The organism is Moorena sp. SIO4A5, assembly GCF_010672005.1.
In the GTDB taxonomy this organism is placed as follows: Bacteria; Cyanobacteriota; Cyanobacteriia; order Cyanobacteriales; family Coleofasciculaceae; genus Moorena.
This window is the reverse complement of sequence record NZ_JAAHHZ010000035.1, coordinates 1-57,671: the sequence shown is the minus strand read 5'-3', so window position 1 is coordinate 57,671 and position 57,671 is coordinate 1. Positions and strand designations below refer to the sequence as shown.

Here is a 57,671-nt window from a genome sequence, read left to right as displayed (position 1 = left end):
TCCAGGGGGTCGCTTTTTCAAGTACCCGTTTTCCATTTAAGGCTGCTTCCACAGTGCCCCATAGCAAATCCGCTGCTTTAGACGTCAACAAAATTGGCACACGACCACTCGGAGTAGAGACATTTTCCGTTGCCCAGTTGAGGCGTTGTAAAATTTGCTCTAGGACTTTGTTAGTGTTTAGGGTTTCCTTGGGCTCAGATGGGCTTAATCGAATTTCTGTACCATCACCGACACTTAAAAAGTCTTCACCCCTAACCCATTCAACCCCCAGGAAATAACTGAGGATTGTGTCAGTGTAAGAGCAATGTAATCCTTCGGAGTTAATTAGGCTAGTGGTTTCTGACTCCCATTCCCACTCAGCGGTACACAATACTTCTGGGTAGGCATCGCGAATTAATGCGATCGCATCCGAGCCGATTGCTACTAGTTCTTCTATCGGTATAGTTTCTGGTGAGTCGGAATAGTTAGCGCTAGGACCATCAGCCAGTTCTATGGATTCCGGTTCATTGAGTGCAGTCATGGCCATTGCCCGGTCTACTAAATCTTGGGCTGCCACTGCTCCATAGCCCACTGCTAGTCCCGGACGTCCGTCTCGCCATAACCGTAGCGCTGTCCCTTCCGATTGACTACTTTCGATTTGTTTGAGCCGATTAGCTTCAAAAAACACAGGACGAGAAAGCGTCCGCGACTGATAAACCTCTGCACTAGTCGCTCCTGATTTAGCTGCTAAGTCTAACAGTTGTTCAGCTTGCAGCTCTTGGGGTATAGTTTCAGCACTCATATAGCAAAGGGAATAGGGAGTAGGGAGTAGGGAGTAGGGAGTAGGGAGTAGGGAGTAGGGAGTAGGGAGTAGGGAGTAGGGAGTAGGGAGTAGGGAGTAGGGAGTAGGTAAGAAAAATTACTCACAATTTATTTTTAGCTTCTGCCTTCTGCCTTCTGCCTTCTGCCTTTTGCCTTTTGCCTTTTGCCTGTTGCCTTTTGCCTTGTCTTATAACTCCCGGCATAGCCAAAATCCGGCAAACCGTTCTGAGGTTGGACTCGATTGTACGGCCAGAAAATGGACAAGATTAGCTTTCTGCTTTGCTTCTTCAAAGCTTTTTGCCTCTGCCAGAATTTGGGGTTTGGTCAGGTTAGCGATAATCCAGCTATCATTGGCACCAGTTTCCAGTAAGAACTTTGGCGTATCATCGCTAGTGTCAAGTCTGACAAAGGATAGCTCCAAACCTGACATCCATGCCGCTAGGGGTTTAGCTCGTTGGGAAAATATAATCAGACCGGGAATGGGCGTTTCTGGGGCAATGTCCATGATCGAGACCGGGAAAGCTTCACCAAAGTCAATCTCCCACTCATTCATTTCCTCAAAGGCAGCGGCTTGTAGACTTACAACTGCCCACTTCTGTCCCTGCAAGGCATCGGGTAATGGTTTCGGGATGGGGGATTGATAACGGACAAATGAGGAAGCAGCGGCTGCGGGGTCATAGCCCGGTTGATTGGGATAAAAGTCCTCTATCCTTTGTTTTAACCATCGCTCCAAAGCATAGGTGCGACGGCTGGGTTGAGCTGGAATATTCAGCTCATTACAGGCTTTGGTAATCATATTGTTCATCTGACGCCGAAAGAAGCGAATCTTGGTTGGTGGCTGTTGAGCTTTTGCGATCGCATCTGCCAAAGCCTGCCCCAACCAAATTGAATTCACCTGCTGGTTGGGACACCAACTGGCGTATTGAAACAGTGTCTCAGGTGAGAGATTGATGTCCAAAGGACTCTCGCATATTAAGACTTCCCAAAGTTTTTTCTGATTGTCGTCCAAAATTGGGCGGGAGTAAAAATCGAGTTCCCAAATTGTTTCCATGCCACCATTAACATAATCTCACCCATATTTATGATACGGCTCCAAGAGCGCAATCCGTAAGCAATCAGCTATCAGCTATCAGCTTTCAGCTATCAGCTATCAGCTATCAGCTATCAGCTATCAGCGGTCAGCTATTAGCTATGAGTTTATGCCCATAGCGCACGGTACTTGAACAGCTTATGCGCTATGGGTTAGGTCACAGCGTCGAAGCCTGTGCCACGATACTTGAGGTGCCAACGGCTGACGGCTGACGGCTGACGGCTGACGGCTGACGGCTGACGGCTGACGGCTGACGGCTGACGGCTGACCACTGACTGCTTAGATGTGATTAATTCGATTTAACTATATATAATTAAAGCTATTCACAATTGTGAAAGTCAACAAAAAACTATGAGTAGCGATCGCACAGACGTATTAGCCGCCAACACAGCGTTTTATCGAGCTTTTGAGAAAAAGGACATTGAAGCCATGAGTAAGGTCTGGTCTCAAGGCACTGGTAGTCTTTGTATTCACCCCGGACGTGATGTAATCAAAGGTTGGCGGGAGATTAGCTCATCTTGGGAAATGATATTCAAGAATACCCAATACCTGGAAATTGAACCAGAGATTATTGCTACTGAAGTCAGGGAAACTATTGCCTACGTTGTTGTGCTAGAAAAAGTGTTGCAAGTGAGCAAGGGTAGAAGGATTGAGGCAGAATCCATAGCAACCAATATGTTTGAGCTTATGGCTGGCTCTTGGTATTTGGTCCATCATCACGGCAGTCCACTGATGGGGTGACTTCAGATAAAACCTGGTTTCTGGTTGTCTTGATGCAGTCGCTCATGGAGGGGACCCCCTGTTCCCTTGCTGCATCGCTATAAATCAAAAGCTGAAATCGGTGTAATTACTTGAAGAAAGCGGGTTTTTGCTGTAAGTCCGACAGCAGTAATCTTCAATGCTCTGAGTCAGTCACTAGGATTTGGTTAGCCATAGCTGACCCTAAGCCAATGTAATAATCTTGCACAGCAACATCACTGAACCACTAGAAGTACGGCTGATCACCTGAAGTTCTGCTCCTGGGGTCAACCCTCTGGTGTGGAATTGATTGACCATCTTTTGGGTTTTGAAGCCAAGAATCTGGACGCGATCGCCAACCTGAGACAGGGCTAACGGAAATGATTCTTGATTAGCAAACGTCTGGGGCAGTTTTGCCTGGTTATCGTCTGAAGGCCCAGTTTGGGACATTCCCCCTAAAAACGTAAATTTCCAATTTCCCGACTTTTGGGAAGGGTTCTGTTGGCTATCCGGATTGTTTTTATCGTCCATGATCGATAACTCAACGTTTGCTTATTAATAATTTTTAGTAATAGATTTCCAGGAAAACCGAATCCCCTATAGGGTTCAGGAACAGGTAACTGGGGAAGAGTTTATTCCTTTTAACCCCCAATTACCAATGTTATGGCGTTTGCCACTAGAGATATAGAGTATCGTCTTTACAGAGTAGATTATCACATAAACAAAAAAAATTATCAATTATTTTTTGAAAAACTTGAAAACCCTCCATAGCAAGTTATGCTCCTGTTGGCGAATCACCTCAATGCTAGGGAAATCGATAGGGAGATCGGGTGATGGGGTGATGGGGTGATGGGGTGATGGGAAGAAAGTGCTAGGTATGAAGGCAACTTGGTATTAATCAGAGGGGAGAAAAGATAGAAAGCAGAGTTGATGCCCGTGTCGAGTATAAAAGAAAAATTTCGTCACCTAGGTGGACTAGACTCATGTCACCCCAGGCTTTAGCCTGAGGGCGTGCTTAGGAGAATCAAACCATCCTGCCCATCTCCCCATGATTAATACTAGAGCAATGTTTTAGACAAAGTGTCGTTCGATCAGGGTGGGAATTTGCTGGGGAGCCACTTGGTTGTAGCGAGCTTTGTCTGGCATCATCACTAGGTTAGGGCCATGTTTGCACTGTTTGAGGCAGCCAGTTTCTTTAATCTTGACTTGGTCTTCTAAACCATGGTCCTTTAAACTCGATGCGATCGCATTACAGACCGCTTGACCCCCCCGTTTCCGACAACTGGATTTCTGACAAACTAAAATGCTCGCTTTGCGGGTGGGAGTTTTGGGAACCAAAACAGTTGTTGGCTGCTGGTGGGGGGGAGCAGCAAGGTTCACCTCATAGGCTTTCAGTTTAAGTTTTCCAGTTTTGAGCTTTAGTTTACTGGTGCCACTCACCTCAATCCACGCCCCAGGGATAATGGCTGGATCTAAGTTCTCTCTGAGAGGTTTAGATAACTTAATCCAATATTCGATATCTGAAACAGTAATTCTTAAGTACTTGATTTTATAGCCATCCTTAATGACAAAGTCTAATAACTGTCCTACTACACTAAACTCTGAGACTGGCTCTTTCAACTTAGACATAGTTATTTACCTCTAGGAAAACTGTTTTTCTTTAATCAACCTTAAAAATGGCCATTTTTGTGGACTGAATCTTGGCAATGTGCTGGGTTTAATCCGATTTAACCAAGACAAATCCCGTTCACGGAGTCGTGACTAATAGAAAATATCTCTCAACTAATCTATCACAAATTATCGTCAACAGAGGTTCTGAAGAAGTTAAAAATTGTGTTATTAGGGACCTTTGAGAGTCTAGGTTAAATAAAATGATATGTGTTAGCCTACATAAAAGCCTGGCAATAAGCTACACTTAATGAAAACGATAGGAGAACACTATTATGTCTACAACTCAGGGTCTACTACGCTCCTTTGGTGAAATTGCTGACAATCCAATTTTGCTGGAAAAAAACGTTACCACCCCAGTTTGTGAAGGATTAAACATTGCTTTAGCCAGCTTCCAAGGGTTGTACCTGCAATATCAAAAACACCACTTTGTTGTGGAAGGAGCAGAGTTTTACTCCTTGCATAAGTTCTTTGAAGAAAGCTACGACGATGCTCAAGATCATGTCCATGACTTAGGAGAGCGTTTGAATGGACTAGGAGGAATTCCAGCTACTAGTTTTGCCAAATTAGCTGAATTGTGCTGCTTCACTCCTGAATCTGATGGAGTTTACAACTCTCGCCAGATGGTAGAGCATGACTTAGCAGCTGAGCAGTCAATCATTCAGTTAGTACGCAGTCAAGCCGCTCAAGCAGAAAGCCTAGGTGATCGAGCCACCCGCTATCTCTATGAGAAAATCTTGCTCAAGACTGAAGAGCGAGCTTATCATTTGAGTCATTTCCTGGCTCCGGACAGCCTAGTAATGGGATTTATGGGCAATGGAGCAAACTAAACCTACGTGAACTGAGATCTTGCACCATTGTCATGAATCGTAGGGTGGGCAGTGCCTACCAACGTGCTTTGCAAGCTTCATTATCTGTCTGATGCACTGCCCACCCTACATGAACTTAAACCTACTTTCTGACTCGCCCTTTGCATCAAGAAAAAAAATTTGAGGGTTGACCGTCAACCCTCAAGTCTCAACTGTTAACAAATATAAAATATAAAACGGAGAGGGGGAGATTCGAACTCCCGGAGCCTTTCGGCTCGCTCGATTTCAAGTCGAGTGCAATCGACCACTCTGCCACCTCTCCAGGCAAATCTATATTAACAATCCGTGGGCTCGGATGGCGACTATTTCTAGCCAGTTAAAAACTTTGTTTTATACCAGCAACGCTTCAGAAGCCTGGTAAAGCAATTCTTCAGATACCACTGAGTAATCCTTACCCACCCAGACCAGGGAGACTTGATCCACTATACCGCCTTTGAGAGACACTATCGAAAAATTCCGCAATCGGTCTGTATCGGTTTCGATAATTCGAGGGACACTGGCTGCATTTAAATATACAGTCCCTTCCGGACTAGTAACAATCATGGTTCGTAGTCGGTCTTTGGTGTGCTTTAGGATGTGGTGCATATGACCAAAGGTGACTAAGGGAATGTTTTTACCCAAGGAATAGGTTTTTGCGATCGCATCTTCCAAATCCGGGTCCCCATGATCACCACCAGCAGGATACCAGTCTTTACCACAGGGAGCTTCTGCTTGATCACCTAGTCCCGTCGGACCATTATGACCGATTAAGATTACCGTTTCGTAAGCCGCACTACGGACTGCTGCTAGAATGCGCTCAACTGATTCAGAAAAGCTATTAATTCCATACTGTTCCCTGTAAAACTTCTTATTGCGCCAAGTTTGCCCACCCCAACTGTAAGGGCGAGCACCAACTACAGAGAGATTCAAATCTGGGAAGTCAAGGTAACCATAACCCACATGGGTTGACCCCAGTAAGTCCAACTGTTGCTGTACCCTATCTTCTACTTCATGGTCATAAGGAGACTTTTTCCTTCCCCATTCCGAGGCAGTATACCAAGCATCATGGTTTCCCATAATCACTGCCTTGGGTAGGTCAATAGCAGCAATCATCTGGACTATATCCACCGCCTCATTGCCGAAATCCCCGACAAATAAGACTAGATCCACACCCAACTGCTCAAGAGCTATAGCATCTTCCGGTTCCCACAGTTGATGAATGTCTCCAACAACGGCAATTTGGATTGATTGTTTTTGATGAATGGTCATGCTTGTGTTACTATCGCCCCTTCTCCAGCATAAAGGCAAAAGGGCAAACAGCAATATAACATCGAACAAAGAATACTACATATCACCCAATTATCCCATCATACCATTATCCCATCAGCCCTTTGCACAGAGCTTGTTTCTGACCATCCGGATCGAGTAGCTGATGGCTGAAGAATACATTAAGTGTGACTTTTATTGAGGAGTCTCTAACGGATCTGAGGCATTCGTGATGGCTGATCTGAAACTCTTGGCAAATTCTACCGTCTCTACTATCTGTCCCCCCCTAAGGCCTGTTTAATCTGCTCAATAGTATCTAGTCTGACGGCCAGATACGGGAGATAGCTCAGATCACGGAGATCAGAAATACTTTATTCTTCCATTCTTCCATTCTTCGGCACCTTCGGCCTATTGCTCTCCTTGCGATGGAAGCACCATCAACACTTTCACAGCAAACATCAACGTAAGCGGTTAGTAAGAAGCGTATGTCTAGATTAGCGTTTAGCCCAGGAGCAGGACCAGAACAGTTAATCAATGGACGTTATCAAGTTATTGAAATCCTTAACCGTGTGAGCTGGGGTCAAACTTGTATTGCGCTAGACACTTACCGACCCAGAAATCCCGAATGTATTGTTAGACAATTCCGTCCTGTTACTGATGACCCTGACTCCTGGCAAGCTGCAAAAGATATATTTCATCGTGAAACTAAAATTTTGGAGATTATCTGTCAGCATGACCAAGTTGCCAAAATTTTAGATTGTCTAGAAATTGACCATAGCTTCTACATAGTTCAAGATTTCATCCCTGGACGACCCCTGAGTGAGGAACTCAATCAACCCTGGAGTGAAAGCAGAGTAATCAATCTGCTACAAGAGGTTTTAGAGATTTTGGCATTTGTCCATCGCCAAGGGGTGATTCATGGTGATATCAAGCCAGACAATCTAATCAGACGATCAGAGGATAGCAAATTAGTTTTAACTGACTTTAGCGGTATTAAGCAGGTGCGCACACCATTAGTTGGTGTTCAATTTAGTGCCATAGCGGCCTTGGGCGCATTCGGGTATATACCAACAGAGCAGGTTCTGGGTAAACCTCGTCCCTGTAGTGACCTATATGCTGTAGGGATGATTGGCATTGAGGCACTCACAGGACTCAAACCCATACAGCTAGAAGAAGACCCATTAACCGGAGAAGCCCTTTGGCAGGACTACGCCACAGTCACTAAAGATTTCGCTGCCATTATTCAGCAGATGGTGCGCTATTACTTCAAAGACCGTTACCAGTCTGCTGATCAGATTTTGGAGGCACTCGATTCCTTAACTAGTTCTAAACCATCTATAAACTTACCAATGTCTTCAGCACCACCAACATCCCCAAACCCCTACAAACTAAAAACTGACGATACTCTGCGTGAGCCAATTGAACCAGAGACTCTTCCAACACAGGAAACAGAGGAAACAGAGGAAGCAGAGGAAACAGAAGACATTTATTATCCCTCTGTGCCTACTATTCCTACCAGAAGGTCTAGTGGACTTAATCTCACCGCCATGGGAGTTTCCGCATCTGTAGCCTTGTTAGTAGTAGCTGGAGGCTACTTGTTCTCATCGGGTGGCAACCAGGCAGAAACTAAGCTAGCACAGGCTGAGCAAAAGTACCAGGAAGGGGATTTAGACGCAGCGCTGAAGCTGGTAAAATCGATACCCGAAGATAGTGAAAACTATCAAGATGCTCAAAGTGCGATCGCTCAGTGGAAAAAAGATTGGCAAGATGCCAAAGCCCTATTCCCCCAGATCAAAACCGCCTTTGAGCAACAGAAATGGCTAGAAGTAGTTGAGCAGGCTAGTCAGATTCCTAATATTGTCTTCTGGCAACAGCAAATACAACCTATGGTCAGCCAAGCTCAAGCCAATCTTGAGCAGGAAGCTTACCAGTTACTAGAGCAAGCTTACAACCAGGCTATCGATAGAGACTTTACTGGTGCACTCAACACATTTAAACAAATCCCAAAAGGAACAAAAGCCTACGCTACAATTCAACAAAAAATTCCGGAGTACACTCAAAAGCGAAACATCAAAGCGAACTTTCTTCTTCAGCAGGCTTACAATCGAGCCGCTCAGCAAGACTTTACCGGTGCATTGGTATATTTGAAAAAAATTCCTAAACATACCGATGCCTATCCGAAGGCTCAGGAAAAAATTGTTGACTATACCGCTAAGCAAGAAATTCGGGCTAACTATCTATTAAAGATGGCTGATAATCAAGCTGTTTTGAACAACTACACTAAGGCTTTGGATTATTTGAGACAGATTCCTGAAGGTACCTCCGCCTATCCCAGAGCTCAAGCCAAAATTCAGCAGTATACTCGATAAGCTGTTGTGCCTTTCAGCTGTTGTGCCTTTCAACTGTCTATTATTGAAATCATATAAAAAATATAGAGCCCAGTCCCCTTTTGCCATAAGCTATCAGCTATTAGCTGATAGCTTACCTGTTTTACCCTACAGTAGTTAATTGATATTTTCTACTAGCCACTAACCTGTTGCGGCGATTAATCCCTACTTCTATAAGAGCAGGACTTTCTCCCTGCACTACTTCGGGAAATTTGTCCGAATTAGCCATAACTTGTCTACCTGGTGCGTAAGCTTCAATCACATTACCGCTCACAGAACAGATTACCATTAAATAGTCACAACCTGGGCATTCAGTTTTGGTGACCTGGTCTCCAGCACAAGCATAATGTGATGCTTGAGAACCGATTAAGTAGTAACGTTGAGCCATATTACCACAGTTGGGACATCGGACTGATTGAGTTGTCTCCATTGCCGATTCTCCTCATTTAGATGTCATTGCTTGAAGGAAATAAGTCATAATTAAACTCATAATTCATAAATTTTTTTTATTTTTATGTTTTTAATTAAACCTAAAGTTGCTGTTCAAGTGCGGCAGTAAATTTATCATAGGGAGCAATTCCTACAATAGTTTATACCACCTCACCGCCCTTAAAAATCAGCACAGCAGGAATACTACGAATACTGTAATTTTTGGCAGTAGCTTTGTCGGCATCAATATCGATTTTTACGACCTTAACCCGATCTTTGTAGTCTTCAGCCAGTTTATCCATTAAAGGAGCAATTTTACGACATGGCCCACACCAAGGGGCTGTAAAATCAACGACGACTGGAACTTCAGAGGTTAAAACTGACTTAAATTCACTGTCTTTGATGTAAGCAACTGTACTCATGATATATTCCTTAAATTTTGAAAAACTACCACAAACTAATAGTCAACGGTAAAGGGTAAAAAGTCAATAACACTCAACATGGTTACCCCTTTTATCTTCCTTTAATAAAGAAGGGCGGTTAATCGGTTGTAATAGCTGTAATAACCAGGATGGCTAAGGCTATAGTTTGGTTTACCATGGTTGTTATGAAGTTGCTTGATGCATTAAGTTATGGCTGCTGAGAAATTGGAATGGGATAGCCTGATCGAAAGGCTAAACCAAGGTAGACAAGCGAAGGCAACTATGGGTGGCTATGCAGGTTATGGTTCACCGGCCTTCGGTCAACGGGCCCTAAATGGTGAGTTGGTGGATGATCCCCAAGAACAGCATGTAATTGAGTTAATTCGCCGTCACCATAAATCGGGCAAGTCATTACAACAAATCGCTAACTGGCTCAATCAGCATGGCTATACAACCAAGCGTGGTCAGCAGTGGAAACGGATCTCGGTTAAGCGGGTTTTAGACCGGCTATACGGTAGAACCCCTAGGGTGTCTACTTTGCCTCAAAAACCCAGTCAAGGGAACTTAAATCAGTAAGTAAATCAGTAAGCTCCAAGCTGGTAAAGTAGTTAGAATACCTTAAACAGAACGTTAGATAAGCCAGGGTACCTGATCGGACAATCCCATCGGACAATCCCATCGGACAATTGCCAAGCTAGGTCAGCAATGCCTAATTATTTGCCCCTAAGCCCAAATGGTTAAAGTCCCAGTATCCCTGGCCACCTCTGAAAGCCAAAAGCTATGTCATATAAGGATTAAAGATGATTTTGCTGTAACATCTATTTATTATATACCTTTATACAAGTTATGTGCATATTATTTCTGGATTTGTGGGATTTGTCCGTAACATCCCTCTACAAAACCCAAGGTTACCAGTATCTTTATGGGTTTTGTCTTGATGGTTAAGCAGTTCATGGATATGCGTTCGCTCAAGCGCGGAAGCTGAGGCCGTAGGCCACGCGGGGCGCGTTCGCTTCATCGCGCAACCGCTGGCAAGACAAAATAAAAATCCTTGACTGAGCAGTCTCAGTAAAGACACCAGCGCCATGACACCAGCGCCATAGTTTGTAGCGGTTGGCGGCGGTCGTAGGTCAAGGAAGTTCACCCATCAAATCAATTATGCAACTCAACGACCGACTTATCTGCGCCCCAACCCTAGAAGAGGCAATTGACCATCAGCCTTTGATCGTTGCTCCTGATACTCTCCTAATAGACATAATTGCTTTGATGAGTCAGGAGGGAGGCAAAAGTTGTTCATTGCCGAATTTCCACTCACCGTCAGACCAGCTCAGCATTCGTGAGCCACGGTCTAGCTGCGTTTTGATAATGCACTCAGACCAGTTGCTGGGAATCTTTACTGAGCGGGATATTGTCCGGCTAACAGCTAATGGAATTAACTTTGAAGAGGTAACAGTAGCTGAGGTCATGGCACAGCCTGTGATTACGTTTCCTCAAACTGCTTGTCGGGATATCTTTGCCGCCTTATTCATATTTCGTCGGTATCGGATTCGCCACTTACCAATTGTCGATGATCACGGTCAGCTCGTGGGTGTTGTTTCACCAGAGCGAATTCGCCAGGTATTGCGACCAGCTAATCTGCTCAAGTTACGGCGGGTATCAGAAGTGATGACCCCCCAGGTGGTTAATGCCCTTCCAACTGTCTCAGTATTGAGTTTAGCCCGACTCATGAATAAGCACCGAGTTAGTTGTGTGGTGATTACCTCCGACCATGGAGAGGATAGCTGTATGCCAGTGGGGATTGTCACAGAGCGGGATATTGTCCAATTTCAGTCTCTCAAGCTGAATTTGTCTAAAGTCCAGGCTCAGGATGTCATGAGTACACCTCTATTTCTGCTGAGTCCTGAAGATTCTCTATGGACAGCTCATCAGGAAATGCAAAAGCGTCGTGTGCGGCGATTGGTGGTGTCTTGGAATTGGGGTCAAGGAATCGGTATTGTCACCCAAACCACCCTGCTGCGAGTGTTTGACCCAATGGAAATGTATGGCATTGTGGAGACATTGCAGCAAACCGTTGAGCAATTAGACCCAGCAAAAGAATCTGTTAACAAATCCCACAAAGCGATTACCCCTGGTGAGCAGTCTGGGGAGGTTCCAGAAAATGCGATCGCTTTATCAGGAGATAGTTTTAATCATCAATCAGAGCCACCCAACAGAGACCAAAACAGAGAACTAACAGTGATTTTGTCACAACCGATAGAGGGTCAAGGATTAAATCATTCCCAACAGTGTGAGGCTTTCAAATATCCCAAAAGTAACTTGGGTACCAGTCAAGATTATCAACTGTGTATCCTGCTCAACACTATTCAAGCTATTCTAGAAAACCTACTTAACCAGTCTAACCTATCATCAGAATTACGTCAAAGCCAGCTTAATTCAGCCTTAGATAATGTTGATCAAATGCGAGAGCTAATACAGAAAGCCCAAAACCAGTCTTGTCGGGATCAGGTCATGGTAGATCAGGTAGGTACTTCTAGCAGTTAAGCTAATCGAGATTTAATCGGCATATTTGACTTGCTCTGAGTTTTTTAAAGGGTGTTCCCCTGATGCTTCCCTTATCGGGTAGGTTAACTGTCAACAACAACTAATTGGAATTCCTTGAGTGCTGGTAAAAAGTTTTTGTTTTCATGACTAGGGCGCGTCAGTTTAATCAGGGCAAAACGTTGGATCGGAGTTAGTGCTGCCCACTGTTGAGTAGTTACTACGACTCCAAATTCCATAGCTTTTTCCGCCACGGTAGCTGGAATTACCTGAGAATTCATCCAGGGAGCTTGGGGATCAACCGGTAAATTAGAAGCCGGTTTTCCTGTATAGTTTATAACTAGCTGTTGAACATAGTCTCCATACTTTTGGATTGACTCGGTCGTAGTGCAGGGTATCTCTACCAGTTGCTGACGCTCGTGTTGATTAAACTGATGCCAGTGGCTCAGTTTAAGTTTGATGCCGCAAGTATCTAATTTCATCCGCACTTGCATAGGAATGCACCGTAAAGAATCCACAAAATCGGCTTCAAATTGGAAAAAATTAGTCATAGTATTCTCAAGCTTATGCATTAATGATGTTTTCTTGTGCTAGTACTCCGTATAATCCAGTAACTCATTGATAGAGATATAATGGCAATTGCTAATCCAATTACCTGGCTTCCAGAAGTTGTTTTCAGGTCAAGAATAATGATTTTACGGGCAACGGCAATTAAAGACGTAACAACAACTAACTCAAGTTGAATAACATGTTTTCGCAGATAAGCGGTGATATTCTCTAAAATTTCTAGTGCAATGAGAATATTTAGAAACAGTCCAAATATTTTGAAAAGTGTTTTGCTCAAAACTATTGCTTCTGGATTGGTTATTTCTTTAACTAGTGAAATAACTAGGCTACTAAGTGCCACCAATATTACCACCACCATCACCAAAGAGAGAACTTTGGAAACAAAACCCTCGAACAGATTTAGCCCGTATAAGAAATTCTCATCTTTGCCTGCATCTCTAAGTTTTTGGAAGAGTTGTCTTAACCGCCTCATAGGAATAGGTTAGTAAAAAGACAGATGATGGTTGATTTTAACACTTCGACGGGGTATTAACGTAACAGATGAGTCAATGTTGTGGTTGGCTTTCCCTGATGCCACCTCCGATGTTCAACTATCGCAATCTCTATGACGTCATAAAGCCAAGAGGATCGGCAATAGGGAGGGCGTTGCTGATTCATGCAATGATTGACGGTAATTGGTAAATGGTAATTGGTCACTGAGCCGACTACACTTGACGAAGTCCCTTAGTTCACTAGCCCCAGAGGGAGAATAGACCGTAAGAGGGGACAGAGGGGGCAGATTGACCATGATATTTGTCACAAAAATTTACATTGGGGCTGGAGCAAGTTTTAGTAAAGATATAGTAAAGATTTCATGAAATTTCCCTTTAAGTTGAGTAGGGTGACATCTAGCTCCTAGATTTCCTTGTCAGTTTACTCAAGATTACGTGAAGATTCTGTGAAATTTGCGTAATCTTGGTCATTTTGTGAAGAAAATATGAATAAAATGTGAATGTCTAAAATAAATGTGAGTTTTCGCTTGACAACCACCCCTCGAATTTACTAGATTTCCTTTTGTAGATGAACAAAGTTTCACGTTCAAGAGCATCGGCGTGAAATATAACTTCATCAACCTTACAGCCAAACTAATCCAATTTTGGATTTGTCTTTTTTGAAATAATCAAAGAGGGTAACTATGCTCAAGAAGCGTGATTTTATTGTTTCAGCTCACTCGGCCAGCTTTTTTAATAGAACTTGTAACTACTTCAGGCTAGACGCTATCGCCTTTATGGAGCTAAGGCTGAGTAGATATACTTAAAGCGCTCAGCTCAGCAGTTAGCCACACAGAAACTCTAGATAAAAACTCTAGAAGATTTGTAAATTCAGGTGCTCATCTGTTTCGGTGTCTAGGTGTTTGGGGATTTACTCCAGACAACAGAAAAGTGTTCTGTCTAAAGACAGAGGAATTTAATAAGGGTTTGTATTTGTTGTTGTAACGGGCCTGAAATAGGATCAATGTTTCACTACATCTGCGCTTAGTCTATTTAGGGAAGCCTCTGGTATTGTGAAAAATTAGGTGTAACATTAGGTGTCACAACAGCATCAACTTTGAAAAAATTATCCGACATACTCATGAACATACCATTAGGAAAGCGGAAGCCATCGCCGCGTTCTCTAATCCAGCTTTTTAATAAGAGCTTTTCAGGGGTGCTTAGCAAATTGAACCTGAAAGCAGTAGGTTTAAATCCCACTGACGACCCTAGCCATGGCTGGCAGTGCTGTGGGTTAACTATCTCGAACAGATTGCTGAGGGCTCTTACATCTGACACCTCCGACACGGGTGTTGGCACTGAAGCCATTGAACAGGATAGCAGCTATTTCCGGAATGATGTGCTATCGTCAAACGTATCAGTATCGGTGGGAGCCAAAAAGGGGGAAATCAGCTTACTGCAAGGGATGTTCAATCTCCTGAAAGTCTTCTGTGACATAACTGCAATCACTGCTCTGCCCGCATTACAAGGGACTGATATGGGGCTGATTGGAAAAATCCCACCCCACTGGCAAGTATTTAAGTTGGTAATTGATCTCAAACTCAATTCTGTTCTACTCCAGCAGTTGTTGAATCCATTGTGGCCAATGTTCACGGTGGCATATGTTGAGTAAATGAGCCTCAACATGTGCCACCGATTAATCCTTGGATTGAGAGTTTGTTATTGTCCCCCACGGTAGTTTGTAGCAGCAAAGCGTGTTTATGCAAAGCGTGTTTATGCAAAGCGTGTTTATACAATGTTTAGACCAAGAACTATGAGCTAAAACCCCATAGTAAGAGATGGGTCGCAATTGCAATAATCTTTAACCTGTTCCAAGGCTTAATTATTACCCCGGTGAACTGGCAACTTCCCTTTGCCAGTTGGGTATAGACCATTACAAGATGTCGTTAATTCTGGGTGATTACCATGGCCAAAAAATTGCTTTCAATAACTAGTAGACCATCAACTAGTAGAACATCTCAACCAACATCAACCTCTACGAGCTCTGAACAAGTCATGACTAATGAGCAGCTTAACCAGGTCGTAGAAGCTATCATCGCAGGCAAGTATTCTTGGGCTTGTGTGTTAGTTCTGCGTTTTTCTGGCTACAACCCCCTCCATTACATCCCTTACCGAACCTACAATCGGTTAATCAAAGAAAATAGTCAAGCTGGTAAGCATCCAGTTGGCAAAACCCCTGTCTCACAATCACAGGTTGTTAGTAAGGTCTAGTCAGCTAAGCGGGAAAGTTGGGAGATTCATCAAGTCTGAACAAAACCCACCTGCCTAGGTCAGTTGGATGGATTATTGATGGATGATTGATGCAGAGCCTACTTGTCAACGTCTTCCCTTTTAATCTGTTGAACTGCACTCGCATCAACCGCCCTATCTGCTTGCATCTAGCTGACATCTATTGGCTTGATGATCTGACTCAGACTTGACCTCCTATCTCCCTACCCCCTACCCGTCTTGGTTTACTTTACACCAGATGCTATAGGGGTAATTTAAAGTTTAAATGAAGTTTACTTAAAGTTTTGGTGAATTTTTTGTGAATTATTGGTAAAGAGCCGGTTAATGACTTGACAAACCCTAAGTTATTAGCTAACTAAATGTAGTTAATTGTAAATGGTTAATTGTAAATGGTTAATTGTTAAAAATCAATTTTCAATGTTTAACATATGAAGAATATAATCAGGGATTCGGCAGAGCATGGGTTACCACCGTCTGCCATCAACCCAGACCCTGCTAGCAATTTATCAGTAGTGCTTCAAAGCTTGACCCTAGACTCAGTTGATCCAAAGCTCAACTATGAATTTAGTCAATCATTTGACCTTGATCACTTCCAGCTAGGGGATAAAATCATTGCCTATACTAAACCAGAGCTATCCCAAGATTCTGTTGAGATTGAACAAGATCACCAATATCTTTACCTAGTTTGTCAGGGGCGGGTACGACTACTAGGCTTTGATGCTGAAAAACAGCGGGAGGTTTCCATACAGGTACTCGAAGAAGGGGAAACCTTTGGTGCCTATGATCTCTTAGGTAGTCTATCCTATCCTTACAGAGCGATCGCAGCGAGTTCAGGACAAGTTGCTCGTATTTCGCTAAATCAACTCTTGCCTTGGTTGGAAAGGTTGCCAAAGTGGTCGGAAATCCTGGGGAAACAAGCCCAGCACCGGCAATGCCTAATTTTCTTCAAGACTTTGACCAAATTGCGTACCCTTAACGCTGTTACCCTAAATCAACTGTTGCCCTACATCGTAGAAACACGCATTGAGGCTGGGGAGTCTCTGGTGTCCTCTTCCCAAGCTGGGCATTGCTGGCTACGTAGTGGTCAAATCGGAACGCCAGAAGGAACAGAGGCAAATTCCTCTGCTCCATTTCCTAGCATCGGAGAAAGTTGGGGATATCCGATGCCAGTACCAACAGATTGGATTGCCCAAACTGATGTATTGCTTTACCAGCTGCCTCAAGAGCATTGGCAAGCGGCTTGCGCGATCGCACCAGTTTTGGCTAACTCCACGGACTCACCAGATCAGGAGAACAGGCAAACTGCTAAAAATGGTGACGGTAAATCTCCATCCCATCAACGCCTAGTTAACAAGACCCATACTCCGTCACCACATCCAAACCAGACTAGAGCACGACCGACTCGGCGAGTTTTAGAACCTCCTAAGCAACAAACGCCCCTTGAACCCAGTCAGTCAGAAAGCTTTGATTTTCCTAAACCAGCAAAGCAGGGTTGGAAATTCCTAAGGTTTTGGCAGCGCTATCCTTTTATTGAGCAGCAAGCTTCCTCGGATTGTGGTGCTGCCTGCTTAGCCATGATTGGGCAGTATTGGGGTAAACGGTTTGCTCTCAACTCCCTGCGGGAACTGGCAGGAGTGGGCCGTTCTGGTTCATCCCTCAAAGGTTTATCTAAAGCAGCAGAAAGTTTAGGCTTTCAAGCTAGTCCAGTCAGGGCTTCTTTAGGTCGCTTAGCCGATCGGAGTAATCCTTGGATTGCTCACTGGGAAGGAGATCACTATATTGTTGTCTACCAAGTAAAGGGTAATAAGGTACTTGTTGCAGATCCAGCAGTGGGGAAGCGATCGCTTCCTCGCAAAGACTTTCTCCAAGGTTGGACTGGGTATGCCATGCTATTGGATCCAACTCCCCAACTAGCAGTTACTCCCAGCGACAAACGCTCTCTAGGGCCGTTTTGGGGGTTGCTATGGCCCCATCGCTCAGTTCTGCTGCAAATTATCCTCGCTACCCTCATCCTTCAGGTTTTTGGTCTGATTAGTCCCCTATTTACCCAGATCATTCTTGACCGGGTGATTATCAACAGAAGCCTTGTCACTCTCAATGTCTTCTCCATTGGTCTAATCATCTTTGGCATTTGGACGATTGGGGTTAGTATAACCAGACGCTACTTGCTCGACTACTTTTCCAATCGGCTTAGTCTCACCTTCGTCAGTGGGTTCATAAACCATACCCTGACCTTACCTCTGAAGTTTTTTGAATCCCGCCAGGTGGGGGATATCCTGACCCGAATTCAGGAAACTGGAAAAATTCAGGGTTTTATAACTCAGCAAGCGATTGCTACTTGGCTAGATGTGGTGATGGTGTTTGTCTATATTGGACTGATGCTCTACTACAATTGGCGTCTAACTGTCCTGGTGCTGGCAACGATTTTACCCATCGCCATCTTGACTGTGATCGCCAGTCCCTTTCTACGTCAGGTGTCCAGGGAAATCTTTAAAGAAGCAGCCCAACAAAATTCTATGTTAGTGGAAATGATGTCAGGAGTTGCTACTGTAAAAACGGCGGCTTCGGAACAAGAAGTGCGCTGGCGCTGGGAAGATCGCCTCACCAATCAGTTGAATGTACAATTTAAAGGTAGAAACCTAGCGAACGGGTTGGGGTCAATTAGTTCTCTAATTAATACTCTCAGCAGCACCGCTTTACTTTGGTTTGGCGCTAGCTTAGTAATTAGTGAGCAGCTCACTATCGGTCAGTATGTCGCGTTTAATATGCTCATTGGCCGAGTGACTGGTCCAATTTTGGCTCTAGTGAATCTTTGGGATGAGTTTCAAGAAATCTTGGTGTCTGTAGAACGGCTGAATGATGTCTTATCTGCTAAGCCAGAGGAGAATCCTCAAGAACCGATGCTGGTTCTACCTGAGATTAAGGGTGATGTAATATTGGAAGATGTTACCTTCCGATACTCGGAGGATGAGGATCGCAATATCCTACAGAATATTTCCCTACACGTTAAGGCTGGAGAAACCATAGCTCTAGTGGGGCGCAGTGGCTCGGGCAAGAGTACCTTGGTGAAGCTACTCCAAGGTCTCTATCATCCGACTAATGGTCGTATTTTGATAGATGGACACGATATCCGCCATATTTCTCCCCAATCCTTGCGCTCTCAAATGGGTGTGGTACCCCAAGAATGTTTCTTGTTCTCGGGGACAATTGTCGAAAATATCACTCTCTACCGACCAGATTTCAGCCTGGATCAAGCCGTAGAGGTAGCTAAACTAGCAGAAGCCCATGCCTTTATTCAAGGTATGACTTTGGGATATAATACTAAAGTCGGAGAGCGAGGATCTACCCTTTCTGGTGGACAGCGACAAAGGATTGCCATAGCCCGAGCCCTATTGGGCAACCCCAAGATTCTGATTCTGGATGAAGCGACTAGCTCCCTAGATACAGAATCCGAGCGCCGCTTTCAACAAAACTTAGCTCGCATTAGTCGCGATCGCACTACCTTCATCATCGCCCACCGCCTCTCTACAGTGCGCAATGCTGACTGCATCCTTGTCCTAGACCGAGGTGTTCTGGTCGAGAAAGGCAACCATGAGGAACTCATGGATCGTCAAGGTCTTTACTATCATCTAGCGCAGCAGCAGCTAGATCTTTAATATATCGTTAACAAGTGCTCATTAGTCATGAGTTATTAGTTATTAGTTATTTAGTCATTAGTCATTTGTAAATACCAACAGACCCTGGTTAGTCACAAAGGACTAATGACTAATAAAATTTGAAGCTACTTATGACTATATCAAACTATGTAAAAATTTGCCAATTTGGCAACACAGTGATGTGAAAAGGAATAATGACTAAGGACAAATGAAATTTGAAGCTAGCTATCGCTATGTCAAGCTTTGTAAAAAAAAAACAAAAATCTGCCAATTTAGCAACATACTCAGATGAAATTGATCTTTTATCAGAAAAGTGGAAAACCCCTGTGTGAACAGAAGGGGAGAAAAACGTGTTTAGATATGGCTCCACACCCATCTCAAGCGCAACCGTTTAGAATCCCCTGAGAATCCCCCATGACGCACACTCACAGGATTGTTTAATTCCATTCCTTTGTTTAATTGATTCCCATTTACCCCACCAAAGGTGAGACGGAGGTAACTTGGAGAGCCTAACCCTAGGGGTTAGGTTGCTCAAGTCCACACCTCACAGCGTGCTCAGCCAAGCGGTTTGACCGACCGACGGCTACTTAAAGGGGAAGGGTTTAAGTTCTGATCTTGGGGTGCATTGAAGCTATCTGAAAAAGGGCCAAGTAGAGTCAGGTAATGCCAAGGATTTCGGTCTGCCCAACAATGCCAAACTCGCCCCGCGAAGCTAAGGGCAGCAAGAGAATTGGCCGCTGACTTTCCCAAAACATTGGTCATTTCCCTAAAATGTTAATTTAGCGTGATCTACCACCATGACACAAGCAAAACCAATCAACTCCCCACCTGAGGCGGCTACGAGTCGTCAGGGTAACGTCGTTTTAATGCCATCAGGTCGCCTGAGACCTGATTATGACCAAGAGCCTGTAGCCTCACCCAGCACAGAGGTAGGAACCAATACTGCCAATGCTCCTAGTACGTCCAAATGGTCAACCTCCATACAAACTACCCTTGACCAGCCTCCGGCGAACCTTCCCCGGCTGCTGATGTTGGGTGGGTTAAGCTTCTGTACGATATTTGTGGCTTGGGCAACGTTTGGGCAGATTGATGAAGTCGGTAAAGCTCATGGAAGCTTAGTGCCAAAAGGGGACGTTTATAAAGTTGACCCGATTGAGCCAGGGAAGATTGCTAGTATTAAGGTCAAAGAAGGGCAAGCGGTTAAAGCTGGGGAAGTCTTGGTGGAACTGGATACAGAGCTTGCTACTCAGGAAGTAGAGCGTTTAGAGAAAGTGCTTAATGCCGACCGGATTAAGTTAGTTCAGATGCAAGGACTGCTTGAAAGAACCCGTCTGGAAGCAGAAACTCGTGAGCAGATTACCCAAGCAGAAGTTCAAGCACAACAAGCTGCGATCGCACGAGCACAAGCTAGTGCATCGGCAATTAGACAACAAATCATTCAACATCAGTTAGCTAAAGCCGCTAATCGCGAACGATTACAACGGATGAAGCTGGTGCAGGCGACAGCCCAAGAACTGCTCCAGCAACGGCGGGCTAATGTAGTGGCTCTTAAAGAACGACTCGATAATCTTAAGCCTCTGTTGGCAGAAGGAGCAATCTCCAAAGAACAGGTATTTCAAGCAGAACAAAGCTTTCGTGCTAGCCAAAGTGCTGTTACCGAAAGCAAACTGCAAGAGGGTTTGAGTACTCGCGAACAAATCTTTCAAGCTCAGCAAAGTATACGCGATCGCGAAGCGGCGACTAGTCAAAGCCAAGGTGAGCTACAACAAACTTTAGCAGAGATCAAACGACTAGAGGCAGAATTAGAGCATCGGCAAGCGACGGGACGCACCACTCGCCTAGAAGCACAGCAGAAAATTCAACAGTTGGAAGTGGAACTGACCCAAATCAAAGCTAGAATTTCTGAAAATGAAACCCTGGTCAATACTGCTAAAACCAGGCTCAAACAGAAGTTTCTTAAAGCGCCAGTGGATGGGATAATATCTTCCCTCAACATTTCTAATACTGGTCAAGTCGTGCAACCGGGACATAGCATCGCCGAAATCGCTCCTCAAGGTGCCCCCCTAGTGCTATCGGCAAGTTTGCCTACTCGCGAGGCAGGGTTTATTAACGAAGGAATGCCGGTGCAAGTGAAATTTGATGCCTATCCCTATCAGGATTACGGCATCATCAAAGGCACGGTGATTTCCATTTCTTCCGATGCTAAAGCTGATCAAGTAATGGGTTCAGTCTATAAGGTGAAAGTGTCCCTTGACCGTGACTATGTGATTGAAGATGATGAAATCATCCGGTTTAAGGCTGGTCAGACCGCCAATGCTGACATCATCATCCGCCGCCGTCGGATTATCGATTTCTTATTGGATCCGATGCGACAGCTGCAAAAAAGTGGCATCGATCTATAGTGCTCTGTTGTCTCATTTTCATCACTGACTGATCGTTTTCCGTTGACGGTTAACAGTTGACCGTTAATTCTTAGTAGTCAACTTGCTAGTAATTCCTTGAAATCTGCAAGTTAACTGCACCCGACCTTATAAACTATTGACCTTTAGACTTACAGGATCAGAAATAACCATGACCTATCGTATTCCTTCTGCCAATACCAAGCTCGACAAAGTGATGGATACCGATAAGTTTAGCGAGATCGAGGAAGCCATCCTTGATGGCAAGTATTCTTGGGCTTGTGTGTTGATGCTACGCTTTGCGGGCCATAACCCCCTAGACTACATGCCTTCTAGAACCTACAGCCGCTTGCTCAAACAAAACCGGGATATGATCTTACAGAAGCAAGCTAGTATGATGAACAATGGCACTAAAGCCTTGAATGCACGGAAGCGTTTGAGCCAGATCAAAGATCTGGCTTATGTAGAGAAGCTTGGCAAGAAAACCTCACAGGTCCACGGTGGGGATCAAGAACAGCAGTTGATCGCTGAACTGGAAGAAGAGGAATCCATGCTCAAGAAATTAGCGGATTATTTACGGCGAGACTGTTTGGTTTCCCTGTGGTGAGCAGGTGTAATCATTTTCCTACCCATGCTCCTTGTCATTACCACTACTGCTTAGCACTACACCGGATCAGACTAAGCCTGTGGTCAAACTAATTCATTAAGAACTGCCTTGTCCGTGTTGATGGACGAGGCGTTTTTTGATCTGATCACAGACCGGTATGAAACAGCCCTAGGAAAGATAGCCCTAGTAAAAATAGCCCTAGTAAAAACAGCCCTAGTACTTTGTCAATTTAGTTTTGAGGGTTAGGGCTAGGTGGCACGGTTAATGGTTAAGCGGGCCTAATCTAAGGGGTTTAAGCGTGGCTAATCCCTAGTTAACCTAAGTTCGACGTAACCCTGAAAGCCTTAATCTACCCTAGTTGCCCAACCCTTGTATTTCTTACTCTTTCGTCAAGCGATCGCTTATATCGAACTCAGGTTATACCAATTCTTAGCCCTCACAGGGCTACACATTATTAATTTAATCTCCCCATCTCCCCATCTCCCCACACTTCCCACACGCCCCACACGCCCCCTCTCCTCACACTTCCCACACTCCCTGCTCCCTGCTCCCTGCTCCCTGTTCCCTGCTCCGCTGTTCCCTTTGCTATTAACTAATGACTCAACATCCCACGGACTTTAGCACCTACTTTAGTTGTGGGATGATTCAACCATCAATATCAAGCCAAAGTGGCGTTCATTTTTTTAATTAGATTAGATATAATAACCCGCTCATTACTAATAATTTACTTCAATAAAACCTCATCAACATTACCCATCTCTTTGAACTAATTCAGAATCGGTTACTAGTCACTCTTTAGTTGTGGGAGGAGTCAAGCATCAATCTCAAGTCAAAGTGGCGTTCATTTTTTTTTATATTAGATATAATGACAAGTTTGTTCATAATAATTTACTTGACTAAAACCCCATAAATATTACCAATATCTTTGAAATAATCCAGAATTGGTTACTGCTGACTACATCCTTTTAGTAAATCCAGTGATTTTCAAAAAAGAAAAGCTTGAAGCCAAATTGGCGAGACATGCCTAGGGGAATATGGATATAGTTATATCAACAGCTAAAACAAAGCTGCTCCACAGAAATAAAATCAACAACAAAGAAGGAGAAAATCAATGCTTATTTCTGATCTAAACCATCTAGAATCCGTTGATGCTAGCCAAGTTCAAGGTGGTACTACTATTGCTGGAATCACATTCAACAACAATGTCACCAGCGTTTTCAACACCACCAGCACCATCACCGAAACTGAAGTTTTCAATACCAGCATTACTTCTAGCGTAGACATTAATGGTATTACCGCTTCAGGTGGTACTACATCTGAAGGTTCTAGCGATCAAGGTAATAACGTTGCTACTAAGCAAGAAAGCGTCTTCATCACTATTGAGCAAGGTGGAGTAACTGGTTCCAAGTCTGTAGGTCTTGGCTTCTCTGGTATCAGCCGTTAGTAATTAATCACGAAAAGTTTCTGATTAATTAGTTTCTAAATCTCGATTCATCATCAACAACCAACAAGGAGAAAATCAATGCTTATTTCTGACTTAAACCATCTAGAATCCGTTGACGCTAGCCAAGTTCAAGGTGGTACTACTATTGCTGGAATCACATTCAACAACAATGTCACCAGCGTTTTCAACACCAGCAGCACCATCACCGAAACTGAAGTTTTCGATACCAGCATTACCTCTAGCGTAGACATTAATGGTATTACCGCTTCAGGTGGTACTACATCTGAAGGTTCTAGCGATGCAGGTAATAACGTTGCTACTAAGCAAGAAAGCGTCTTCATCACTATTGAGCAAGGTGGAGTAACTGGTTCCAAGTCCGTAGGTATTGGCTTCTCTGGAATCAGCCGTCATTAATTAATCAGGACAAGTTACTAATTAAGTAATTTGTAAACCTCGATTCATTATTCAGGGTAAACGCATCTTATTTTGAAATGCCTACTGGATATGAGATTCATATGATAAGTATTTTAACTTATTAAGTTTGAAATCTTTTCTGAGTAACGTTTCTATAATTTAGATGCGTTTGCCTTGATTCATTATTAACAATAAAGGCTCTCCTAGACTGATTATAGTAAATTAGTAGTTTAAATGAGCTTAACCCCTTAAATAGCAAGGGATTCAATAAACTAAAAATACATTGTCTTGATGCAGTCGCTCATGGTTTGAATTTACCGTAAGATAGGGTCGCCTTATTAAAAAATAGTTAACCCTTTTCTGCATAACCTGCTAACTATAAAGGCTCCACTATCTAAGGTTTTGTCTCCGGGGGAAACCCCCAAGACCGCGCTGCATCGCTTTTATTAAAATTGCATTTTTAAATTACTCAAGAGCTTACTAAGCAAGGACTATGGCGATTATTTTGTACTAATTTATCATAGCCACTCTAGGAGAGCCACAATAAAAAAGGAGAAAATCAATGCTTATTTCTGATCTAAACCATCTAGAATCCGTTGACGCTAGCCAAGTTCAAGGTGGTACTACTATTGCTGGAATCACATTCAACAACAATGTCAACAGCGTTTTCAACACCACCAGCAACATCACCGAAACCGAAATTTTCAATACCAGCATTATCTCTCGTGTAGACATTAATGGTATTACCGCTTCAGGTGGTGTTACATCTGAAGCTTCTAGCGATAAAGGTAATAACGTTGCTACTAAGCAAGAAAGCGTCTTCATCACTATTGAGCAAGGTGGAGTAACTGGTTCCAAGTCTGTAGGTATTGGCTTCTCTGCTATCAGCCGTTAGTACTTAATCAGGAACTTTTTGTGATTAAGTAATTTGTAACCCTGGGTGTCTTCATATCCTAATATAATGCATTAAATTCAATTATATATCAAGATTATTACAATCATTTTTATGTGGGAATAACTCATTTTTTTGACTTCAATATACTAAATTATCAGTAGTTATATCAAACCGTAATTAAATAGGTTGATTGCCAAATTAGCGAGACAATAATTTTGAAAAAGGATAGTTTAATTGAAGTGTAATTTAAGCATTTTGATTAACAAAAAGGAGATAAATAAATAATGATTATTTCTGATCTAAATCATTTAGAAACTATTGCTGAAGACCCCAAAGTTGTGGGTGGCTCTGGCTACTACCAACCTTACTTACCTTTCGGATTTAACAAATTTATCAACGTCGGTATTGACATTGAAGAGAACGTAGCTACGATTGATGGCCGCGCACAAGCCTTTGGTGAGGAGACCTTCACTAACGTCACTGGCAGTACTACCACTACTGAGCATGGTTCTCAATCTACCCTAAGTACAATATCTGTTAGTTCTTCTAAGAATAAGAAGCATTATTACTAAAACGGCTTAGAGTAATCGTTGAGACTTAAGGCTATCAATGCTGCGGAAAGATGAAGCAAAAATCAGTAACATCTTTCCGCAGCATTAATCACAATGGGAGCATCCCATTTTTGTGAATTGGTAGTGGAAGCATTTTGCTTGTGGTGAGTAAAATAAGGACGTAATTGGTAGTGGGAGCATCTTGCTCGGTACTTACAGAAAACGGTGCTCCCAATTTATCATATTTAGTTGCTTTTATATTTAGTTGCTTTTAAATGCTCCCAATCACAATTAACTATTACCTAATTTGACCAGGAGAATCATTCATGAAAATTTCTGAATTAGAATATTTCGAGCTAAAGGTAAAAGACCACCCTATTTTAGGTGGTTTTGTTTTTACTAATGCTCAAGCCTTAGCTGGTCCTGGCATTGCTACCGCTAATGGTAAGGCCGATGCTTTCGGTCAGCATACCGATACATCGGTAAAAGGCTTTACCGATGTAGACCAGTTCTTTTCTGAAGCTAGGGCAAGAGCTGAGGCTAGGGCTAGGGATCGTTTTTACTCGGGTCATTCTGTCTACGATGCCTTTGCGATTTATGGTTTCATTGGGTAACTCAACAAATATATAGCAGTTCTTATTTGGGTGAGGTACTTTGCTTATTATTTTAAGGCAAAAGGCAACAGGCAACAGGCAACAGCGCTGCATCGCTTTTATGATAATTATTTTATCAATTATTGTCCGCTGAGCCTAAGTTATCCGATACGAAGTTACCGAATTATGCCAAAAATATAGTTAATTTTTCACTAATTAAAATTGTTTTTAACTCGTTCCATTAGTAACAAAGGAGGTTAACGATTATGTTTGATAGCTTTGATTTATGGGCTTTACCTGGCTCATTTACAACGATGAAGGCTAGTCGTTCTACAATTATATCTGTATCGGAAGTAAATTCTGAAGCAGCAAGTACTATGACTAATGCCATGAGCATCGATCCTGATGGAAACATGGCTACGAGTGCAGTGCAAGCATCTGCTAGTAAAGCCACAAACACTGCGGGTATTGTTGAAGCTAGCGCTGGTACTGATAACTTCTCAGCACCTGATATTCAGGAACCTTTTTTCATGAGATTTAACTTCTTTAGCAGATACTTCTGAAGCTATAAGCTTAATAAAATCTAATCTAGCTTCTGTGTGCTGGCTTCAAAACGGGGATTGAGGGGCGAGGTGTTTTGATTGAGGTATAAGTCTAAACTCTAGGTTTGACTGTCAAATACTCCCCCCTCAATTCGGCAACTTGGCAGAGGTTAGGAATTGCTTTTTGTATGATGATAATAGTCAGAGGGTTGACTCAGCTGAATCTGACCAAGACTGTAAGTAGTTCCAATTATAGTTCATAATCGGGTGTAATGGTTGACCTTTCCAAAGCATCGGTGACTCCAGAGGAAATTATGTACTCCTTGAAAAAGGAGATACATCTCAAGGGCATCTGTCAAAAAGTTTTGTATCAACGAGTTATCAATAAAGCAGCTCAAGAAAGAGGGATAACAGTCTCACCAGAAGACGTGCAAGCTCAGGCGGATGAGATCCGTTATGCCAATCGTTTGGAAAAGGCAGCAGAAACATTGGCTTGGCTGGCAGATCAGATGGTGACAGCAGAGGATTGGGAAGCGGGAATTAGCGATCGCTTGCTTGCCCAAAAGCTTGCTGAGTCCTTATTTTCTAAGGATGTCGAAAAAAGCTTTGCTCAAAATCGACTGGACTTTGAGCAAGTGTTGGTTTATCAAATTCTGGTGGATTCTGAGGAAATTGCTCTGGAGCTTTTCTATCAGATTGAAGAAGGAGAAATCAGTTTTTATGAAGCTGCTCATTTCTATGATATAGACCCAGAAAGGCAGCGACGGTGTGGCTATGAAGGAAAGTTGCATCGCTGGAGTTTTAAGCCTGAGATAGCTGCCGTTATCTTTAGTGTTCAGCCAGGAGAAGTGACTCATCCCCTGCAAACCGAACAAGGATATCATCTTTTCTTAGTTGAAGAATTTATTCCAGCTGAATTAACCGAAGAAAAGTCTAAAGAAATTTTACAGAGTATGTTTCAAGAGTGGCTCAATAGTGAAGTTAACTATATGATCCATAGTGAACTTAGTACCATCAATACTGGGGAATAATCCCAATGCTATTAATGGTTTTAGAGAGCAGGGAGCTAAGGCCGTGGGCCACGCTTACTGGCAGAGCCAGACGCTGCGCGAACGCGAACGGAGCTTCGGAGCAGGGGTAATAAAATTGAATCTACCTAATAACTAAAATTACTAACTAGAGTGATGTAACCATGAAACGTTCCCAGACAATCATAAAATGGATAGTTTCACCAGATGGTACGGTTGTAGTCCAAGCCGAAAGTACAGCAACTGCCTCTGGGGATGAAGCAACCATTATTCAAGAGGTTACTGTCAAAAGAGACTCTATTGCCAGAATTTATAGCAGAAGTTCATCCTCTTGCTATGCTTCTTCTAGTAAGTAGTTTACCGATAGCATTTCTAAATCAATTATACAAAATAATTACCGTTTTTGACCTTGTCTTGAGTAAGCATTTAGCTATCAGCTTTGGGCTTTGGCCTATGGCCACGCTACGGGAATGGCCACGCTACTTGAGGTGCTATCAGCTTTGGGTCTGTGGCCAACGGCTGACAGCTGACTGCTGAATGCTTACGGCTATAGTCCCATTGGTAAACAAAAATCTATTTCTCAAACCAGTAGAAAAGGAAGAAGAGTCAATCCGCATCGGAGTTTGGGAACAAGACAAAAGATTTGAATATACCTTGAAAGTGGGAACTTACAACACCAACAGTTATCTTCGTTTGATGGAATGGCAAGCACAAAAAGCGATGAAGCGATTATTTGAGACAGGAAAGCCCACAGTGATTATTCACGATAACGCTTCAATCCATCGTGCCAAGGTAGTTCAACAACGTCATCAAATTTGGTCAAAACAAGGACCCACGCATCTTTTTTCTTCCTCCTTATTCTCCTCAAATGAACCGTATTGAAGACCAAGGGCTACATCTCAAACGTCAAGAATTGGGTAGTTATGTATTTGAGGATGAATACGACCAACGCTTTAGCAATTATTGAGGGGATGGAAAATCGGGGTCAACAGGGAAATTATACTGTTGAACGTTTGATGTTTAATTAAGTGGAGCTACTTAACTATTGATTAACTTATAGCAAGTCCGGAGGATGAGTGATGATTAACAATATCCACGTTCTTCCCTCCCCTTACTTCTCCCCATCTCCCGATCAGTTTTAATGATTTAGTATTAAGGGTCGATGATATGACGACCAGATAGGGAGTATGGTGCTCTGTAAGCTGGCGAATTTAAGTTGGCGAATTATTGATGGGTATAACCCCTAGGGTAATTGATAAACCGTATCACACTATAGCGGTTTTTAAGCTAGTAAGGTACAAGTTTTTGGGTTTATAGGGAGCAGGGAGCAGGGACTTCGGAGCAGTAAAGTCAGAAGAAAGAAAAGGTAAAAAATCCTGTGTACCTCATTAGGCTAAAAACCGCTATATCACGAATCACAAAGCTTCTCTAGGAGCTGAGACATTGCTGTACTTGTGAATTTTGTTTAAAGTTTATAGTAAAATTTAATGAAGAGTTGGTAAAGTACTTGTGAAACTATTGATAACTACTAAACTGATTATATGAGTTTAGTAAAAATGTTAGGAAAACTTGACAACTCTATCTGGCTGGTTAACTTCAATCTGGCGACTTAACTTCAATAAGATTTTCTAAAATTTTATTGAAGTTCCCTTAAAAACCGTGAATTTATTGTGAAAACAACTTGACAGCACCAATTTACTTCACATAGGATTATTCCGGAGATTGTCCATGGGTTTACTGGTAAGGAATATGTAGAAAAGATTTGAATTTTTAAGAAATATGTAAAGATATTGAGTTTTCAGCGGAAAAAACTCATAATTGATTTCACAAGCTTTTTATGAAGTTACCTAAAAAAGGGCGATTAGCCTCCCCGAGCAAGGGTGACCATCAAATTATTACTTATTACCTGGATTAGCTGGGATGGCTTAGGTGGCATAAAACGGCAAACACTTGTTGGATGCCACAGTACTCCTAAGTCAACTCCTAAGTCAACCCCAGGGAACACTACTGGAACTATCACTAGGTCAAAAGGGAGAGCAGAGTCTATGTGAATACCCAGAGTACTGTTTGAACAATCAAGAATCGTGCCAATCAAATGGGGCCGAAGACTCCACCTAACCATGGCGCTAGTCAAGACAAGGTAAAACTAACTAAAGAAGGGGTTCTACCTAATGCATCAGAAAACGGTCGGTTTAGAAAAATCAGGGCAACCACCAGATTACCTTGGCCAATACCCGACCCAGAAATCTTCCGAGGTTATTGAACACCTAATCGCGAACTGGTTGGATAAGACGCTATCAAAGACACTATTACCAGAATTTAGTCAATCCTTCCAAATTCATAACTTTGATCTAGGTGATAAAATTATATCCTATCCTAGACGGGAGTTAAGCCAAGATTCTGTTCAAAATGAACCAAATAAGTATTTTTACGTCGTCTGTGGCGGGCGGGTGCGGCTGCTAAGCTTTGATGAGGAAAAACAGCGGGACGTATCGGTACAGGTTCTTGAAGAGGGGGCAACCTTTGGGGCTGAGGAACTGTTGTGCAACCTATCTTATCCTTACCAAGCGATCGCAGCGAGTTCAGGAAAGATTGCTCGGATCTCCTTAGCGGAACTGCAATCTTGGTTAGAAAAGCTACCGGAGTGGCTCGAACACCTACAGCAACAAGCTCAGCACCGGCAACGCTTGATTTTCTTCAAGACCTTGACAGAATTGCGATCGCTTGACAGCATCACCCTACAGCAATTGTTGCCCTACCTGGTAGACACACGGATTTCCGCTGGGGAGTCCTTAGTTGAGTCTGGCCAAGTCGGTCGTTACTGGCTACGTAGTGGTCAGATTGCAAGGGGTGGAGTTGAAGAGAATTGCCCACTAACCATTGCCATTGGCGAAAGTTGGGGCTATCCTCAGCCAGTACCGGAAGATTGGATTGCCCAAAGCGATTTATGGGTAACCTATCTCCCTCAGGAACATTGGGACACTGCCCAAGCCCTGGTACCGGTGCTGGCAAGGTTGAGTCCACAGACGGGTCAAAGCTCTGAAAATGGACACCAGAAATCAGACGCCACTAGCGCCATAGTTCACCAAATCCGTAATCAGCCGGGTCACAGAGTACCGCTAATTCCATCCAACCCCCCTAGCAATGGAAATGGTGAAACACAAAGTAACTCGACCCAGGCTGAGTCTAAACTGATCCCATTTCCCGTACCGACGAAGCGACCTTTTCTTCAGGGGTTGTGGCAACGCTATCCCTTCATTGAACAGCAATCGTCTTCAGATTGTGGCGCTGCTTGCTTGGCAATGATTGGACGTTACTGGGGCAAACGATTTAGCTTGAATTCCCTACGGAATCTGGCAGGGGTGGGGCGTTCTGGGTCATCCCTGAAAGGGTTAGCCAGAGCATCAGAAACCTTGGGATTTCAAGCTACTCCAGTTAGAGCGTCTTTAGCTCGCCTAGCGGATCGGAGTAACCCCTGGATTGCTCACTGGCAAGGTGATCATTATATAGTTGTCTATTGGGTCAAAGGGGAGAAGGTACTTGTTGCGGATCCAGCTGTAGGAAAGCGATCGCTTTCTCGACAACAATTTCTAGAGGGTTGGACAGGATATGCGCTGCTGTTGAATCCCACTCCCCAGCTAGCAGGGACTCCTAATCAAAAGATTTCTCTGAATCGCTTTTGGGGATTGCTATGGCCCCATCGCACAGTCCTGTTGCAAATTATCCTAGCTTCCCTACTGCTCCAGGTTTTTGGTCTGATTACCCCCCTGTTTACCCAAATCATTTTGGATCAGGTGGTGGTTAACAAAAGTGTTGTTACCCTCAATGTGTTTGCCATTGGTCTAGTCATCTTTGGCCTTTGGAGCATAGGCTTGAGTGTCACCAGACGCTACCTGCTGGATTACTTTTCCAATCGACTCAGTCTTACCTTTGTCAGTGGCTTTATTAAGCATACCCTCACACTACCCCTGAAGTTTTTTGAATCCCGCCAGGTGGGGGACATCCTAACCCGAGTCCAGGAAACTGGTAAAATTCAGGCGTTCCTCACTCAGCAAGCCATTGCCACTTGGCTGGATGTGGTAATGATGTTTGTCTATGTGGGGCTGATGCTCTACTACAACTGGCACCTAACCTTGCTGGTGCTGGCAACGATTGTACCGATTGCGATTTTGACCATACTTGCCAGTCCATTTCTACGCCAAGTGTCCAGGGAAATCTTTAAAGAAGCAGCGGCACAAAACTCCCTGTTAGTAGAAATGATGTCGGGAGTAGCAACTGTCAAAGCAGCAGCCTCTGAACAAGAGGTGCGCTGGCGCTGGGAAGACCGCCTCACGGGTCAGTTGAATATGGTATTCAAAGGACAGAACTTGGCCAACGGCTTAGGGTCAGTCAGTGGCTTGATTAATAACCTCAGCGGCACGGCTTTACTGTGGTTCGGGGCTAGTCTGGTAATTCAGGAACAGCTCACAATTGGTCAGTTTGTGGCATTTAATATGCTCATTGGTCGGGTGATTAGCCCGATTTTGTCTTTGGTGGGACTTTGGGATGAATTCCAAGAAATCTTGGTATCGGTGGAACGGCTCGATGATGTCTTGACCACCCAGCCAGAAGAGAATACCCAAAAACCCCTGATGCCATTGCCCGCGATCGCGGGGCATGTCCAGTTTGACAATGTCAGCTTTCGCTATAGTGAGGATGATGAACAATACACCCTTCAAAACATTTCCTTCGAGGTTGCCCCTGGAAAGACCATAGCCATTGTCGGACGCAGTGGCTCGGGCAAAAGTACCTTGGTAAAGCTGCTCCAAGGACTCTATCAGCCAACTACAGGCCGTATTTTGATTGATAGCCACGACATCCGACATGTTTCTCCCCAGTCTTTACGCTCTCAATTAGGTGTGGTACCCCAAGAATGCTTTTTGTTTTCAGGGACGATCTTAGAGAACATCACCTTATACAAACCCGAGTATAGCCTCGAACAAGGGGTAGAAGTTGCCAAATTGGCTGAAGCTCATGTGTTTATTCAAAACCTGCCCCTGGGATACAACACCAAGGTTGGGGAGAGAGGGTCTAACCTGTCTGGGGGACAACGGCAACGGATTGCGATCGCCCGAGCCTTGCTGGGTAACCCCAAGATTATGATTCTCGATGAAGCGACTAGCTCCCTAGATACAGAATCCGAGCGACGTTTTCAACAAAATTTAGCTCGCATTAGTCGCGATCGCACTACCTTCATCATTGCCCACCGTCTTTCTACGGTGCGCAATGCTGACTCTATACTCGTCCTCGACCAAGGTCTGATCGCAGAGCGCGGTACCCACGAGGAACTCATGGCTGAGAAAGGTCTGTACTACCACCTAGCCCAGCAGCAGCTGGATCTTTAACCCTGGCATTTATGAAATTTATCAATTTTTTGCTTAAAAAATAGCTCTTGGGGTGATTAGGGTTGATCAGTATATCGCCCACAGGGTAAGCCCAAGAAAAATTTAGCAAAAATGTGATACGGGGCAAAAATTATGACCATATTCAGCCTTGCTTATTAGGACTATTGAATTTTATTATCAATAATGTTGAGAATAATGGCTCCTTATTGATTCTTGTATTTTCCCTGATATCGCCCACTGTGTTCAAGATTAACTTTCGCCAAGGTTAGTCTTCTCAGTTCAAATCAATACACACAACACTAGCAGTGATTATCGGTGAACTACCATGAACAAACCAGAAGCATCTATGCCGTCTAGAGAGGGACTCCCTAAGGGAGAAACCGCTCACCCTAATCTAACCTCAGCTGAGATTAGATCGATCTATGGAGGGACAGCGGTATCAGCACCACTAGTCCGACCATCACCTAATCATGTCCCAAATCCGGTCACACCAACATCATCACTAGGAGCTACCAACACTCAAAACTGGTCAACAGCCCTACAAAATCTACTGGATCAGCCCCCATCGGTACTGCCCCAGAGACTGCTTTTGGGCGGATTCGCCTTCTGTATGGTCTGTGGAGTTTGGGCAACCTTTGGGCAAATTGACGAAGTGGGTAAAGCCACAGGCAAGTTAGTGCCAAAAGGAGAAGTGTATAAAATTCACCCGATCGAATCCGGCAAGGTGGCCAAGATTGCAGTCAAAGAAGGGGAATCGGTTACCGCTGGGCAAGTCTTGGTGGAACTGGATACAAAACTTGGTGCTACGGAAGTAGAGCGTTTGGAGCAACTGATCAATGCTGACCAAATCAAATTAATTCAGATGCAAGGGCTGATTGAAAACATCCGCCAAGAAGCCCAAACCCGTCAGCAAATTGCCAAAGCGGACATTGACGCACAACAGGCCGCTATCGCTCAGGCACAGACTAAAGTAGCCGCCTTACAAGAACAACTGCTCCAACATCAGGAGGCAAAAGTCGCCAGTCAGGACAGACTAGAACGGCTAAAACGACTCAAGGCGACTACCCAAGCACTGCTCCAGCAACGAGAGGATGATGCATTTGCCCTGAAAGAACGCCTAGAGAATCTCAAACCCCTGTTAGCATCAGGGGCAATCTCAAAAGAACAAGTATTTCAAGCAGAACATAGCCTACGAGCGAGTCAGCGGGTGATTACCCAAACCCAACTGCAAGAAGCAGCCAGTAACCAAGACCAAATTTATCAAGCCCAGCAGAGTATACGCGATCACAACAGCGCGATCACTCTCACTCAGAGCGATTTCAACCAGACCTTAGCAGAAATCCAACGACTTCAAGCAGGTTTAACTCAGAAGCAAGCAGAAGTCCATCGGACTCAGCTCGAGACCAAGCAGAAACTTCAGCAGTTGGAGATCGAACTGACTCAACTAAATGCCAAAATTGCTGAAAACCGCAATCTGCTAACTAGTGCGAAAGCCAGGCTCAAACAAAAGTTTCTCTATGCACCGGTGGATGGAGTAGTTTCCTCCCTCAACGTTGCCAATATTGGTGAAGTCTTTCAACCCGGTCAAACTATTGCCGAAGTAGCGCCCCAAGATGCGCCCCTGGTGTTATCAGCCAGTTTACCTAATCAAGAGGCAGGCTTTATCAAAGAAGGAATGCCGGTGCAAATCAAGCTTGATGCCTATCCATATCAGGAATACGGCATCATCAAAGGGAAAGTTACCTCCCTTTCTGCCGATGCCAAAACTGATCAACAACTTGGTTCGGTTTATGAGGTGGAAGTTTCCCTAAACCGTGACTACGTTACAGAGGACGATCAAATGATCCGATTTAAACCTGGTCAGACAGCCAAAGCTGATATCATTATCCGCCGCCGTCGGATTGTGGATTTCTTGTTAGATCCAATCCGACAGCTGCAAAAAGGTGGTGTCAATCTATAGCAGGAGTGACATACTCCCACACTGAATCGAGGATTACAGTGTGGGCTTCTTACCAACTCCACCCAACGGTATCGGCTTTCGCCGACGCTGCGCGAACGGATACTCGGTAAGCTTTATTAACGATACGGGATGCCCCTCCGCACCGGAACAATACAATAAGTTCTATTTTTTAAGCACGTAGGTGGCGGTTAGCTCTTATTTGGTCTTCCCTACTATAGCTAGTATAAACGATGAAAGATCCTGTCCGCAATTCATCTCACACTCATGCTGGGCATGTTCGTGATGAGGCTGCGGATGAAGCTAACGCAATTTAGCCATCGACATACTGCCTGTAGGGTAATAGGGGTGGTCCTAAATCCAGGTCAATTAACCCTGGTGGCACAACCAGTCAGGGAAGAGGAGTACAAAGGAGGGAAATGGATTGACTGACAAGTCGTGGGCTTTGCCCAGTTATGGAAATTTATGGTCAGAGCTAGCATTGAGCATGGTCATGGAAAAGCTGTGTGAATCCCCTGTGGATAAAGAATTTCACAATCTTTTCACAAAATCTGATCAAAATTTTCACGAAATCTGATCAAAATTTTCATAAAGCTTTGTTCAAAATAGTCTTTACTGAGAGTGTTTCAAGTTTTAGAGGTTTGTCAGTCAACTAGGGGCAAGGGGGGAAGAATCTGGTGTTGTTCAAAATTGCGATGATTGATGGAGATTTAGAAGAAGAGAATCCTGATCTATCAATCATAATTGATTGGTAAAAAAGAACAGGTTGTGAGATTATTCGAGATCACCCAATCACCCGATCACCCGATCACGCCATCTTCGCAGGTTTCACAACTCAAATCAGATGGTTAGATCAGTACTCTAACTCTTCGCTTAATTGACCAACCAGAATCACTGACTATTGAAACTAGAGGTAGAGTTCAAGCGTAAATCCTGCAAATCCAATTCGTTGACCTTCAGATCACAGAGAAATCATCATGAGTTACTCCATGCTTCGTCGTTCTAATCGCCCAGTGGGCAAAACCCTAGATCCTGAAAAGATTAGTTTGATTGAAGAAGCAATTCGCGATCGCAAGTATTCGTGGGCTTGTGTTTTGATGCTGCGTTATTTGGGTCTTAACCCCTTAGAATACATACCGTCGCGAACCTACTGCCGATTGCGACGGGATAACGAGAAAATGGACTCACTCAATCAAGCTACAACCGACAGCCTCAAGCAGGATAGGGAAGATGCTCCTAAGTGCTTAAGGAATATTAAAGATCTCGACTATGCAAAGCCCCTTGACAGGAGAAGCCAACTAGTGCAAGGGGGCTCTCAAGAACAGTGGTTTAACCACAAATTGCAAAAATTCTACTAAACTACTAGGAATGTACGGTTTTTCTAGGGACTGGTAATCTCACCATTAAGGTGAGGGGCTGATAACTCAATGCTGACAGTCCCCCAATCACTGAATTGATTTTGTTTTTCTTAATTTTTTGAGACTGCATAAATTCCATTAATACTCCCAAGTTAGTTTTCCATAACTTGGGCATTTTTCATAACAATTTGTTACGTTAAACTATCCCTAAAACTTTCCCGCCAAATTGGCGTGACAAGTAAAACCAATTCAACTAAGAGCGGTACTATAAAAGTAACAACAACCAAGGGGTTGTTAGTTACCTACCTAACTTAATCAAGGGTCGAGCTAAAGTTTCCGCCAAATTGGCGTGACAAGTGAGACAAATTCAATTAAGAGAGGTAGGATAAAACTAACAACAACAAAATCAAAGTTGTTGTTAGCTACCTACCTAACTTAATCAAGGTTCGAGCTAAAGTTTCCGCCAAATTGGCGTGACAAGCGAGACAAATTGACTTAAGAGAGGTAGGATAAAAATAACAATAAAGTTGTTTTTAGCTACCTAACTAATTTAATTCAAGTTTCCGCCAAATTGGCTTGACAAGTGATACAAATTGAATAATTAGCGGTATAATAAAACTAACAACAACCAAGTTGTTCACTAACACCAAACTTACAAAAGAGCAGACCAACCATGAATATTTCTGACCTAAATCACATCGAAGTTGTTAAAGAAGAAACCAATATCGTTGGTGGTGAAAGCCTATACCGTCGTATAAACTTCTATGATCGTAAGACCATTAATATCACTGAATATGTCGATATTGACAAGTATGTTGACTCTTATGTGAACCTTCGCGGCAACCTGGCTACTGCTGAAGCTACTGCTAGTGCCGATGGTTACGATAGTCTTAGTGAAACCTTTAGTGACGCTAAAGCTACTGAATACAGCTCTGATTCAATTTCTTTGTCTGTGGCTGCGGTCGGCTAATAATCTTAGTAGGGACTAATTGTAGTACCTGATTAGATTGCTGGGGGGGAAGCCTTTCTATCTAGGATAAATTCATCTCTAGATTTAGAGACCAATGCTTCCCCCTTAATTAAGGCAAATAGAAAGATGAAATTGGGAAGCCTTTCTATCTAGGATAAATTCATCTCTAGATTTAGAGACCAATGCTTCCCCTTTAATTAAGGCAAATAGGACGAAATAAGGAAGATTGTCTAGGCTCATGGCTTAGCAGGAAGTCGTTGGAAACACTTCAAATTAACTGGGTGGAGACAAGGAAAAAAGGAACGGAAAACCTGGAACAGAAGCGATGCAGCGCGGTCTTGGGGAGGCAGTGCGGTCTTGGGGGTCTCCCCCATGAGCAACTGCCGTGGTTTCCCCCATGAGCGACTGCATCAAGAGAAGGAAGGGTTTGCGTAACGTTAGTTGACTGAAAATTATCAGTTAACAAAAACTAGTGATGCCCAGGTAGTTTTAAATGTAGTTTCAAATTAGGTATTTTGGGATAAGAACACCCTTTTTGTTAAAAAAGGAATGTGATGCTTATCCATGCTTATCATCAATCTAAGAGGCACAGCTATACAGGTAGAGGTTGATTAATGATTATTAATAACCTAGATTTTGCTCGGGAACATGTTCAAGAAAACTGGATTATAGGCGGTGGAATTGCTCAGGCAAATACCAGAACACTTGCTAGAGCTGACGTGGCATTAGCTGAGGCTGATGCATTGGCTGTTGGCGATCAAACCTCAGCAGGGACTGATACTGATTCAAGAGTAATAAATAGCAAGTTTTCTAAGAAGAGCATCGCCAAGGCGAGTGCTGATGCTGAGGCTAGGACTAAGCAAGGACTTTTCCGGGCTCAGTCTGACAGTTTGTCTTTGTTTTTAGGTATAAAGAGATAATACCGATTTTGGTAAATCCGGCGATAAATCAATAAGGGGTTTCGGTAATTTTCGGTAATAGGTAAGGGAGACTAGGGGATGGGCGATGGAAACTAAAGTTTCTATAGTTTACCACCCAGCCCCTAACTTGATAATCAGGAGGGAATCGAATTAGGAATGAAGGTAAAAAGATGTTCATTCCTTTTTTAGGTTGAGCCTAAACTCCCTAAAATCATGGATATTTAATTACCAATTACCAATCAATTACCAATCAATTACCAATCAATTATCCTATGAGTGGAGCAGCATTATAGAGACAGGTTAAAGGCTTAGGCTAATCACCATTTAATTGGCATAGTTTTTGAAATGAGCGATTTTTGTTGATAGTTAACAGTTGAGGCTTGGTAGAGGGAAGACCTGTCTGTGCAGCAGTAGAACAGTTAACGGTCAACACTCAACAGTTAACACTACAAAATGCAGATTCAGCAGGTGCAGCTCAACGGTAACACAAGGCTGATAGCCGATTAATAGCCATGTTTGATTTCAGCAGAACATTGACAATTCTTCCTCGTGTGAGTCTGATTAGAAAGAGTCTCGGAAAGAGTCTCACACAGAGGTTGACAAAGCCCATCACAGACAGCATCGAACAGAACCATAGTTTAATTGCTAGTTCAACTGCGACTACAAACAATTTTTCCAACAATTTTTCCAGTATCATCAGAAACAATAGCCTCACTATCAATGGTAACGATCGTAGTAGGATAGGAACTAACGACTCACAAACAAATAGCACAAATAGCAGTTCATGGACTAATGGCTGGAGTTCAAGCAGTAGCGATCGCTTAACTAGAGGTATTTGATAGCACTGGTAATGGCATTGCTGATGCCACTTTGGTGAAATTCAATAACGATATTCTAGCTGTAGTCAAAGCAACCGTCGATGGACAGGGTGCAAGCACCCTAACTAATGCTGATTTCATCACAGGATCTGATACAATTTTAGCAGAAAATTGATAAGTAGTCGGAATCACCCCATCCCTTAGATCTGTTAACTCATCCGTTGCCCCATATGTTGCCCCATTACCCGATCAGCTAAAATCTGAACAAGGAAAAGCTAACCATGACTATTCTTTCTAGAGCATCCCTTGAACCACAGGAAATTACTGAGTTTCTGAAACGAGAAATCCAGCTCAAAGATGTCTCTGAGAAAATTTTGTATCAAAAAGTCATTAATCTAGCTGCTGCGGAAAGAAACTTAACCGTCACCGCCGAAGAAATTCAGGAAGAAGCCGATAAATTCCGTCACGAAAATCGCTTGGAGAAAGCTTCAGACACTCTAGCTTGGCTAGCGGATAATATGATTACTTCCGATGACTGGGAAGCCGGAATTCGCCAGCAATTGCTAGCTAAAAAGTTAGCCAAGTCTCTATTTGATAAAGATGTGGAAAAGTTTTTTGGTCAAAACCGACTAGATTTTGACCAAATTTTGCTCTATCAAATTATTGTAGCTAACGATAAACTTGCCCAAGAACTCTTCTATCAAATTGAAGAAAAAGAAATTAGCTTTTATCAAGCAGCTCATATCTACGACATTGATGAGGAACGCCGACAGAAGTGCGGTTTTGAAGGAAAGCTTTACCGTTGGAATTTACGTCCAGATATAGCAGCGATTGTCTTTGGTGTACCTATTGGAGAAGTGGTCAATCCCGTCAAAACTCCTCAGGGTTATCATATCTTGATGGTAGAAAGGTTTATCCCTGCTGAATTAACACCGGAACGGTACGACGAGATATTGGATAGACTGTTTCAGGATTGGCTCAATCGTGAACTAAACTATATGCTTCATAGTGACACTATGCTTGATAATGTTGATAGTCAAACTGCCTAGACGTTGGGTCAGTAGTGGCATGATTGAGGGTAATGGGTAATGGGTAAGTCAGCATTCAGCTGAATGCTGAATGCTTACCCTTTAAAGTTGGTAAACATCAATCAAAAAAGCCATGGAGGCATTAAATTATGATTCACTCCCGGATAATCATAAAATGGATAGTTTCACCAGATGGAAAGGTAGTAGTCCAATCCGAAAGTAGGGCATTTGCATCTGGTGATCAAGCAAACACCAGTCAAGAGGTTACTGTGACCAGAGAGTCAGGCAGGAGTTATAGCAGAAGTTCCAGCTCTAGCTTTGCTTCTTCTACGGTCAAAGATAAGAGAGCAACATCAGGAAAAAAATAAGGGAGCAAAATGCTCCCACTAGCGGTTTTTTTTTCCAACTAATAACTAATTATATCAAATCCGGTTGAATAATTATCATATTCCTGATCGGGGAATTAGTAATTGGTAATTGGGGGATTAGGAATTGGTAGTTTACGATTCCCCATTACCGATTGCTTATGACCAAAAATCCAGGAGTTAATAAGTGATTAACCGGACTTAATTATTATTATGATTAATCCCTTAATAACTTTGACTTATCGGTAAAACTTTTAGTTTTGACTCGGTATCCAATGCTCAGTAAACCGAAGAAAAGTAAGCCTAGCAAGTTTGACGATTCAGGAGCTTTAACGGTTGCCTTATTCGTTTTAGCTTCGACTAAGGTCAAATAAGTTGCTGTTTCGAAAGTGCGCTCATAATAACCCTGAACATCAGCCAGAGCAAATTCCTCTGTTCCTCCAAACAACTTAGTAAAGTCGTTATAAGCAAACACATTGTCACTGTGAGCAGACACAAGGAAATCATCATATCCTAGAGTCTCTAAGTTACCAGAGAGAGCGAAGAAGTCGATGGGAGTACTCAAGTCATTGCTATCGTATAACTCGAAAACTACGGTGCCCTCGGCACTTGCACTTTCTGCAGGTGGATTGTCGATCATGGTGATTAGATCGAGAAAACCATTGAAATCGAAAGAAAAGGTTTCCCCTGCATCGACAAAGAAGTTGTAACCGATAAGTCCAGCAAAACTTTCCGCCACACCACGGTAGTTGCTTCCTTCACCCTCAGCGGTACTCAAAGATTTATTACCAGCTCGTTTTAGTGGATCGGGTGAATCAGGGTTAAAAGTTGACACCGCGTTCGCCTCAGCAATCACATCACCCCCACTTGAAATCACAAAAGTGTCGGCTTCAGTCAGGGTAACGACTTCCAGAGGATCAGTACTAAAGTTTTTGAAGTCAAAGGATCCTTTAGACAAAGCGAAAGTAGCAGCCAAACTTGGTGCAGCAGCGAGAACGGAACCGGTTACTGTAGCGAACAGTAATAATTTTTTAGCAATGGTTTTGTTCATTTTCATAATTGTCTGGGTGTTGTGGAATAAATTTCAGCCAGCGAAGTTTTTTTTGAACTGCCTAAATTTGCGGTTCAATTTGGGAAATTCAAGGCACAATAATTGTTCTGATACTAGTGTTGTAATGTAAGCATTCAGCCGTCAGTAGTCAGTAGTCAGTGGTCAGTGGTCGCTGATAGCTGATACGCGACACGCTGATAGCTGATAGCTGTTGGCGTAGCCTGCGCGTAGCGCATTAGCTTACGTTGTAATTGTTGTATTCAACAGTGAGCACAGATATTGATTGGTGCCTAAAAAAATCCGGAATATCATTATAATGAATGTTTTTTTTGCTTCATATAATATACTTAACCGGAAAAAAATCCCTATTTATAGGTAAGCATTCAGCTCAGGCAATGGCTGATAGCTGGCAATGGTAGATGCGCCTATGGCGTTAGCTGTCGGCTGAATACTTCCATTTATAGATTAATAATAAGCGAAAAATTCGCTATTGATTATAAAGTCAGTGTAATTCTACCTACCGATTAGTTAAAGATTTTGTAAAATTAATTTACGGCAGGGAAAGGATTTTTTAAAAGCTTTTATTGGATGATTAAAAAGCTTTTAATAGCTTGTGTTTAATAGGTAATAATTAATATCAATTCAGGTTTAATACCCATAATTAGAGGGAGGGTGGGACCCACCCCTAACCCCTCCCAGGAGGTAAATATGGGGAGATGGGTAGATTTTTATTAAGGGTAATTATCCCGACATAATATAATCGGTAATCGTAAATTAACTACAAAGTGCCAATTAATAATTACCAATTAAATAAAAGGGTAAATGGTCGTCTATAATCCTGATATATTCTGGATTTAGCCAATTCATTTACGCAATTTATTAACCTGATTTTTATCCAACTTGGAGGGAATAATCTGGGATTTAGTTCTCAGTAATTTAGTTCTCAGTAATTAAAACTATGCTCATGATTGTCTAGGTATAGTTGTGGAGCATAGTGACCTTATATCAAGTCAGGTTGAATACCCATAATTAGAGTAAGTGTGGGAAGTGTGGGGAGGGTGGTAAGTGTGGGGAGATGGGGAGATGGGGAGATGGGGAGATCTCACAGGGGTAGGTTTTTTACATTTGGGTCGGGAGTCGGGAATCGGGAGTCGGGAATCGGGAGTCGGGAATCGGGAAAAGCGGGAAATGGGGAGAATTATCCCGGAAAATATTGTGTATTTTGATACATATTTTGAGGAATTTATACGTAATCAAAGTACCTACTCGCCCCTTTCTAAAAAACCTACCCTTATGAGGATGGGGAGATGGGGGAGGTTTTTATTAAGGGTAATTATCCTGACATGATATTAAACCTAAAGCTGGTAAAGTTAGAGCTGCTAAATTTAGCTCTGGTAAGTATTTTGGTGCGCTTGTATCCCCCCGAGACTAATTACTGATTCTAATAATTAGTCAACCGGAGATGATAGTATTATTTTATTCAGATAAATTTGTGAGTTAGGGAGCATGTCACTTATGCAGAACATTTGTACTAAATCTGGGTAATGGGTAATAGGTAATGGGTAATAGGTAATGGGTAATAGGTAATGGGTAATAGGTAATGGGTAATAGGTAATAGGGGGAGCATGTCCTTATGCAGAAGACATCTCCATAAAATCGGTTTTGACCCAGGCATTACAAGGGTTTGAGGTTAATTTTTGGAGATGTCTAGAATATTTGTACATTATCTATAGCCCCCTCATGGGTTTAAGCTTGCTCTAATGGTACATAGTACAAATGTTCTGCAACGCAAGACCTGCTCCCTGTGAGTTAGAGCAACCTCGGTTAATCGCGTCGTTTATCCTAAGACTATCAAAGAATTAAGCTAGGGTACTTGAGCCGAGTTATGGATCATTTGATGGTGTTATGTTAAAATTAAGCATAATTTATATTTCAGCAATGGAAAACTTAAAGACAACTTAACTAGGAGTCCTGTTTCTAGTTTAAAGTGTCACGATTTGAAAAATCTAATCTCTGCTAATGCCACTAACTTTGAGAAGGTCAGTAAGTGTAGGACAGTAAGTCTGTAAACCAAAGGTGGTTGGATTCACGGGGTTTTGATAAATAAAATGTCTGTAATTCAAGGAAAACCGACTCCAAGGATCCATCTGAATCCGGAACAGCACAATAAAGATATTGGCAAGCCAGATAAACAATGGTAGGCGAAAATAAATTTGTTTACCAAGATACCTACAAACTTCTTCTACGGCTTGGTTGACACTCAACGGCTGACAACCCAAAACCAATCTACCACTAGAAATCCACTCTGCTTCTGCACTCAATCCTTGAGAGGGAGGATGATCAATCAGGTATTGCACGACCTGAGCAATATCTTGGGCGTGGATGAAGTGGAAACTGCCATCAGCTCTAAACCAACGAATCAAGTTAATCCATTTGACAATATCTGGGAGTCCCGATGACAGATGGGAGTAGGGTTTAGTTTCGTCTCCACCCAGTACCAAGGTAGGAAAGACGGTAGTAATCTTAGGAGCGATCGCTAATTGGGATAAGCGCTTCAGACAAGTGTATTTTGAATAGATATATTCTGTTCCAAGTTCACCAGCTTCTTTGAGTAATTGGTTATTCCTATCCAATACGCTAGCAGTAGAGAAATAAATTACTTGCTCACAAACAGTAGGGTCAAGCAAGTTGATTAACTCGATAGTTTTGACAACGTTAATATCAAATGTTTCGTGTTGACCTCCCCAAGCGGTTGCGGCCAGAATTGCCGCATTCATTGTCTTGAGCAAGTCACCAAAGTCTTCAATCTGCCGCAGATCACCTTTTAGGATGGTAATGCCAGCACGCCCCTTGTCGCCAAACTTCAAGTCGTCAAACTTTAATTTGTCAGGGTTTCTGACTAACAAATACAACTCATGGTCAGTGTCGAGACTTAACGCTTCAGTGATGTAGTGACCAATGCAGCCACTAGCACCAGTGATAAAAATCCGCTTAGAGGTCATGGGATTTTGGATTTTCAATTCAATTATGTACTCCCGATCCTGACCTAACACAAACAAACAACTAGGTCAACTACTTCTAGGGGTACAAGAAGGTTTTGATCGAGTGAATAACACTTCCTTTATTGTTGTGGTGATGCATCTTGAAGGATTCTATCCTTAGTCGTCTAATCAAGTATCTGCACTCTCAAGATAGTTGTATAAGGTTGTTAATCTCATCCCCTTCAAGGGGATGAGACTGAAGCGAGGATTCCATTTAGTGGAGGGGCTACGTGGACAAGTAAACGTCTGCACCTTGAAAGCCCGGTCCAACTCTGACCGAAGGATACCCTAGGGGGGACTAGCGATACCCAAACCTATGACTGCTAGAGGGAGAAAATGGGACAGAATCTGGTTATCGATTCTCTACTTCCTCTTGTGTTATCTACTATTATGCATGAACAGCCATTAATTTATCTGCCTTTTTGGCAGTTTCAAAGAAGAATCTAACATTATCTTCTGGAGTGCCGGGTAAAACACCATGACCGAGATTTAAGATATGACCTTTGTGGCCAGCTTTGCGAATAGTATCGACAATGCGATCGCGAATAAAAGCTTGTGACCCAAAGAGCACTCCTGGGTCGATATTGCCCTGAACTTTCATATCAGGACCCAATCTTTTTCTAGCTTCTGCCATGTCTACGGTCCAGTCTACGCTGACCATATCAACCCCGGACTGTCCCATGCGTTCAAGCACTCCAGCGCTACCACTGATATAGAGAATGAAGGGGGTATCTGGGTGAGTTGCTTTAACCTGCTGTACTACTCGCTGCTGATAGGGTAAGGCAAAGGTTTCGTAGTCTTGGGGACTCAGTTCACCTGCCCAAGAGTCAAACATTTGTATTACCTGAGCACCGCTATTGATTTGGTAACGGACATAGATAGCGATCGCATCAGCTAGCTTACCCAAGAATTGGTGTAGCATAGCTGGTTGTGAGAAGGCCATCCCTTTAATGATGGAGTAATTTTTAGAACTTTTACCCTCAATGGCATAAGCGCCCAAAGTCCAGGGAGCACCGACAAAACCTAGCACTGCTGCTTTATTGCCGACTTCGTCCCGTAGCGCCTTCAAAATTTCCCGGATAAACCCAAATTTCTCTAAATCCAACAGATGTAGCTGGTCAATTTGTTCCTGGGTACGAATCGGTTGGTTAATGATTGGCCCTTTACTTTCGACAATATCAAACTCGATACCAATCCCTGGCAATGGAGTTAGAATATCAGAGAACAAAATCACTCCATCTGGTTTAAACGCTTTCCAGGGTTGTAGAGAAATCTCAATCGCTATGTCTGGATTTTCGGAGCGCTCGCGAAAACTTGGATACTTATCCCGTAAATCGCGATAAACCTTCATATAACGACCTGCCTGTCGCATCATCCACACAGGGGGGCGCTCTAACTCCTCACCACGAGCCGCCCTCAACAAATAAGGAACCTGGGTTGACCCAGCCATATGGCATCTATCCTATTATACTTTTTTAAGTGTATTTGTCAGCTTATCATGCTGGTATTCCGTTTACTCTCCTGATTTGAGAAGATTAAAAAAGTATTAATAATAAGTTACATTCTAAGACGGTGCCTTGGCCTAAAGGCCACGCTACGCGAAGGTTAAAAGGAGATGGAAACAAAGGGAATAACAAACTTTCCAGCTTGGCCAATAGGCCACGCTACGCGAACAACCTGCTAACCTGCTAACTGGCTAACCTGCTAACTGGCTAACCTGCTAACTGGCTAACCTTGGCCAAAAGGCCACGCTAAGCCAACAACCTGCCAACTTTCAACCTGCCAACTTTCAACCTGCTAACCTGCTAACCTCCAACCCAACTCAAGGTCCCGGCCTCAGCATCTAGTTCAACCAGCTGTCCCACAGGAAGGGCAGCGTTAACCCCATCGTGACCGAAAGGCAAGTCAGAGACAACCGGTATACCCAGATCCCAAATGCGATCGCGCAACACTTCCTCCACACTCCAGCTAGGAACATCCTTGGGAGGAGCACAACGGCTAAACCGCCCTAAGGCAATACCTTTCACCCCGGCCATTGCACCACTCATGCGCCACTGAGTCAACATCCGGTCAATGCGGTAGGGAGCCTCAGTGACATCTTCTAGAGCAAGAATAACTCCTGATAATGAAGGTTGTAGGGGTGTACCCAGCAGATGAGTAGCGACCGTAAGATTAGCCGGTAGCAACACACCAGAAACCTTACCACCTCCCCAACCAACCCCTTTTAATGGTGCTATGGGTCGTCCTTCCACCCAATCAAACAACCGATTGAGTGACCATTCCGGTTCACCAGCAATAGTAGTCAGTAACGGACCATGAACACCGGAAACCCCTATCTGACCAAGACTCCACAGTAAAGCTGTAATATCAGAAAAACCAATCAACCACTTCAAAGCAGAGGTTACAGGTTGGTTTGTTGAAGGTTGCAGGTTGGTCGAGGTTACAGGTTGGTTTGTTGAAGGTTGCAGGTTGGTCGAGGTTACAGGTTGTTCGCGTAGCGTGGCCTTTTGGCCAAGGTTATCTGGTTCCAAGTTGTCTTGAGAACCTTCAACCTTCAACTTGCCAACCTTCAACTCTTCTGGCCATGTCCAGTCTTCCAGAAGTCTAGCGCTACCATAACCTCCTCTAGCACAGAGAATGCCGCGACATTTGGGGTCAAGACACGCTTCGAGCAACTGTTGGCGTCGCTGACTATCAGTCCCAGCTAGGTAACCTTCCCTAGCGTTCCAGTTCTGTGGTAATTGAACATGGTAGCCACGGGATCGCCAAATCTCAATCCCCCGATTGAAAGCATCAACCTCACGCAAGGTTCCACTTGGAACAATTACCCGCAATAGATCTGGCGGTTTTAATGGTGGTGGTAGCTGGCATACAGAAAAACTAGCCCTGATCTTTTGCACAGACAGTTGATTCACGCTCACCGAATTCCGCAGTAGCTCTTAAGTCATGCCTTGATTTTAACCATTTCAAGAAATTTCACGAATAGCCCAGGGCTAAATGCTTACCAACCAGATTGAACTAAAATCCCCAAAAGCGCTATGCTAGTAAGGTGTGTAGCTAAGAGGTGTGGTATATCAAAACTCTGGCGACTCAGTAAAGTAACCATAAAAACAAAACCATCACAATTGACAATTGACGTATGTTTGATGCTCTCGCCGAACGCTTAGAAGATGCTTGGAAAAAACTACGGGGTCAGGACAAGATCTCTAGTTCTAACATCCAAGACGCCCTAAAAGAAGTGCGTCGCGCCCTCTTATCAGCAGACGTCAACCTACAAGTAGTCAAAGATTTCGTTGCTGGAGTAGAAGCGAAAGCACAAGGCAGTGAAGTCATATCAGGTGTTCGCCCTGACCAGCAGTTCATCAAAATAGTCTACGACGAACTGGTGCAAGTGATGGGGGAAACTAATGTTCCCCTAGCCCAAGCAGACACCCCACCAACCGTTGTGCTAATGGCTGGTCTACAAGGTACTGGTAAAACTACGGCTAGTGCAAAACTCGCTTTACATCTGCGTAAGCAAGAACGTAGCTGTTTGCTAGTGGCTACAGACGTGTATCGACCCGCAGCCATTGATCAATTAGTCACCCTCGGTCAACAAATTGATGTACCGGTGTTTGAGTTAGGTACAGAAGCTGACCCAGTAGAGATTGCTCGTCAAGGGGTAGAACGGGCAAAAGCAATGGCTATCGATACGGTAATTATCGATACAGCGGGACGACTGCAAATCGACCAAGACATGATGGGAGAACTCTCCCGCATCAAAGAAACCGTCCAACCCCACGATACCCTACTAGTGGTGGATGCCATGACTGGTCAGGAAGCAGCAACCCTGACCCGCACCTTCCATGAGCAAATCGGCATTACTGGGGCAATTCTCTCCAAACTTGATGGGGATAGTCGTGGTGGTGCAGCCCTTTCAGTCAGGCAAATTTCAGGTCAGCCGATTAAATTTGTTGGGGTTGGGGAAAAGGTCGAGGCACTACAACCATTTTATCCTGACCGCATGGCATCCCGGATTCTGGGTATGGGGGATGTACTCACCTTGGTTGAGAAAGCCCAGGAAGAGATTGACATCGCTGATGCTGAACAGATGCAACAGAAAATGCTGGAAGCCAAATTTGACTTCAGCGATTTCTTGAAGCAGATGCGCCTGTTAAAGAACATGGGCTCCCTTGGTGGTTTGATGAAACTGGTTCCAGGCATGGGCAAACTCAGTTCTTCTCAACTTCAACAAGGGGAAACCAAGCTCAAGCAGTCCGAAGCTATGATTAGCTCCATGACCTCCGAGGAGCGTCGTAACCCAGATTTATTAGCTAGCTCTCCGAGCCGCCGCCGCCGCATTGCCCAAGGTTCTGGTCATACGGAAAAAGACGTCAGGGGTCTGGTGAGTGAATTTACCAGAATGCGATCGCTTATGCAGCAAATGGGTCAAGGTCAGATGCCAGCCATGGGGGGGTTAGGTGGTATGTTAGGTGGTATGGGTGGTGGAAATCCTCGTAATCTACCTGGTTGGCGTGGTAGTGGCTCTGGCAAGAAAAAGAAAAAAGCTAAGAAGAAGAAGGGATTTGGGCAATTATAGTAGAAGGTTAGCCAGTAGAAGCTTAGCCAGTAGAAGGTTAGAAGGTTGTTCGCGTAGCGTGGCCTTTTGGCCAAGGTTAGAAAGTTGTTCGCGTAGCGTGGCCTTTTGGCCAAGGTTACGCTGAAGGTTAGCCTGTTGTTCGCCTTTGGCGTTCGGTGTAGGGTAGGTTAGCCTGTTGTTCGCCTTTGGCGTTCCCATAGGGTAGGTTAGCTGGTAGAAGGTAACGCGGTAAAAGGTGACACAGAAGAAGGTTAGCCTGAAGGTTAGCCCGTTCCCTGAGGCGTGCGCAGTAGGGTAGCTGAGAAGATTGTGAACAGGTAGCGGCTTGCCTGCTGAGTCAGTTACAATCTTCACAATTCAACCTGTTCACTTTCAAACCCCCAAAGATCGCTTAAAATCAAACAGGTGAATTAATTAGGTACAATGATCAAAATCAGATTAAAACGATTCGGCAAAAAGCGTGAAGTAAGCTATCGAATAGTGGCAATTCCCAGCAGTGCACGCCGTGATGGGCGTCCTCTAGAAGAACTGGGATTCTATAATCCAAGAAATGATGAAACGAGGCTGAATGTACCAGCAATAGTGAAGTGGCTCAAAAATGGAGCTCAGCCAACACAAACCGTGCGTAATATCTTGCAAAAAGCTAATGTTTTTGAACAAATCCGTACCTGAAATCCTATCTGCTTCTGTTAGAGATGATGACCCAGATTATTCAGCACTGGTGAGATTTTTAATCGAGCCGTTCTTGGAATCACCAGACTCCCTCAGCGTAGACTGTGAGAAATCAAATGGGAAAGAGCGTGTCTGGATTCGACTAGCTTTTAATGGAGAGGATAAAGGGCGAGTTTTCGGTCGGGGTGGTCGCAATATTCAAGCGATTCGGACAGTAATTAAAGCAGCAGCCCAAGCTGCTGGCCAAACTGTTTATTTGGATATCTATGAAGGCTCAGGCTCAGGTAGTAGCCCTCGTCGAGACAATGGCCCTAGTCGTAGAACCATTGTCAGAAGAAATTTACCTCGCCGAGTTGCCAGACCTAGAGTAACTCCAAGATTTCCCTCCTAAGTTCTCTATTGCAATAGTTTTGAAGGTTTGGGTAATGAGAGGACAATGGAGAAAAGGGGGTGAAGAACATCCGGCTGCTGTACCTCTCATTACCAATGGCAGGAAACCTTGAAGATTGGTCAAGATTGGTAGATTGAGTTGTCTATTAAGTTACTTTAAGTTACCAGTTAACTTCGATAGTTGAGACAGCAAGCCTGTAGTTGATAAACCTTGAGTGAAGTATCCAAAACAATTGAGCTACCCAGCCCAGAAAGTGCAATCGCCTTGGTTGGAGACCAGGAAGAAAACCTGAAAACCCTATCACGGCAAACCGGTGCGCATCTGGTGCTGCGAGGGCAAGAGTTATTGATTTCTGGCACCGAGAAACAGGTCGAGCGGGTATCATCCCTAGTGCGATCGCTTAAAATTTATTGGATCGAAGGTAAAAGGATTACAGGAGTAGACATCCAAACTGCAATTCATGCCTTAGATACTAAGCGACAGGATGAATTACAAGATTTACATCAAGATGTGCTGGCTCATACTCGCCGGGGTGAGGTAATCCGAGCTAAAACCTTCCGGCAACGGCAGTATATCAAAGCTGTACTAAGCCATGACCTCACCTTCTGTGTGGGACCAGCAGGCACTGGCAAAACTTTCCTAGCTGTGGTAATAGCCGCTCAGGCGTTACTAAATAATCAATATGAACGGCTGATTCTGACACGACCAGCGGTAGAAGCTGGTGAAAAACTTGGCTTTTTACCAGGAGACTTGCAGCAGAAAATTAATCCCTATTTGCGCCCCCTCTATGATGCTCTCCATGAACTGATTGATACAGAGAAGACTGCCAATTTAATGGAACGGGGCATTATTGAAGTGGCTCCCCTAGCGTATATGCGAGGTCGCACCCTCAATAATGCCTTCGTGATTATTGATGAAGCTCAGAATACCACACCAGCCCAGATGAAGATGGTTTTGACTCGTTTGGGTTCACGTTCTCGGATGGTAGTGACTGGTGATCTGACCCAGACCGATTTATCTAGCAACCAACCCTCAGGATTAGCGATAACCCTAAAAATCTTAAGATCTGTAGAAGGTATTGCTTTCTGCGAACTCACCAATAAGGATGTTGTCCGTAATCCCCTCGTTCAGAGGATTGTTACTGCTTATCAAAATTATGAGCAGTGAATAATTGGTATTCACTACGGATCTCCAACTAGGGTAAAAGCAGCCCAATAGTAGGGATGAGAAAAGCTTTGTTTTCCTGCTCCTGACAATTCTGGCGGTAACGAGATGTTCTTGCCCGAGCCATATAACTGATTATTCTCGATACGCACATTGCCTTGAATCATCGCTAACTGTGCCTGTCGCAAAGCTTCACTTTTACTCGATGTCTTTCTCAACTGACGGTAAAACTCAGTAGTCAGCCCCAGAGCACCTTGATCACTGACATACCAAAGGGTTGCCAAAGTCGAGTCAACTCCTGCCTGAAAGGCTGACCCAGCAAAACCCAACTCCGCTTCTCGATTGCCCAAAGCAGTTCGACAAGCACTGAGTACCAACAACTCTACCGATGGCTCATAAAGCAGATTTTGCATTTCATACAGCCTTAGTTTGTAGTTCCACATCTGAATGTAGGAATCGTTAGGAGTTCCCGAGTTGAACTCTGCATGGGTGGCTAGGTGAATGATCCCATATTGCTGCTGTTGTCGTTGAGCCCTTAAATTGTCCAGAGTAAAGGCTTCGTTGAGAAAAGAGCGACCTTTCCACAGTTTTTCAGTGATGGTGGTTAACTCCACTTCTACCCCAGGCAAAGGCTGTTGATAAGGAAATTTCGATGCTCCCATTGCCAGAACCCGGAAGGGTCTCACATCTGTGTGACGAGAATAGGTTAAGCTCAGACTAGGCACCAAGTTAACACCATATTTCTCAACCAGATATTGTTGCCCATCGTAGATAGCTGCTATAGGTAGGGAGCGCAAACCCTCATCCATAGCAAATATTAGGCTCTGAATCTTGCGGTTATTTAAGTCCTTCTCCAAGGGCCCTATGATCCATTGATAAATTTGCTCAGCTGGGTAATGGTGGGCTTTGGCATCCAAGCTGTCGGGATTGCTAAGCGATCGCTGAAATCTATTAGTCACAGCTAGGACTTGATCACGACTGGCACCATTGATTCGCCGCAGAATTGGATTACCTTCAGCGGTGATCACCAAAAGTTCCAGCTGGTCGTTTGGTTTTGGTAAGCAACGCTCTGGTGCTTGAGGCACCTCAGAGAGTCGGTAACCAAACCGTCGGTCGATTTTGGAAACAGGGATTGAGGGACTTTGACATCGAGTGCCTGGTAAGGTACTAGAGTTTTCGACAAAACTGACGTAAATCACCGCAGTCTTTAGCCCTGTCTCCCTCTCAAGCTCCCGAGTCCGATTGCGGACATCATTCTGAGTGTTGATTTTCGTCTTGAACTGTCGCTGAAAGTGTGACTGATATTCTTTGGTGAAGGCTTCTTCAATTAAATAAACTGGGTCAGTTTCAGGTGAAACCTCCTCAGTTGTGGAATTTGATTGAGATGAAGCAGTAGGGGTTCCAGATTCTGAACTACCAGGGTCTGAGCTACTAGCTTCAGAACTAGAGGACTCTTGCATGTCACTTATAGTCTTGCCAGGGGTGGAACCGGGAGTCTGGTCACCACTGTTTATATCGTTGGAGTTATTTGTGTCAGAGGGTTTGTCATTAACAGTTCCATCACCTTCGCCCAAGCTAACATTAAGGTTAGAGTCAGAGTCGGTTTCACCAGTGTCTATAAGGTCGGTTTCACCAGTGTCTATAAGGTCGGTTTCACCAGTGTCTATAAGGTCGGTTTCTTCTATAAGGTCTGTTTCTTCTTGTTGGTTTGTGTCGTTTTGTTGGTTTGTGTCGTTTTGTTGGTTTGTGTCGTTTTGTTGGTTTGTGTCGTTTTGTTGGTTTGTTTCCTCTTTTGTATTAGTATCTGTGGGGGAAAGCCTAATATTCAAATTCCCATCCCTCTCTTCAACGGAAGCCTGCACATCTATATCTTCCGGGATTTGATCTCTTATTTTTATTTCCTGCTCTGGGCTGAACTCTTCCTGACTAACAAACTCTACATCACCAGCATTACCATTACCCCGAGCTCTTGTCGTGATCTTCAACTTATCAGAGTCGATAATATCTACGATATTATCTAAATTTGGAACCTGAAACGTTACTTTACCAGCATTACCACCCCCTGAAACCTCAGTGTTGATATCGAGTTTTTCTCCCTCTATCTTAATAGAGCCATTTTTAGTTTCCAAAAATACATTACCAGAATTATTACCATTTCTTTCTGTGGTTCTTATTTCGGTAAAACTCAAATCCTCAGTATTGCGAAAAATAATGTCACCTTGAGCAGATAGGATTACAGGACCAGCATTACCTTCAATTACAGGAGCATCATCATTAGTATTAACACTGGTGTCGATATTACCAATAGTGATCCTCCCGGATAGAGGGTCTCCAGAATTGTCCGTAACTTGATTGGATGAAGCATCTCCAGAATTGTCCGTAACTTGATTGGTCAATTCATCTTTATTCAAACCTGCCCTCAAAATCACAGCACGACTACTTCTTAAAGTATTAATATCTGATTGGCCAATCTCTGAAGCTGAATCTGAGTCTAAATCTGCTAGCCCAGTATCTGGTGCAGTGATCTTGATATTCCCAGCTTCAATATTGCCTGTGGACTCTACTTTAAGAGAAGACCCTGTGTAATTCCCAAAGGTAACATCCCCGTCAGCAGTGATAATTGGGTCTTGGAGGCTAACAAAGTTACCTGGTTCACCAGCTAAATTCTCAATTGAGAAATTACCGCCACTGGCAAAGTGAGCATCTGTAGAGATCTTGCCATCGCTGACCAAGCTCAGGTCGCCACCACTCTGGAAGCGGGTGTCGGGATTGTTCAGTGCTAGGATATCAATGCCCCCATCCCCCTGAATCTTGAGGTTTCCTCCTGCTACAGCTTGGAAGGAATTATCTGTTGTGTCCCTGATCAGCACCGTATTCTTGGCCAATAGGCTTAAGTCCCCGGTGCTAGATAGCTGGCTTTCCTTGAGAGTCAAGTTATTATTAGCAGACAGGATTGCCCTTGGTGCTGTTAGGTCCTTAACAGTTACATCCCCAGGCGCTATAGTGATGCCAGAACTAGTCAAGGTTACGGTGTCATCACCATTATCCGTGAATTCTGTGGCATGACTGACACCATCCCCGGTTAATAGCTTGGGTAAAGAGAGCGGTGTAAAAGGTTGTTCTGGTGTGGAGGGATTTGAGGTTAGGGGTTCAACTTCCAAATTCAGCAAACTTCCTGGCTGGCTAATTTTTACCAAACTTTCCCCAGGCACAGCAGCTATAGTAATTGTTCCTTCTGGAAGCTCCAGTTGATTGGTGTTGATGACAGTACCACCGATTAAAGTCAGGTTATTTCCTTCTAGGATTTCTATACCCTCATTAAAAATTAGTCCCGGTGTCTCGGATGTATCAAACGCAAAGGCACTGGGTGTACCGACTAAGGTAGAGTACTCATTGGCACTAAAGGCATTAAACCAATTGTCATCACCAAAGCCAATCCTAGTCGCCGTAGTTGCGGTGAATGAAGCGGGGACATTCAGCTGGGCATTAGCACCAAAAATTATCCCTGCTGGGTTCATTAAAAACAGGCTAGGGTTGCCCTCCCCTGTGATTTTTATCAAACCGTTGATCACAGAAGCATTACCACCGGTGACCCGACTCAGAATGTTTTGTATATCCGGTTGAGATAGGAAGTTAGCAATTTGGTCTTGGTCTAGACCAAACTCCTGAAAGCTGTGAAAGAGATTATCTTCAGAGCGGATGCCACCATCAATGTCAAATTGATTGCCATCGAGGGTGACTTGGGTCTGAGTGCTACCATCGGCTTGAATGGGCTGGGCTTGAGTTGGCATGACACCAATATGGGCTACCAACAAAGATAAGGCTGCCAGGGACTGGCTGATTTGACTCACAGCTAATTTGATTTGGCTCATGGGTAATATCGTTTTTAATCGGCTATCCTGAATTCCAAAATGCATTAGTCAACTACAGGATGAGATTAGCAATTTCCTAATACGTCTGTTTTTAAGCTGAGGTCAGATGCACCCTGGGGTATCAGCTGCTTAGGAGTGAATCACACTGAATCACACTGAATCACACTGAATCACAATACTGAGGGGAATAGTACTATGAGTCAGGGTTTGGTAAACATCAGGCTGGTGACCTTAACTGAAATCTTGAAGCCTTTATTAAGATATAAGTATATACACTTTTATTATATATACACTTTTATTATTAACATTACTGATTAACTTTGTTCCGGTTAATTTATATTAACTTAACTAAATCTTTTTGATATAGCCACATAGTTTCAAGCTTTCTATGGTAAGCTGGTAAGATTAATTTTTAATTACCAGTAATTGAAGTAAAAGTAAGTAAAATCATCGATTATCAAGAACTCTACAGATTTTGGACAGTTCTCGCGAGAGTGAACTCTAGTTGACAGTTAGCCCTGGATTAGGCTAAAGGATATATAACAGGATATCTCAGTGGAAACACCGACAGCGCAGACACCCAAAGTTAAAATGGTAATGGTCAGCACTCCCCTCTTGCTTTGATTCACCGCTTAGATGGGGTGACCTGCCTTACCGGCAAGATAGCTTACAAGTCTAAGGTGAGAGGAATTGTGGTGTGAGAAGAATTTTGGGATTATGTCTGGTGTTAACCTTGCTCCTGGTTGGTGGTGAGGCTCAGGCAGGAGAGTTAGCTCAGCGTTTAGGTCAGTTTCCCGATTGGAAAAGCAAACCACCAGTAACAGCGGCGACGGGGGATTTGGTATATCCCACTTGGATCAAGGGGACTTGGAAAGTTACCAGCACTCTGATCGAGCAGATAGCACCTCTAGCACCAGAAATAGTCACCCCAGGATTTGAAGGTAATCGCAGTCATCTCAAGGAGCCCATTAGTTTTCTGGTGCGGTTTCAACAAGTTGGGAAATCAAGCTCAGGACTTGGGGATTGGTTTATTCCCTTTAGAACTAGACGTTCTAGAAAAAATCTATCAGTATTAAAACCTACCTCAGAGGTGGTTGCTGAAGACGTGGTTGCTGACCGAGCGTTCAATGGGTTGAATATTGCTAGGGCTTACCTAGGCGATCCCATAATTAGAGCTGTCAAAGTAGACCCCAATTCCCCTAATCGTCAAGTTACTCTTCTGCGCACCGGGAGCCAACTAGTTTCAGTGATTACTGGTCGCGCTTCTGAAATACCAGCTCCGGATCAGTTTATTGCCACAGAAGTTGTCAACCAAGTCTTTCGCGGTACTCGCCGACCTTTTTTCAACGAAGTAGAAACCACAACAGCATATCAGTTCTATAAATCACCTAGTCCAATTATTAAGGCTGACCAAGTCACAGCAGTTTATCTGTCACCACAAGACCCCGATTACTTTAAAGCTTTGGAAAAACCTGTGGCTCTCTATCGCTATCAATTAGAGCTAGTAGCAGTCAAGGACGGTTGAAGGTTGAAGGTTGTTAAAGGGTTTAAGGTTAACAGGTTGAAGGTTGAAAGGCCACGCTACGCGAACAACTTTCAACCTTGGCCAAAAGGCCACGCTACGCGAACAACCTTGGCCAAAAGGCCACGCTACGCGAACAACCTTGGCCAAAAGGCCACGCTACGCGAACAACCTTCAACCCACTAACCTTCAACCTTGGCCAAAAGGCCACGCTACGCGAACAACCTTAAACTTTCAACCTTCAACCCACTAACCTTCAACCTTCAACCCACTAACCTTCAACCTTCAACCCACTAACCTTCAACCTTCAACCCACTAACCTTCAACCCACTAACCTTCAACCTTCAACTGTGTAACCTTCAACCTTCAACTGTGTAACCTTCAACTGGGTAACTTTAAACCGGATTTCCCCCAATCCAATTGAGCAAAATCGGGTTGACTATCTCTGGTGCTTCATCTTGGGGACAATGGCCCAAACCTTCTAAAGGAATAAACTTTTCTACAGTGGGGAATTTCGCTAATTCTCGTCCTAAGTCAATGGGTTCCCAAGGGTCTTCGGTGCCCCATAGTATGATGGCAGGACAAGGCAAAATTGGGATCAGGTCTTCTGGTAGTGGTCCTTGAGAATAGCTAGTAAAGGCAATAAACACATCAGCTGCACCGGGATCAGCTGCTGGTGCCATGATTAGATCAACCAGTTCATCAGTGACAGCTTCTGGACGGCAGTAGGCTTGCAACAGAATATTACGCACTACTTTAGGCTTAGCCAGCTGACTAAAAAAATACTGGCCAACCCACTTAATCCTTAAAAATCGTTGAAGTACTGGTGCGCCAAGACGCTGATACCAAGGGAGTTCAGCCCGTTTACGCTCATGGAGTAGTCGTAGAGAAAAGTTGAGCAGGGCGACTCCTTTGGCTAGCTCTGGATTATCTACAG

Annotated in this window: 54 protein-coding genes and 1 tRNA gene (1 of these 55 running past the window's edge); 35 read left to right on the top strand and 20 right to left on the bottom strand. The window is 43.7% G+C overall.

What is annotated here, in order from left to right:
• From F6K57_RS13100 to F6K57_RS13090, 3 genes are all read right to left on the bottom strand, one after another.
• Window positions 1-781, bottom strand: the 5' portion of a protein-coding gene (locus tag F6K57_RS13100) for a TldD/PmbA family protein (protein WP_293068197.1). Its footprint begins 554 nt before the window's first position; only the first 781 of its 1,335 coding nucleotides appear in the window; its start codon is at window positions 779-781; the stop codon falls past the left edge of the window.
• Window positions 778-906 (bottom strand): hypothetical protein, encoded by a 129-nt coding sequence (locus tag F6K57_RS13095; RefSeq protein WP_293026424.1) that lies wholly within the window; start codon window positions 904-906, stop codon window positions 778-780. The genes F6K57_RS13100 and F6K57_RS13095 overlap by 4 nt, the downstream gene beginning before the upstream one ends.
• An 82-nt stretch (window positions 907-988) precedes the next feature.
• Window positions 989-1,852, bottom strand: a complete 864-nt coding sequence (locus F6K57_RS13090) for a Tab2/Atab2 family RNA-binding protein (protein ID WP_293068194.1) — start codon at window positions 1,850-1,852, stop codon at window positions 989-991.
• A 390-nt stretch (window positions 1,853-2,242) separates the two neighbouring features.
• On the opposite strand from F6K57_RS13090, the gene F6K57_RS13085 reads away from it, so the two are divergent.
• Window positions 2,243-2,632 (top strand): nuclear transport factor 2 family protein, encoded by a 390-nt coding sequence (locus tag F6K57_RS13085; RefSeq protein WP_293068191.1) that lies wholly within the window; start codon window positions 2,243-2,245, stop codon window positions 2,630-2,632.
• Window positions 2,633-2,833: 201 nt separating this feature from the next.
• Here the strand turns inward: F6K57_RS13085 and F6K57_RS13080 are convergent, their stop codons facing one another.
• Entirely contained in the window at window positions 2,834-3,160 is a 327-nt protein-coding gene (locus F6K57_RS13080) for a hypothetical protein (protein ID WP_293068188.1), read from the bottom strand.
• 540 nt (window positions 3,161-3,700) lie between these two features.
• Window positions 3,701-4,258, bottom strand: coding sequence for a (2Fe-2S) ferredoxin domain-containing protein (locus F6K57_RS13075; RefSeq protein WP_293068185.1), 558 nt, complete (start codon window positions 4,256-4,258; stop codon window positions 3,701-3,703).
• 314 nt (window positions 4,259-4,572) lie between these two features.
• Here F6K57_RS13075 and F6K57_RS13070 point away from each other — a divergent pair, with 314 nt between their 5' ends.
• On the top strand, window positions 4,573-5,127 hold the full coding sequence (locus F6K57_RS13070; RefSeq protein ID WP_293026416.1) for a Dps family protein: 555 nt from the start codon (window positions 4,573-4,575) through the stop codon (window positions 5,125-5,127).
• A 216-nt stretch (window positions 5,128-5,343) separates the two neighbouring features.
• On the opposite strand, the gene F6K57_RS13065 is transcribed toward F6K57_RS13070, so the two are convergent.
• Together F6K57_RS13065 and F6K57_RS13060 are read right to left on the bottom strand one after the other, a co-directional pair.
• Window positions 5,344-5,428: transfer RNA gene (locus F6K57_RS13065), tRNA-Ser, on the bottom strand.
• A 68-nt stretch (window positions 5,429-5,496) separates the two neighbouring features.
• On the bottom strand, window positions 5,497-6,414 hold the full coding sequence (locus F6K57_RS13060; protein WP_293068183.1) for a TIGR04168 family protein: 918 nt from the start codon (window positions 6,412-6,414) through the stop codon (window positions 5,497-5,499).
• A 482-nt stretch (window positions 6,415-6,896) separates the two neighbouring features.
• Here F6K57_RS13060 and F6K57_RS13055 point away from each other — a divergent pair, with 482 nt between their 5' ends.
• Window positions 6,897-8,780: a protein kinase gene (locus F6K57_RS13055; RefSeq protein ID WP_293068180.1), complete on the top strand. Its 1,884-nt coding sequence runs from the start codon at window positions 6,897-6,899 to the stop codon at window positions 8,778-8,780.
• 121 nt (window positions 8,781-8,901) lie between these two features.
• Here F6K57_RS13055 and F6K57_RS41975 read toward each other — a convergent pair whose 3' ends face one another.
• Window positions 8,902-9,228: a hypothetical protein gene (locus F6K57_RS41975; protein WP_364302668.1), complete on the bottom strand. Its 327-nt coding sequence runs from the start codon at window positions 9,226-9,228 to the stop codon at window positions 8,902-8,904.
• Between the two features lie 160 nt (window positions 9,229-9,388).
• Complete coding sequence (gene trxA, locus F6K57_RS13045; protein ID WP_293068177.1) at window positions 9,389-9,649, bottom strand: thioredoxin; 261 nt, start codon at window positions 9,647-9,649, stop codon at window positions 9,389-9,391.
• A 210-nt stretch (window positions 9,650-9,859) separates the two neighbouring features.
• On the opposite strand from trxA, the gene F6K57_RS13040 reads away from it, so the two are divergent.
• Window positions 9,860-10,225, top strand: a complete 366-nt coding sequence (locus F6K57_RS13040; protein WP_075895665.1) for a recombinase family protein — start codon at window positions 9,860-9,862, stop codon at window positions 10,223-10,225.
• Between the two features lie 582 nt (window positions 10,226-10,807).
• A complete protein-coding gene (locus F6K57_RS13035; RefSeq protein ID WP_293068173.1) occupies window positions 10,808-12,190 on the top strand; it encodes a CBS domain-containing protein in 1,383 nt (460 codons plus the stop codon).
• A gap of 83 nt (window positions 12,191-12,273) precedes the next feature.
• On the opposite strand, the gene F6K57_RS13030 is transcribed toward F6K57_RS13035, so the two are convergent.
• Window positions 12,274-12,738, bottom strand: coding sequence for a nitrate reductase associated protein (locus tag F6K57_RS13030; protein ID WP_293068170.1), 465 nt, complete (start codon window positions 12,736-12,738; stop codon window positions 12,274-12,276).
• 20 nt (window positions 12,739-12,758) lie between these two features.
• A complete protein-coding gene (locus F6K57_RS13025) occupies window positions 12,759-13,226 on the bottom strand; it encodes a phosphate-starvation-inducible PsiE family protein (protein ID WP_293068167.1) in 468 nt (155 codons plus the stop codon).
• A 1,214-nt stretch (window positions 13,227-14,440) separates the two neighbouring features.
• On the opposite strand from F6K57_RS13025, the gene F6K57_RS13020 reads away from it, so the two are divergent.
• From F6K57_RS13020 to F6K57_RS13010, 3 genes are all read left to right on the top strand, one after another.
• On the top strand, window positions 14,441-14,896 hold the full coding sequence (locus F6K57_RS13020) for a hypothetical protein (RefSeq protein WP_293068164.1): 456 nt from the start codon (window positions 14,441-14,443) through the stop codon (window positions 14,894-14,896).
• Between the two features lie 293 nt (window positions 14,897-15,189).
• Entirely contained in the window at window positions 15,190-15,495 is a 306-nt protein-coding gene (locus F6K57_RS13015; RefSeq protein ID WP_293024719.1) for a HetP family heterocyst commitment protein, read from the top strand.
• Between the two features lie 446 nt (window positions 15,496-15,941).
• Complete coding sequence (locus tag F6K57_RS13010) at window positions 15,942-19,169, top strand: peptide cleavage/export ABC transporter (RefSeq protein ID WP_293068160.1); 3,228 nt, start codon at window positions 15,942-15,944, stop codon at window positions 19,167-19,169.
• 555 nt (window positions 19,170-19,724) lie between these two features.
• Here the strand turns inward: F6K57_RS13010 and F6K57_RS13005 are convergent.
• Window positions 19,725-19,931, bottom strand: coding sequence for a hypothetical protein (locus F6K57_RS13005; RefSeq protein WP_293068157.1), 207 nt, complete (start codon window positions 19,929-19,931; stop codon window positions 19,725-19,727).
• 35 nt (window positions 19,932-19,966) lie between these two features.
• On the opposite strand from F6K57_RS13005, the gene F6K57_RS13000 reads away from it, so the two are divergent.
• The 17 genes from F6K57_RS13000 (at window position 19,967) to F6K57_RS12920 (ending at window position 37,311) form a co-directional block, all read left to right on the top strand.
• A complete protein-coding gene (locus F6K57_RS13000; RefSeq protein ID WP_293068154.1) occupies window positions 19,967-21,571 on the top strand; it encodes an HlyD family efflux transporter periplasmic adaptor subunit in 1,605 nt (534 codons plus the stop codon).
• Between the two features lie 169 nt (window positions 21,572-21,740).
• Window positions 21,741-22,175: a HetP family heterocyst commitment protein gene (locus F6K57_RS12995; protein WP_293038909.1), complete on the top strand. Its 435-nt coding sequence runs from the start codon at window positions 21,741-21,743 to the stop codon at window positions 22,173-22,175.
• A 1,111-nt stretch (window positions 22,176-23,286) separates the two neighbouring features.
• Window positions 23,287-23,619 carry a hypothetical protein gene (locus F6K57_RS12990; protein WP_293038913.1) on the top strand — a complete coding sequence of 111 codons (333 nt, stop codon included), beginning with the start codon at window positions 23,287-23,289 and terminating at the stop codon, window positions 23,617-23,619.
• 78 nt (window positions 23,620-23,697) lie between these two features.
• Window positions 23,698-24,033 carry a hypothetical protein gene (locus F6K57_RS12985; protein WP_293038915.1) on the top strand — a complete coding sequence of 112 codons (336 nt, stop codon included), beginning with the start codon at window positions 23,698-23,700 and terminating at the stop codon, window positions 24,031-24,033.
• Window positions 24,034-24,595: 562 nt separating this feature from the next.
• On the top strand, window positions 24,596-24,928 hold the full coding sequence (locus F6K57_RS12980) for a hypothetical protein (protein ID WP_287249001.1): 333 nt from the start codon (window positions 24,596-24,598) through the stop codon (window positions 24,926-24,928).
• Window positions 24,929-25,212: 284 nt separating this feature from the next.
• Window positions 25,213-25,500, top strand: a complete 288-nt coding sequence (locus tag F6K57_RS12975; protein WP_293068146.1) for a hypothetical protein — start codon at window positions 25,213-25,215, stop codon at window positions 25,498-25,500.
• 305 nt (window positions 25,501-25,805) lie between these two features.
• Window positions 25,806-26,093: a hypothetical protein gene (locus F6K57_RS12970; protein WP_293047321.1), complete on the top strand. Its 288-nt coding sequence runs from the start codon at window positions 25,806-25,808 to the stop codon at window positions 26,091-26,093.
• 245 nt (window positions 26,094-26,338) lie between these two features.
• A complete protein-coding gene (locus F6K57_RS12965; protein WP_293047323.1) occupies window positions 26,339-26,635 on the top strand; it encodes a hypothetical protein in 297 nt (98 codons plus the stop codon).
• Between the two features lie 251 nt (window positions 26,636-26,886).
• Window positions 26,887-27,645, top strand: a complete 759-nt coding sequence (locus tag F6K57_RS12960) for a peptidylprolyl isomerase (RefSeq protein ID WP_293068142.1) — start codon at window positions 26,887-26,889, stop codon at window positions 27,643-27,645.
• A 161-nt stretch (window positions 27,646-27,806) separates the two neighbouring features.
• Window positions 27,807-27,998 (top strand): hypothetical protein, encoded by a 192-nt coding sequence (locus F6K57_RS12955; protein WP_293024708.1) that lies wholly within the window; start codon window positions 27,807-27,809, stop codon window positions 27,996-27,998.
• The gene (locus F6K57_RS12950) at window positions 27,979-28,179 is read left to right on the top strand and encodes a hypothetical protein (protein WP_293024706.1); all 201 of its coding nucleotides are present in this window, start codon (window positions 27,979-27,981) and stop codon (window positions 28,177-28,179) included. The genes F6K57_RS12955 and F6K57_RS12950 overlap by 20 nt, the downstream gene beginning before the upstream one ends.
• Window positions 28,180-28,524, top strand: coding sequence for a hypothetical protein (locus tag F6K57_RS12945; protein ID WP_293068139.1), 345 nt, complete (start codon window positions 28,180-28,182; stop codon window positions 28,522-28,524).
• A gap of 1,289 nt (window positions 28,525-29,813) precedes the next feature.
• Window positions 29,814-33,026, top strand: coding sequence for a peptidase domain-containing ABC transporter (locus F6K57_RS12940; RefSeq protein ID WP_293068136.1), 3,213 nt, complete (start codon window positions 29,814-29,816; stop codon window positions 33,024-33,026).
• A gap of 325 nt (window positions 33,027-33,351) precedes the next feature.
• Window positions 33,352-34,986, top strand: a complete 1,635-nt coding sequence (locus F6K57_RS12935) for an HlyD family efflux transporter periplasmic adaptor subunit (protein WP_293068133.1) — start codon at window positions 33,352-33,354, stop codon at window positions 34,984-34,986.
• A gap of 421 nt (window positions 34,987-35,407) precedes the next feature.
• On the top strand, window positions 35,408-35,560 hold the full coding sequence (locus tag F6K57_RS12930; RefSeq protein ID WP_293068130.1) for a hypothetical protein: 153 nt from the start codon (window positions 35,408-35,410) through the stop codon (window positions 35,558-35,560).
• Window positions 35,561-35,960: 400 nt separating this feature from the next.
• Window positions 35,961-36,341: a HetP family heterocyst commitment protein gene (locus F6K57_RS12925; protein ID WP_293035794.1), complete on the top strand. Its 381-nt coding sequence runs from the start codon at window positions 35,961-35,963 to the stop codon at window positions 36,339-36,341.
• A gap of 673 nt (window positions 36,342-37,014) precedes the next feature.
• Entirely contained in the window at window positions 37,015-37,311 is a 297-nt protein-coding gene (locus F6K57_RS12920; protein ID WP_293068127.1) for a hypothetical protein, read from the top strand.
• Between the two features lie 273 nt (window positions 37,312-37,584).
• Here F6K57_RS12920 and F6K57_RS12915 read toward each other — a convergent pair whose 3' ends face one another.
• On the bottom strand, window positions 37,585-37,722 hold the full coding sequence (locus F6K57_RS12915; RefSeq protein WP_293068124.1) for a hypothetical protein: 138 nt from the start codon (window positions 37,720-37,722) through the stop codon (window positions 37,585-37,587).
• A 203-nt stretch (window positions 37,723-37,925) separates the two neighbouring features.
• On the opposite strand from F6K57_RS12915, the gene F6K57_RS12910 reads away from it, so the two are divergent.
• The 3 genes from F6K57_RS12910 to F6K57_RS12900 all read left to right on the top strand — a co-directional run bounded on the left by F6K57_RS12910 (window position 37,926) and on the right by F6K57_RS12900 (window position 40,445).
• Complete coding sequence (locus F6K57_RS12910) at window positions 37,926-38,231, top strand: hypothetical protein (RefSeq protein ID WP_293068121.1); 306 nt, start codon at window positions 37,926-37,928, stop codon at window positions 38,229-38,231.
• Between the two features lie 1,099 nt (window positions 38,232-39,330).
• Window positions 39,331-40,098, top strand: coding sequence for a peptidylprolyl isomerase (locus F6K57_RS12905; RefSeq protein ID WP_293068119.1), 768 nt, complete (start codon window positions 39,331-39,333; stop codon window positions 40,096-40,098).
• Window positions 40,099-40,226: 128 nt separating this feature from the next.
• On the top strand, window positions 40,227-40,445 hold the full coding sequence (locus F6K57_RS12900) for a hypothetical protein (RefSeq protein WP_293068116.1): 219 nt from the start codon (window positions 40,227-40,229) through the stop codon (window positions 40,443-40,445).
• A 214-nt stretch (window positions 40,446-40,659) separates the two neighbouring features.
• Here the strand turns inward: F6K57_RS12900 and F6K57_RS12895 are convergent, their stop codons facing one another.
• A complete protein-coding gene (locus F6K57_RS12895) occupies window positions 40,660-41,499 on the bottom strand; it encodes a hypothetical protein (protein ID WP_293046652.1) in 840 nt (279 codons plus the stop codon).
• Between the two features lie 1,077 nt (window positions 41,500-42,576).
• On the opposite strand from F6K57_RS12895, the gene F6K57_RS12890 reads away from it, so the two are divergent.
• Window positions 42,577-42,840, top strand: a complete 264-nt coding sequence (locus F6K57_RS12890; RefSeq protein WP_293068113.1) for a hypothetical protein — start codon at window positions 42,577-42,579, stop codon at window positions 42,838-42,840.
• A 659-nt stretch (window positions 42,841-43,499) separates the two neighbouring features.
• On the opposite strand, the gene F6K57_RS12885 is transcribed toward F6K57_RS12890, so the two are convergent.
• The 3 genes from F6K57_RS12885 to F6K57_RS12875 all read right to left on the bottom strand — a co-directional run bounded on the left by F6K57_RS12885 (window position 43,500) and on the right by F6K57_RS12875 (window position 47,449).
• Window positions 43,500-44,495, bottom strand: a complete 996-nt coding sequence (locus F6K57_RS12885; protein WP_293068110.1) for an NAD(P)-dependent oxidoreductase — start codon at window positions 44,493-44,495, stop codon at window positions 43,500-43,502.
• A 427-nt stretch (window positions 44,496-44,922) separates the two neighbouring features.
• Window positions 44,923-45,984, bottom strand: a complete 1,062-nt coding sequence (hemE, locus tag F6K57_RS12880; protein ID WP_293068107.1) for a uroporphyrinogen decarboxylase — start codon at window positions 45,982-45,984, stop codon at window positions 44,923-44,925.
• A gap of 355 nt (window positions 45,985-46,339) precedes the next feature.
• Window positions 46,340-47,449, bottom strand: coding sequence for an LD-carboxypeptidase (locus F6K57_RS12875; RefSeq protein WP_293068104.1), 1,110 nt, complete (start codon window positions 47,447-47,449; stop codon window positions 46,340-46,342).
• A gap of 224 nt (window positions 47,450-47,673) precedes the next feature.
• Here F6K57_RS12875 and ffh point away from each other — a divergent pair, with 224 nt between their 5' ends.
• Complete coding sequence (ffh, locus tag F6K57_RS12870; RefSeq protein ID WP_293068101.1) at window positions 47,674-49,113, top strand: signal recognition particle protein; 1,440 nt, start codon at window positions 47,674-47,676, stop codon at window positions 49,111-49,113.
• Here ffh and F6K57_RS12865 read toward each other — a convergent pair.
• A complete protein-coding gene (locus tag F6K57_RS12865; protein ID WP_293068098.1) occupies window positions 49,108-49,467 on the bottom strand; it encodes a hypothetical protein in 360 nt (119 codons plus the stop codon). The two genes, ffh and F6K57_RS12865, sit on opposite strands and share 6 nt — an antisense overlap.
• 69 nt (window positions 49,468-49,536) lie before the next feature.
• Between F6K57_RS12865 and rpsP the strand changes: the two genes are divergently transcribed.
• From rpsP to F6K57_RS12850, 3 genes are all read left to right on the top strand, one after another.
• Window positions 49,537-49,785 (top strand): 30S ribosomal protein S16, encoded by a 249-nt coding sequence (gene rpsP, locus F6K57_RS12860; protein ID WP_071102122.1) that lies wholly within the window; start codon window positions 49,537-49,539, stop codon window positions 49,783-49,785.
• Window positions 49,760-50,176, top strand: a complete 417-nt coding sequence (locus F6K57_RS12855; protein WP_075895580.1) for a KH domain-containing protein — start codon at window positions 49,760-49,762, stop codon at window positions 50,174-50,176. The genes rpsP and F6K57_RS12855 overlap by 26 nt, the downstream gene beginning before the upstream one ends.
• Before the next feature lie 210 nt (window positions 50,177-50,386).
• Window positions 50,387-51,343 carry a PhoH family protein gene (locus tag F6K57_RS12850; protein WP_293068095.1) on the top strand — a complete coding sequence of 319 codons (957 nt, stop codon included), beginning with the start codon at window positions 50,387-50,389 and terminating at the stop codon, window positions 51,341-51,343.
• 14 nt (window positions 51,344-51,357) lie between these two features.
• Here F6K57_RS12850 and F6K57_RS12845 read toward each other — a convergent pair whose 3' ends face one another.
• A complete protein-coding gene (locus F6K57_RS12845; protein WP_293068092.1) occupies window positions 51,358-55,212 on the bottom strand; it encodes a CHAT domain-containing protein in 3,855 nt (1,284 codons plus the stop codon).
• A gap of 697 nt (window positions 55,213-55,909) precedes the next feature.
• On the opposite strand from F6K57_RS12845, the gene F6K57_RS12840 reads away from it, so the two are divergent.
• Window positions 55,910-56,737, top strand: a complete 828-nt coding sequence (locus tag F6K57_RS12840; protein ID WP_293068089.1) for a DUF6816 family protein — start codon at window positions 55,910-55,912, stop codon at window positions 56,735-56,737.
• A 3-nt stretch (window positions 56,738-56,740) separates the two neighbouring features.
• Window positions 56,741-56,920 carry a hypothetical protein gene (locus tag F6K57_RS12835; protein ID WP_293068086.1) on the top strand — a complete coding sequence of 60 codons (180 nt, stop codon included), beginning with the start codon at window positions 56,741-56,743 and terminating at the stop codon, window positions 56,918-56,920.
• Between the two features lie 209 nt (window positions 56,921-57,129).
• Here F6K57_RS12835 and F6K57_RS12830 read toward each other — a convergent pair.
• A partial coding sequence (locus F6K57_RS12830; protein ID WP_364302633.1) for an alpha/beta fold hydrolase occupies window positions 57,130-57,671 on the bottom strand: 542 nt, incomplete at its 5' end.

What these genes read in the sequence shown, in the direction of transcription:
- F6K57_RS13070 (WP_293026416.1), top strand. Translation starts at nt 4,573, where the DNA reads ATGTCTACAACTCAGGGTCTACTACGCTCCTTTGGTGAAATTGCTGAC.
- F6K57_RS13060 (WP_293068183.1), bottom strand. Translation starts at nt 6,414, where the DNA reads ATGACCATTCATCAAAAACAATCAATCCAAATTGCCGTTGTTGGAGAC.
- F6K57_RS13075 (WP_293068185.1), bottom strand. Translation starts at nt 4,258, where the DNA reads ATGTCTAAGTTGAAAGAGCCAGTCTCAGAGTTTAGTGTAGTAGGACAG.
- F6K57_RS13055 (WP_293068180.1), top strand. Translation starts at nt 6,897, where the DNA reads ATGTCTAGATTAGCGTTTAGCCCAGGAGCAGGACCAGAACAGTTAATC.
- F6K57_RS12945 (WP_293068139.1), top strand. Translation starts at nt 28,180, where the DNA reads ATGCTTACGGCTATAGTCCCATTGGTAAACAAAAATCTATTTCTCAAA.
- ffh (WP_293068101.1), top strand. Translation starts at nt 47,674, where the DNA reads ATGTTTGATGCTCTCGCCGAACGCTTAGAAGATGCTTGGAAAAAACTA.
- F6K57_RS13025 (WP_293068167.1), bottom strand. Translation starts at nt 13,226, where the DNA reads ATGAGGCGGTTAAGACAACTCTTCCAAAAACTTAGAGATGCAGGCAAA.
- F6K57_RS12890 (WP_293068113.1), top strand. Translation starts at nt 42,577, where the DNA reads ATGGGGAGATGGGGAGATCTCACAGGGGTAGGTTTTTTACATTTGGGT.
- F6K57_RS12980 (WP_287249001.1), top strand. Translation starts at nt 24,596, where the DNA reads ATGCTTATTTCTGATCTAAACCATCTAGAATCCGTTGACGCTAGCCAA.
- hemE (WP_293068107.1), bottom strand. Translation starts at nt 45,984, where the DNA reads ATGGCTGGGTCAACCCAGGTTCCTTATTTGTTGAGGGCGGCTCGTGGT.
- F6K57_RS12925 (WP_293035794.1), top strand. Translation starts at nt 35,961, where the DNA reads ATGAGTTACTCCATGCTTCGTCGTTCTAATCGCCCAGTGGGCAAAACC.
- F6K57_RS12885 (WP_293068110.1), bottom strand. Translation starts at nt 44,495, where the DNA reads ATGACCTCTAAGCGGATTTTTATCACTGGTGCTAGTGGCTGCATTGGT.
- F6K57_RS12955 (WP_293024708.1), top strand. Translation starts at nt 27,807, where the DNA reads ATGAAACGTTCCCAGACAATCATAAAATGGATAGTTTCACCAGATGGT.
- F6K57_RS12920 (WP_293068127.1), top strand. Translation starts at nt 37,015, where the DNA reads ATGAATATTTCTGACCTAAATCACATCGAAGTTGTTAAAGAAGAAACC.
- F6K57_RS12895 (WP_293046652.1), bottom strand. Translation starts at nt 41,499, where the DNA reads ATGAAAATGAACAAAACCATTGCTAAAAAATTATTACTGTTCGCTACA.
- F6K57_RS41975 (WP_364302668.1), bottom strand. Translation starts at nt 9,228, where the DNA reads ATGGAGACAACTCAATCAGTCCGATGTCCCAACTGTGGTAATATGGCT.
- F6K57_RS13080 (WP_293068188.1), bottom strand. Translation starts at nt 3,160, where the DNA reads ATGGACGATAAAAACAATCCGGATAGCCAACAGAACCCTTCCCAAAAG.
- F6K57_RS12940 (WP_293068136.1), top strand. Translation starts at nt 29,814, where the DNA reads ATGCATCAGAAAACGGTCGGTTTAGAAAAATCAGGGCAACCACCAGAT.
- F6K57_RS12910 (WP_293068121.1), top strand. Translation starts at nt 37,926, where the DNA reads ATGATTATTAATAACCTAGATTTTGCTCGGGAACATGTTCAAGAAAAC.
- F6K57_RS12965 (WP_293047323.1), top strand. Translation starts at nt 26,339, where the DNA reads ATGTTTGATAGCTTTGATTTATGGGCTTTACCTGGCTCATTTACAACG.
- F6K57_RS13085 (WP_293068191.1), top strand. Translation starts at nt 2,243, where the DNA reads ATGAGTAGCGATCGCACAGACGTATTAGCCGCCAACACAGCGTTTTAT.
- F6K57_RS12905 (WP_293068119.1), top strand. Translation starts at nt 39,331, where the DNA reads ATGACTATTCTTTCTAGAGCATCCCTTGAACCACAGGAAATTACTGAG.
- F6K57_RS13030 (WP_293068170.1), bottom strand. Translation starts at nt 12,738, where the DNA reads ATGACTAATTTTTTCCAATTTGAAGCCGATTTTGTGGATTCTTTACGG.
- F6K57_RS12995 (WP_293038909.1), top strand. Translation starts at nt 21,741, where the DNA reads ATGACCTATCGTATTCCTTCTGCCAATACCAAGCTCGACAAAGTGATG.
- trxA (WP_293068177.1), bottom strand. Translation starts at nt 9,649, where the DNA reads ATGAGTACAGTTGCTTACATCAAAGACAGTGAATTTAAGTCAGTTTTA.
- F6K57_RS12900 (WP_293068116.1), top strand. Translation starts at nt 40,227, where the DNA reads ATGATTCACTCCCGGATAATCATAAAATGGATAGTTTCACCAGATGGA.
- F6K57_RS12855 (WP_075895580.1), top strand. Translation starts at nt 49,760, where the DNA reads ATGTTTTTGAACAAATCCGTACCTGAAATCCTATCTGCTTCTGTTAGA.
- F6K57_RS12915 (WP_293068124.1), bottom strand. Translation starts at nt 37,722, where the DNA reads ATGCAGTCGCTCATGGGGGAAACCACGGCAGTTGCTCATGGGGGAGAC.
- F6K57_RS13090 (WP_293068194.1), bottom strand. Translation starts at nt 1,852, where the DNA reads ATGGAAACAATTTGGGAACTCGATTTTTACTCCCGCCCAATTTTGGAC.
- F6K57_RS12985 (WP_293038915.1), top strand. Translation starts at nt 23,698, where the DNA reads ATGCTTATTTCTGACTTAAACCATCTAGAATCCGTTGACGCTAGCCAA.
- F6K57_RS13005 (WP_293068157.1), bottom strand. Translation starts at nt 19,931, where the DNA reads ATGACCAATGTTTTGGGAAAGTCAGCGGCCAATTCTCTTGCTGCCCTT.
- F6K57_RS12950 (WP_293024706.1), top strand. Translation starts at nt 27,979, where the DNA reads ATGCTTCTTCTAGTAAGTAGTTTACCGATAGCATTTCTAAATCAATTA.
- F6K57_RS13015 (WP_293024719.1), top strand. Translation starts at nt 15,190, where the DNA reads ATGGCCAAAAAATTGCTTTCAATAACTAGTAGACCATCAACTAGTAGA.
- F6K57_RS12970 (WP_293047321.1), top strand. Translation starts at nt 25,806, where the DNA reads ATGAAAATTTCTGAATTAGAATATTTCGAGCTAAAGGTAAAAGACCAC.
- rpsP (WP_071102122.1), top strand. Translation starts at nt 49,537, where the DNA reads ATGATCAAAATCAGATTAAAACGATTCGGCAAAAAGCGTGAAGTAAGC.
- F6K57_RS12845 (WP_293068092.1), bottom strand. Translation starts at nt 55,212, where the DNA reads ATGAGCCAAATCAAATTAGCTGTGAGTCAAATCAGCCAGTCCCTGGCA.
- F6K57_RS12935 (WP_293068133.1), top strand. Translation starts at nt 33,352, where the DNA reads ATGAACAAACCAGAAGCATCTATGCCGTCTAGAGAGGGACTCCCTAAG.
- F6K57_RS12990 (WP_293038913.1), top strand. Translation starts at nt 23,287, where the DNA reads ATGCTTATTTCTGATCTAAACCATCTAGAATCCGTTGATGCTAGCCAA.
- F6K57_RS12975 (WP_293068146.1), top strand. Translation starts at nt 25,213, where the DNA reads ATGATTATTTCTGATCTAAATCATTTAGAAACTATTGCTGAAGACCCC.
- F6K57_RS13000 (WP_293068154.1), top strand. Translation starts at nt 19,967, where the DNA reads ATGACACAAGCAAAACCAATCAACTCCCCACCTGAGGCGGCTACGAGT.
- F6K57_RS12960 (WP_293068142.1), top strand. Translation starts at nt 26,887, where the DNA reads ATGGTTGACCTTTCCAAAGCATCGGTGACTCCAGAGGAAATTATGTAC.
- F6K57_RS13010 (WP_293068160.1), top strand. Translation starts at nt 15,942, where the DNA reads ATGAAGAATATAATCAGGGATTCGGCAGAGCATGGGTTACCACCGTCT.
- F6K57_RS13035 (WP_293068173.1), top strand. Translation starts at nt 10,808, where the DNA reads ATGCAACTCAACGACCGACTTATCTGCGCCCCAACCCTAGAAGAGGCA.
- F6K57_RS13040 (WP_075895665.1), top strand. Translation starts at nt 9,860, where the DNA reads ATGGCTGCTGAGAAATTGGAATGGGATAGCCTGATCGAAAGGCTAAAC.